Here is a 57,173-nt window from a genome sequence, read left to right as displayed (position 1 = left end):
CGGCGTGCGCGTGATACCCGAGTGCATCACGCTGAACACGTTGAAGCACAATTCCTTGGTCTGCGATGCCAGCTTGGGATTCTGGATCTGCGGTGCGCGGCCGTCGAGGTAATGGTCGGCGCACGACGCCGGCCCTCGCTGCGCTCCGGATTGGGAAGCGACGGGCGTGCCGGCGCGGTGGGTGTCCGCGGCGTGTCGGTCGCAGCCTCCGAGGATCAGGAGGGTGGACGATAAAACTAGCGGAGCGAACAGCTTCTGAAACATGGCGATGTACAAATATCAAACGTGCCGTCATTGTAGCCGAGTAGCTCTTGCGGGGCCTCAGAAGACCCGTGCAGCGCCGCGCACGATAGAAAACGCCTTTCCGATTGGAATGTTATAGAATGCCCGCTTTCCAAAAGCTAAAGTGCATTTGAGCAAATATATTGGTAATGGATAAATACTCCATTCCCGAGGATCTCCGGCGCTTCGTGCTGACCAGCATTCCTTCGGTACCCTTCCTGGAAGCCCTGCTGCTGATGCGGGCGGATCCGGAACAGGCATGGACCCGGGATACCCTGGCGCGCCGCCTCTACGTGCGCGACAAGGTGGCGGACGGCCTGCTCGACGAGCTGTGCCGTTCGGGCATGGCCGCGCCATGGCCGGATGCCAGCGCCAGTGCCTATTGCTACCGGCCGCGCGAAGACGCGCTGCGCGAACGCATCGATCGCCTGGCGGACGTCTACGCGAGCCACCTGGTCGAAGTTACCCACCTCATCCATTCTTCCCTCGACCGCAAGGCGCAGCAGTTCGCCGACGCCTTCAAATGGCGAAAGGATTCCTAAGTGGCGTTTACCATCTACACTCTCTGCGCCCTGACCTCGCTGGCCTGTGCCGTGCTGCTGCTGGCCAGTTATCGGCGTACCCGGCACCGCCTGCTGTTCTGGAGCGGCTGGTCCTTCGTGGCGATGACGGTGAATAATCTGTTCCTGGTGCTCGACAAGATCGTGTTCCCCGATCCCGACGTCAACCTGCTGCCGGTGCGTCTGATTTCGGCGCTCGTCTCGATGCTTCTCCTGCTGTATGGCCTGATCTACGAAAAGGAGTGACCGTGACCGACATGCTCACCGGCGCCATCGCCATGGCTTCGACCGTGATCGCGCTGTTCTTCCTGCGGTTCTGGCGCAACACCCGCGACCGCTTCTTCATGTATTTCGCCCTCTCTTTCGGCATCGAAGGCGCCCACCGCGTGTACTCGGCCCTGACTTACCAGGATGCCGAGGATTCGCCGCTGCATTACCTGGTCCGCCTGCTGGCCTATGGCCTGATCATCTGGGCGATCCTCGAAAAGAACCTGCCGCAGCGGGACAAGGACGGCGGCCGCTAGCGTGCGCCCGCACCCTCCCCCCTGCGCCATAATCGCCCGACAGTGATCGACGCGCATACAGGAGGAAGCGATGGCAGACCAGCAGAACCAGGATCAGGACCAGACGCAGAAACAGCAGGGCCGGCAGAACCAGCAGCGCGCCACGCCGGACCACAACGGCGAAGCCAGCCGCTCGGAAGACCTGCTCCCGGCCGGCGCCGCCGACAATACGGCCGACGGCCGTTTCGAGGTGGCCGAGGAAGTGAATATGGACCAGCAGTCGGACGCCACCCGCCGGGTCGGCAAGGCGCCCGAGGGCGCCGCCTCGGATGCCCTGGCCGACTCGCTGAAAAAACAAGGCTAGACCGTCAGGCCCATCTTCAGGCCTTCGATCGTATGGGCCTGGTAAATATCCTCGAGCGAGCTCACCACCCGGCACGTCAGGTGGGCGCGCACCTCTTCCGGCAAGCGGTCCCAGTAGGCCTGGGTGACTTGCAGGTCGTGCTTCTCGGCGTTGCGGGCATCCGGCGCATCCACGCCCAGCACGAACACGGGCCGCGACTGCTGCGAGCGGTTGGCGGTGCCGCGGTGGATGGTGAGCGCCGAGCGCGCCGAAATATCGCCCACCTTCGGCAGCTTGCGCTGGGCCCGGGCCTCGTAGCGCGGGTACAGTGCTTTGTCGGGGAACATCGGATCGCTGCCGGCCAGGTCGTCCCACTGGGTGCCCGGTGCGATCTCGAAGGGGCCGATCTCCTCGGTCACGTCGACGGTCGTGATGTTGAAGGCCAGCGAATTCAGGCGCCGGCCCACCAGCGTCGCTTCGGGCGCCGGGAAATCGCGGTGCCAGGGCTGGTGCATGGCGCCCGGGAAGGGAATGTCGAAGCCGGTCTCCACCACCTTGTAGTCCGGACCGAGCACGGCGCGGCACACGGCAACGACCCAGGGATGCGTGACCAGCTCGACGAAGCCGCGCACGCGCTCCGGATGCACTTCGACGTAATAGCGCTGCGGGCCGCGTTCCAGGGCGCCGCCGGGGCGCGCCTTCGCTTCCGCGAACAGCTTCTCGATGTCTTCCTTCAGCTGCGCCACCCACTCCTGGGTGAACGCGCCCTTGCAGGCGATGATGCCGTCGCCGTACAGGCCGCCCATGATGGTGCCCATATCGTATCGTTCGTCGATTCCATTGCTCATGATTCTTCCTCCTGGGTCGCCATCCTAACGCCAAGCCGGCAAGCGGCGCGCACGGCCGATGGTTGACGATGGTTGACTTTAGGTGGGACTGATCCTACATTGGCGAGACAATCGACTAAACGGACACCGCATGAATCCTGCGTCTCCCGCCGGCCGCGGCCGCATCCTGTTCGTCTGCGACGGCCCGGCGGCCGATCCGGTCGTGGCCGGCGTCGCCGCCGAACTCGGCTACGAAGTACTGCGCGTGCGCAGCGCGGATGAGGCCCTGGAATACGTCGCACCGCCCGGCTTCGCCCTGATCCTGGCCGGCTACACGGGCAGCGTGGAAGACTTCGCCGCCACCCTGAAACGTCTGCGTTCGGCCTTTCCGCCGGCGCCGCTGGTCGCCGTCGGGCTGCCGCGGCAACGCGACTTCGCGATCGAACCCCTGTACGAAGCCGGCGCCCTGTCCGTGCTGGAAGCACCGATTTCGACGCCGATCCTGCAAGCCAAGGCGCGCTTCTACCTGGACGCCTATGCCATCGCCGCCGAGCGCACCCGCACCGAACTCGAACTGCGCCGCCTGGCCGACGACCTGGCCGAACAGGACCGCCGCAAGACCGTGTTCCTGGCGACCCTGGCCCACGAGCTGCGCAACCCGCTGGCGCCGATCCGCAGCGGCCTGCAGCTGATGCGCCGCGCCAAGGGCGATCCAGGCGCGCTGGCGCGGGTGCAGGACATCATGGACCGCCAGCTCGACCACCTGGTGCACCTGGTCGACGACCTGCTCGACGTCGCCCGCATCACGCGCGGCCAGATCGAGCTGAAACCGGAATGGCTCGACCTCGACGAGGTGGTGCGCGCGGCGGTCGATACCAGCATGCCGCTGATCGACTCCTCGCGCCACAGCCTGGACCTGCGTCTGCCGGCCGAACCGCTGCAGCTGTACGCCGATCCGACCCGCCTGACCCAGGTGATCAGCAACCTGCTCAACAACGCCGCCAAGTACACGCCGCGCGGCGGCGCCATCCTGATCGCCGCCGAGCGCGACGGCGACCAGGCCGTGATCGTCGTGTCCGACAACGGCATCGGCATTCCGGCCGAGTCGCTCGAATCGGTATTCGGGATGTTCACCCAGGTGCCGCATCCGACCCAGCGCGGCCAGGGTGGCCTCGGCATCGGCCTGTCGCTGGTGCGCAGCCTGGTCGACCTGCACGGCGGGACCATCACCGCGGCCAGTCCCGGCATCGACGCCGGCAGCGTGTTCACGGTGCGTCTGCCGCTGGCGGGCATGGACCGGCCGGCGCCGCCGGAAGCCCGGGCGGCGGCGGCGGCGGAGCCGACCGGCTTGCGCCTGCTGGTGGTGGACGACAACCGCGACGCCGCCGAAACCCTCTCCGCCCTGCTCGGGATCATGGGCCACACGGCGCCGACGGCGGCCGACGGCCACCAGGCCCTGCGCATGATCGCCAGCCTGCGCCCGCAAGTCGTATTCCTCGACATCGGCATGCCCGGCATGTCGGGCTATGAGGTAGCGGAGGCGGTGCGCGCCGACCCGGCGCTGGACGGTGTGCGGCTGGTGGCCCTGACCGGCTGGGGCGGCGAAGCCGACCGCCTCCGTTCCAGCACGGCGGGCTTCGATGCCCACCTCACCAAGCCGGCGACGGTGCCCGCGATCGAGAGCGTGCTGGCGCGCCTGGCCTCACCAGTCCATGCCTAGAAGCCGCTGCGCCATGCGCGGCCAGCACAGCTTCCCGACCTGCCCGCGCGTGGCCCAGCGGAAGCCATCGGTTTCCGGGGTCGGCTTGCCCGTCACGTGATGCGGGAAAAAGCTGCGGCACACCAGGTGGCCGAGGTCCGCCAGCTCGTCGCCCACCTCCACCTTGTACAGGTGCAGGCATTTGTCGCGCCGGTAGTCGAAGCGCCCCAGGTCGATGAAACGCTCGGGATCGAAGGCCAGCCCGGCCTCTTCCCACAGCTCGCGCATCGCCGCCGCCAGAGTCCCTTCGCCCGGATCCTGCAAGCCTTTGGGGATATCCCATTTCGGCGTGCCCGTCACGTGGCAGATCAGCAGGCGGCCGGCGCCGTCGACCACCAGGGTGCCGCAGGAGACCGCGAGTTCGCTCATGGCAGGCCCCGCGCGGCGGCGGCCAGCGCCTGCTCCAGCGCTTCCAGGCTGACCGGCTTGGTCAGGTGCTGGTCGAAGCCGGCTTCCTGCGACTGCCGCTGGTCGCTCTCGGAACCCCAGCCGGTGAGTGCGATCAGCACCACCTTGCGCAGCTCGGCGCTGCGGCGGATCTCGCGCGCGACGTCGTAGCCGCTCATGCCGGGCAGTCCGATGTCGAGGATGACCAGGTCGGGTACGAAGCCGCGCGCCACCTGCAGGGCCTGCACGCCGTCGTGCGCCGCCGTGGTGGTATGGCCCAGCACCTCCAGCAGCGCCACCAGGCTGTCGGCTGCATCCAGGTTGTCGTCCACCACCAGCACCCGCAGCGGGCTGTCGACCGGGCCGACGGCCGGCATGCCGTCGGCGGCCGGCAGCGCTTGCGCATGCGGGGTGCCGGGCCGCAGCGGCAGGCGCACCGTGAAGGTGCTGCCCTGGCCGCGGCCGCCGCTGAAGGCGCTCACCCGGCCGCCGTGCAGTTCGACCAGGCGCCGCACCAGCGACAATCCGATCCCGAGGCCGCCCTGGGCGCGGTCGAGGCTCCCGCGCACCTGGGTGAACATCTCGAATACCGAACCGATGCTCTCCGGCGGAATGCCGATGCCGCTGTCCGCCACCGCAATCACCGCGTGGCCGTCCTCGCGCCAGGCCGACAGCGCAATGCGCCCGCCCGCCGGCGTGTACTTGGCCGCATTGTTCAGCAGGTTGGACAGTACCTGCACCATGCGCGTGACGTCCGCCTCCAGCTCCAGCGGTTCCAGCGGCAATTCGACGCTCAGGCTGTGGCCGTGGGCCTCGATCAGCGCGGTGCTGGTCTCGACGGCGGTGGCGACGATGGTGCGCAGCAGCACCGGCTCCTTCTTCAGCTCGATCTTGCCGCGCGTGATGCGGGCGATGTCGAGCAGGTCGTCGACCAGGTGGATCAGGTGCCCCAGCTGGCGGTCCATCATGCCGTGCACGCGCTCGGCGGCTTTCGGATCGCCGGGCGTCATGCGCAGCAGGTCGAGGCCGGTGCGGATCGGCGCCAGCGGGTTGCGCAGTTCGTGCGCCAGGGTCGCCAGGAACTCGCTCTTGCGGTGGTCGGCTTCCGAGAGGTCGGCTGCGACCCGGCGCAGCTCGTCCTCGGAACGCTTCTGCGCCGTGATGTCGCGCGTGATGGTGGCCAGGCCGATGTTCTGGCCATTCGCGTCGCGCACCGCGAAGCCCTTGAAATAGACGGGGATCGGCTCGCGCCCCTCGGGCTGGGCCAGGCGCAGCTCGCCCTCCCATTCCGCCTGCTCGCCGGTCAGGGCGGCCATCATCTGGTCGCGCACGAAGGCGCGGTCTTCGCGCGGGAAGAAGTCCTGCATGCGCCAGGCCGCGATATTCGTGTCCGCCGCCAGGCCCGCCATGCGGCGCCCGGCCGGGTTCAGGTAGATGCCGCCGGCATCCGGCGTGAAGATGCCGATGAAGTCGGAAGACTGCTCGGCCACCGCGGCCAGGCGCCGGATGCCCTCTTCGGCACGGCGGCGGTCGGTCTCGTCGCGGAAGTACAGCGCCATGCCGTCCTTGGTGCCCAAGGACTCGTCGCCGCTGCCGGGCGACTCCATCGGGAAGGAGTTGATCTCGAACCAGCGCGCCTCTTCTTCGTCGTAGACTTCCATGCGGCTGCGCGTGCGCTCGAGGGCACTGCGCCGCAAGGCCTGTTCCTTCGGGCCGCCGCGCAGCTCCGGGAACAATTCCCAGAACTGGCCGCCCACCAGGTCTTCGCGGCGGCGCCGCGTCTGCGCCTCGAAGGCGCCGTTGGCATAGGTGATGCGCCACTCGCGGTCGAGGGCGACGAAGCCCTCGCTCATGCTCTCCAGGATCGCGCGCGAACGGTGTTCGGCGGCCTGGCGCTCGGCCGCCTCGTGGCGCTGGCCGATCACCAGCGAGGCGGTGTTCGCCAGCAGGGCCAGCGCCGATTCTTCCTGTGGCGCCAGGTGGCCGGCATCGCGGTAATACAGCGTGAAGGCGCCCAGCACCGCTCCGGAAGGCGCCAGGATCGGCAGCGCGCGGCTGCCGCGCAGGCCGTGTTCGAGGGCCAGCTCGTGGCGCCCGGCCCATAGCGGATCGCTGGCGATGTCGTCGGTGGCCACCGCGTCGGCGCGCCAGGCCGCGCTGCCGGCGGCGGCGGCGACAGGGCCGACGCGCACGGCGTCGATCTCGCGCTGGAATTCGAGCGGCAGCGAGGGCGCCGCGGCGTGGCGCAGGAATTCGCCGTCGCCCGCCATCAGCTGCACCGAGGCCAGCGCGGCGCCGCCGCTGTAATCCTCGGCGGTGCGGGCCAGCACATCGAGCACGTCGCCCAGCGGGGCGTCGGTGACGGCCAGCTCGAGGGCGCCGCGCTGGCCCACCGCCAGCGCATTCGCGCGGGTGCGTTCGGTGACGTCGATCCCGTGCAGCAGTACCCCGGACACCGCGCCGTCCGGATCGCGCAGCGCCATGCAGACGAAGTCCAGGAAGTGTTCGTCCAGCCCGGCGCGCGGCGCCGATGCGCGCAGCAGCAGGCGCGCATTGCTGGCATCGACCGCTTCGCCGCTGCGGTAGACCCTGTCGATCAGCTCGACGAAGTCCTGGCCTTCCAGCTCCGGCATCGCGGCTTGCAGCCGCTGCCCGGCCAGGGAACGGCCGCCGGCCAGTTCGACGAAGCGCTGGTTGGCCATGTCGACCACGTGGTCCGGACCGCTCATCACGCACATCAGGGCCGGGGCGCGCTGGAAGATGTCGCGCATGCGCTCGCTGGCCGCCTCCACCTCGCGGTACAGGCGCTCGCGGTCGGCCTGGGCCCGGCGTTCGGTACGCGCCAGTTGCTCGTCGCGGTGCCGGATGGCGGCCTGGTGGCGTTCTTCCTCGATGCGGGCAAGTTCCGCGCGCTTGCGGTGCAGCTCGATGAAGACGCCGGTCTTGGCCCGCAGCACCGTGGTGTTGAAGGGCTTGGTCATGTAGTCGACCGCACCCAGCGCATAGGCGCGCTCGATCGGGAACTCCTCGGCGTCGCCGGCGGTCAGGAAGATGATCGGCAGCGCCTGGGTGCGCGGATGCTGGCGGATCAGCTCCGCCAGCTCGAAGCCGTTCATGGTCGGCATGCGCACGTCCAGCAGCACCACGGCGAAGTCGCGCGCCAGCACTTCGCGCAGCGCCGCCTCGCCCGAGGTCACGGAAACCAGTTCCTCGGCCAGCCCGGCAAGCGTCGCTTCCAGCACCGCGAGGTTGGCGGGCTGATCGTCGACGAGGAGGATGCTGGTATGGTCGTTCGCCATGCGGAAATGACTGTTGCGGGTAGGATGATGCAAATAAGACAATGTATGCTTGACGCTTCCGAAAGTCAATTGTGCGCACCTCAGCGCCGGGCACCCCCACACTAGGACGGTATCTCGAATGTTCCCGGAGTGTATCGATGCGTTTTCCCGACCTGGCCCACCTGCGCCAGCTTGATTTCCTTGGCAATTCCCTCGAAGACTGGGCGCTGGCCCTGCTGGTCACGGTGCTGGCGACGGCCGCCATGGCCACCGTGCGCGCCCTGGTGCTGCGCCGCATGGCCGCGCGTTCGGCTGCGACCGAGACCAGGATCGACGACCTGGTCGTCAAGATGCTGTCGCGGACCTATCTGCTGTTCATCGTCGCCTTCGGCGTCTATTTCGGCAGTACCTTCCTGGAGCTGAGCCGGCCGCGCGCACTGTTCGTCTCGCGCATTGCGGTCGCCGCCCTGCTGATGCAGGTGGCGGTCTGGGGCGACGTCGGCCTGCGCGCCTGGCGCAACCAGCTCTACCAGGCCCAGGACAGCACGCGCCGCAATTCCAGCGCCATCCTCGGCTTCAGCCTGCGCCTGACCCTGTGGGTGATCGTGTTCCTGATGGTGCTCGACAACTTCGGCGTCAACATCACGGCCCTGGTGGCCAGCCTGGGCGTGGGCGGCATCGCGGTGGCGCTGGCGGTGCAGAACATCCTCGGCGACCTGTTCGCCTCGCTCTCGATCACCCTCGACAAACCCTTCGAGATCGGCGACTTCATCATCGTCGGCGAGGTGCTGGGCTCGGTCGAGCACATCGGCCTGAAGACGACCCGGGTGCGCGGCCTGGGCGGCGAGCAGGTCGTGTTCTCGAACGGCGACCTGCTGAAAAGCCGTATCCACAATCACAAGCGGATGGAGACGCGGCGGGTCGCCTTCGTGCTGCGCATCGCCTACGGCACCAGCGAGGAGCTGCTGTGCCGGGTGCCGCGCATCATCCGCGAGATCATCACGGCCAGGCAGAACGTCGACTTCGAGCGGGCCCACTTGTTCCAGTGGGGAGAATGGTCGCTGAACTTCGAAGTCGTCTACCACTTCCGCAGCCCGGACTACATCCTGCACATGGACGCCCAGCAGGACATTTTCCTGGAGATCTATCGCCGTTTCCAGGAGGAAGGCATCCGCTTCGCCCATCCACTGTCGATCGTGCGCCTGGCCGATCCGCCGGGCGTGCTGCAGCAGGCGGCGGGCGTGGCCCCCGACCAGTCGTGGCGCCACTGATGCTGCAGAGGCCGCCGGACTCATCCTACAGCGCTGCCATAAGGAGTCCTATAGCCGGGCTTATGCATGTCGCATAAGATGAACCCAACTCCTCGCTTTGAGGAACGCATGGCAACCATTCATTAAAGGAGAATGATCATGGCACAAAACAACCAACAGAACGGCAATAACGGCAACCGCGGTTTTGCAGGTATGGACCCGCAGAAGCAACGTGAAATCGCCTCGGAAGGCGGCCGCGCCGCCCACGCTTCGGGCAACGCCCACGAGTTCACCTCGGAAGAAGCACGCCGCGCCGGCTCGCAAAGCCACAAGAACGACGGCAACCAGCAATCGGGCGGCAACAACGCCGGCAACGGCGGCACCCGCGGCGGTTCTTCGGAACAGCACGCCCGTGCGGGCTCGCAGAGCCACAAGAACGACAAGCGCTGATCGCATCCCGCGATCGCGTTGGAAGGAACTGYCGGCCCAGCCGGCAGTTTTCGTTTACGCCCCTCGACATCCCCCTGTCAGTACCCGTTCTAACGCATCCAATTGTGCGATGCCGAATGGGTGATCGATGATATATTTTTGGCACGATATTGAACGCCGCGCCCCATGCAGGGCCGGCCGCGCATGCTGTCTGTGCCTGTTTCCTGTGCACTCTGCTCCGCCCCATGTTCACATCCTGCACCCAAGCATCGGGTCTTGCGGCCGCCGCAAGCCTGCGGATTCAACTCAACAGTTAGGATAAAACAGATGAAAAAAAATATCGCCATCGTCGGCGCGGGATTCTCGGGAGCCGTGATCGCCAACCAGCTCGCCCAGGCGGGCTATAACGTCGAAGTCTTCGAGTCCCGTCCCCATGTGGCGGGCAATTGTCATTCAGAACGTGACCCGGAAACCGGCGTCATGGTCCACGTCTATGGTCCGCACATCTTCCACACGGATATCGAGCGCTCCTGGGAATTCGTGACGCGTCACATGGAGTTCATGCCCTACGTGAACCGCGTGAAGGCGATCACCAACAACGCCGTCTACACCCTGCCGATCAACCTGCTGACCATCAACCAGTTCTTCGGCAAGACCATGCGTCCGGCCGAAGCCCAGGAATTCCTGGCCAAGCTGGGCGACAAGTCGATCGAGAACCCGACCACCTTCGAGGAACAGGCGCTGCGCTTCGTCGGCCGCGAGCTGTACGAAGCCTTCTTCAAGACCTACACCATGAAGCAGTGGGGCCTGCACCCCAGCGAACTGCCGGCCAGCATCCTGAAACGCCTGCCGGTGCGCTTCAACTACGACGACAACTACTTCAACCACAAGTACCAGGGCATGCCGAAGGACGGCTACACGGTGCTGGTGGAGCGCATCCTCGACGTCCCGGGCATCACGGTGCACCTGAACACCAGGTTCGACCCGGACTCGAAGGTCGACTACGACCACGTGTTCTACAGCGGCCCGATCGACTCCTGGTTCAAGCATGCCGAAGGCCGCCTGCCCTACCGCACCCTGGACTTCGAAGTCTTCCGCGCCCAGGGCGATTACCAGGGCAACGCCGTGATCAACTACTGCGACGACGCCCAGCCCTATACCCGCATCACCGAGCACAAGCACTTCTCGCCGTGGGAGCAGCACGAAGGCTCGATCATGTACAAGGAGTACAGCCGCCAGTGCGAAGAGAAGGACGTGCCCTACTACCCGATCCGCCAGGCGCGCGAGAAAGCCCAGCTGGAGCGCTACGTCAACCTGGCCAAGCAGGAAGAGAACGTGACCTTCGTCGGCCGCCTCGGCACCTACCGCTACCTCGACATGGACGTCACCATCAACGAGGCGCTGACGACCGCCGATACCTTCCTCGACGCCGCGCAGAAGAACACGCGCATGCCGGCGTTCGCGATCGACCCGCTGGCCTGACCGGCGCGACGCCCGGTGCGCCGCCTGGCTCCCTGCCGGCGCACCGGCGCCGGGTAACGGCTATACTGGTCCGATCATGCGAATTCAGCTTTTTTCGGACCTGCACCTCGAGCGCGATCCCGGCTTCGAACCCCTCATCCACCCCGGCACCGACCTGATCGTACTGGCCGGCGACATCGGCTCCTACCAGGCCAGGTCGCGCCTGCCGGACGAGGATTTCGGCCTGGCGCGCTTTTCCCCGCAACGCAATGATTTCGGCGCCGCCAGGGTAGTCTACGTCCCCGGCAACCACGAATTCGACGGCCTCGAACACGACGAGGCCTACGATCGCCTGCAACGCGTCTGCAATGTCCTCGGCATCGAATGGCTGGACCGCGAGACCATCGTCATCGACGGCGTGCGCTTCATCGGCAGCACGCTGTGGAGCGACTTCGACGCCCTCGCCGGCCAGGAACGGGAATTGGCCAAGCAGTTGCAGGCGCGCGGCAAGGCCTTCCGAGCCGCCAACTACTACCTGAGCAAGAACACCACCTTCCGCAAGGGCGAACCGGTGCTGGCCGAAGAGCAGCGCGAGATGTCGCTGGCCTGCCAGGAATGGCTGCGCGCCGCCCTGGCCGCGCCCTTCGACGGCCCGACGGTGGCAGTCACCCACTACGCGCCCAGCCTGCGCAGCGCCGATCCGCGCTATGGCCTCACGCCGGGCACGGCCGGCTTCTGCAACAGCATGGATGACGTGATCCCCTGGGCCGACATCTGGATGCACGGCCACCTGCACTGCGCCAACGACTACGTGGTCGAAGGCGCAGCAGACGGCCGGCCGCGTGCCTGCCGCGTGGTCGCCAACCCGCTCGGCTATGCGAACAAGGGCGAGCAGGCGGCGTTCCGGCCGGAGCTGGTCATCGAGGTGTGAGCGCGCCGGCGACGGCCGGTTTGTCAGCCGCAGGCGGCTCCGGATTCAACACCACCTGCACGTAGTTCCCGGTATCGAAGTAGCGCTGCGCCGCCCGTTTCACCTCGTCCGGCGTGAGCTTTGCCACCCTTTGCAGGTGGTCGAGGACGCGGTGCGGATCGCTGCCGTAGAGCTCCGCACCGGCAAGCTGCGCCGCCCAGAAAGCATTGCTGCGCAGGCTGCGCGGCCAGGATTGGCCCCAGTTCTGCTTGACCTTGTCGAGGTCGGCCGGGTCCGGCCCCGCCGTCTTGATGCGGTCGATCTCAGCAAACAGGGCCGAGGTCAGGCGTTCCACCTGGTCGGGACCGGTCGGCAGCGAGGTGCTGATCCGGTACTGCCCGGCGGGCGAGCGCCTGATGCCGCCGCTCATGCGGCCGCTGTAGATGACGCCCATCTTCTCGCGCAGGACCTCGACGATGCGCAGGTTCATGACCTCGACCAGCGCGTCCAGGCGCAGCTGCTCGTCCGGCGACCAACTGGCCGGGCCGGTGAAGTTCAGGGACACCGTGCTCTTCGGCTCTGAACCGGCCTTCACTTCACGCTTGATCACGCCGCTCGCGTAGCGCAGGCCGACGTCGCGGTAGGCCAGCGGCAGGTCCGGCGTCGGCAGGCTGCCCAGGTAGGCGGCCAGCAGCGGCCTGAGCGTCGACAGGTCGACATTCCCGACCACCACGAAGGTGAAGCCCTTGGCGCTGGAGAAGCGCTGGCGGTAGAGCGCCAGGCTGCGGTCGAGGTCGACCTTGGGCAGGTCGGCCAGTACGGTGGCGCGCGGCTCGTACGGGTGCCTGGCGTACAGGGTGTCGACCAGTGCGTCGGCAAAGCGCGTCTGTGGCAAGGCGTCGCGCTGGCGCAGGACTTCCTCCTCCTTGGCGAGGTAGGACTTGTACAGGCCTTCATCGCGGCGCACGCCGTCGAAGCGCAGCCACAGCATCTGCAGCATGGCCTCGATGTCGTCGGGTCTGGCCCCGGCGACGCCGGTCGCAACTTCGACGTCCGGAGCCAGCTGCAAGCCGGCGTGGGCGTGGCGCCCCGCCATCATTTTGCCCAGTTCGAGCGGCGTGAAGTCCTTCAGGCCCATGGCGGCCGCCAGGGCGCTGGCGTGGCGGGCGTTGACCAGGTCCTTTTCGTCGAACAGGTTCTGGCCGCCGTGACGCCAGGCCATCAACATGACTTCGTCCTGCTGGAAGTCGGTCGGCTTGACGATGGCCTTGACCCCGTTCGAAAAGGTCAGCCGGGTCACGCCCAGCGATTTGTCCTCGCTCTCGGCGACGATGGCGCCGGGCTTCGGCGGCGCTTCCATCAGGCGGCCGGCCACCGCCTTTTCCTCGCGTGCCGCTACCGGCGCCTGCTCGCCGGCCGCGGCTTCCGCCAGCAGCTGGCTTGCAGCCGGCGCGGGCACCGTTTCGCCGCCGGTGTAGACCACCAGCTTGGCGGAGTCGCCGGGAATGGTCTTGCGGGCGAAGGCATTCGCTTCGTCCAGCGTGATGGCCGGCAGCATCTCCTGCACGATGCGGTGCTCGGCCTCGCTGCCCGGCAGCGCTTCGCCGGTCAGGAAGTTGCGCAGGTACTCGGCCACATGGCTGCCGGACGAGATGTGGTTACGTTCGTCGTAGCTGCGCTCGTGGCTGCGTTGCAGGCTCTTGCGCGCGCGATCCAGCTCGGCCTCGCTGAAGCCGAAGCGGCGCGCCCGCTGCTGTTCCTGCAGCAGCGCCGCCAGCGCAGGTGCGCTGCCGCCCGCGCCCAGCACCGCGCGCGCAGTGTAGGCGCGGTAGCGCGCCGTCATCTGCCCCAGCCCGCTGCTGGCGCCGACGAAGGGCGGATTCGGCTGCTGCGACAGCCCGGCCAGCCGCTGGGCCAGCATGGTGCCGGTCAGGCGTTCGAGCAGGCGCTCGCGGTAGCCGCCGTAGGTGTTGCGCTCAGGTGCCGGAGACACCGGATAATGGACCGATACGGAATTGATCGGCAGCTCGCGGTCGGTCAGAGACAGGGCTTCGGTGACCGCCAGCGGCGCGATTTCGGCATAGGCGCGCGGGCGCGGCGCCGCCGGATTGCGCAGCGCGCCGAAGTGCGCCTTGATTTGCCTTTCGAGTTCCTCGGGTTCGACGTCGCCGACCGCCACCACGGCCATCAGCTCGGGCCGGTACCAGTCGCGGTAGAAGCGGCGCAGCGCGTCCGGCTTGAAGCCGCGGATCGAGTCGTCGCTGCCGCCGATGCTGCGGTCGGCATAGCGCGAACCGTTGAACAGCTTCGGCTGTACCAGCTTGGTGACGCGCTCGCCGACGCCCTTGCGGGTGCGCAGCTCCTCGAGGACGATGCTGCGCTCCTTGTCGATGTCGGCATCGGCGAAGGCGATGCCGTGGGCCCAGTCTTCGAGGATGGTGAAGCCCTTGTCGATGTGCTCCTGGCTGTCGCTCGGCACCGGCAGGATGTAGACCGTTTCGTCGTAGGAGGTATAGGCGTTCAGGTCGGCGCCGAACTTCACGCCGATCGACTGCAGCCAGGACACCAGTTCGTGCCGCTTGAAATGGGTCGAGCCGTTGAAGGCCATGTGTTCCGTGAAGTGGGCCAGGCCGCGCTGGTCCTCGTCTTCGAGGATGGAGCCGGCCTTGACCACCAGGCGCAGTTCGAGGCGGCGCGCCGGGTGCTTGTTCTGGCGGATGTAATAGGTCAGGCCGTTGGAGAGCTTGCCGATCCTGACCTCGGGGCCGGTCGGGACGACCGCGTTCGGGTCGAAGGCGGCGGCGGAAAGGCCGGGGGCCAGCAGCGCGGAAAGCGCAGCGGCGAGGACGGTACGGGAGAGTATGCGGCGCATCCGGTGGTTCCTTGCAGGTTTGAAAACAACCCGCAGAGCTTATCAGCCGCAAACCGCCGAATGCGCGCGGAATCTCACCTCATTCGTAGCGCAGCGCCGCCGCCGGCTGCAGGCGCGCCGCCGACCAGCTGGGATACAGGGTCGCCACGAAGGCCAGCAGTACCGCGACCCCGCCGATGCGGCCGACGTCGGTCCACTGCAGGTCGCTCGGCACCTCGCTGATGAAGTAGATGTCCTTGGCCAGGAACTGCACGCCGAACAGGTGCTCGATGGCGGGCACGATGACGTCCACGTTCAGCGCGACCAGCACGCCGAACAAGACGCCCAGCAAGGTCCCGATGATGCCGACCAGGGTGCCCTGGATCACGAAGATGCGCATGACGGAGCGCGGCGAGGCGCCCAGGGTGCGCAGGATGGCGATGTCGGCCTGCTTGTCGCGCACCGTCATCACCAGGGTCGAGACCAGGTTGAAGGCGGCCACCGCGATGATCATGGTCAGGATCACGAACATCATGCGCTTCTGCGACTGCACGGCGGCGAACCAGGTGGCGTTCACGCGAGTCCAGTCGCGCACCATGAAGCGCTCGTCGAGGCTGCGTGCCAGTTCCACCGCCACGCGCGGCGCCGCATACATGTCGGCCAGGCGCATGCGCAGGCCGGTCGGCGCGCTCAAGCCCTGCAGGCTCTCGGCATCCTCGATGTGGACGAAGGCCAGGGCCGAATCGAACTGGTAGTTACCGGAATCGAAGACGTCGGACACCGTGAACACACGCTGACGGGTGGCGATCTGCCCCGGCTGGCCGGACGCTCCGGGCGCTGCCACCAGCAGGCGCACCTTGTCGCCGGGCTTGACCTCGAGCGAACGCGCCAGTTCGCTGCCCAGCACCACGTTGTTGGAGCCGGCCGCCAGCGACGACAGGCTGTGCGACTTGGTCTGCTGCGCGATCTCGGACACCGCCGCCTCGGCCTCCGGCAGCACGCCGCGGATCACCACCGGTTTCATGCTGTCTTCGCGCAGCAGCATGCCCTGCAGTTCCGCGTAGGGCGCGGCGGCCTTGATCTCGGGATTGCGCAGCGCCTGCTGTTCGAGCGAACGCCACTCCGGCATGGCGCCGTCGGCGGCGATCACCTCGACATGGGCGAGCACCGACAGCATGCGCGCGGTGACCTCCTTTTCGAAGCCGTTCATCACGGACAGCACGACGATCAGGGCGGCCACGCCGAGGGCGATCCCGGCCACGGAGATCAGGGAAATGAAGGAGAGGAAGCGGTTGCGGCTGGCGCGCTTGCCGGCGCGGGTGTAGCGCAGGCCGATCAGCCACTCGTAAGGCAGACGGTGCAGGATACTCATCCAGCGATTTTGCCACAAAAGCAAAAATCCGCCCACGCGCATCGCTGCGCCGGGGCGGATTTATTTGAGGTCCTGCAGTTTATTCGGCTGCCTGGGCCTTGATCGGCTGCTGGTCGACGTCGACCGCCGGTGCCGCCTGCTTGACGGGCAGCGGGCTGACGTTGCCGGCGCCGGCCGCGGCGACGTCGGCCAGGTGCGCAGTCAGACGCTGTGCCTTGTTGGCCGGCTCGGTCGTCTGGATCAGCTGCTGCATCGCATTCGCGGTCTTGTCCCACGAGGTGTTGGCCACGATGGCGCGCATGCGCTCGGCCAGCGAGGCCTTCTGCTCCGGGGTCATGTTCAGCATCCGCTCGCAGGCGGCGATGAACTCGTCCGGGGTCTCGGCGATGGCGACCACGTCACCGTAAGGCACCTTGACGTCGGTGATCGGGGTGCTGACCGACGGCAGTTCGGCGGCCATGTACTCCAATACCTTGGTCGGGCTGATGAACTTGGTCGATTCGTTCATCGCGAACGGCAGCAGGCAGACGTCCCAGCCGGCCAGGAACTTCGGCAGCTCCTCGTAGGTGCGCTGGCCCATGTAGTGGATGTTGGCGGCCTGCGGCAGGTGGGCCGGATCGATCTTCACGACCGGGCCGACCAGCACGATCTGCCAGTCCGGACGGGCGGCGGCCATTTCGCGGATCAGTTCGGTGTCGAAGCGCTCGTCGATCACGCCGTAGAAGCCGAGGCGCGGATGCGGGATGTTCGCCTGGTCCGGGTGGCTGTACGAACGGTCCAGCGCTTTCTGGAAGTGCTTGGCGTCGACGCTGCTCGAGAAGCAGTGGGCGTTGTTGTGGCGTTCCTTCTTCGAGTTGTACAGGCTCGGACCGCCGGTGAAGCACAGGTCGGCGATGTTCAGCAGTGCGCTCTCGCGCTGGACCAACTGCTTCGGCGGATTCTTGAAGGCGGCCAGTTCGTCCATGCAGTCGTACACGACCAGCGAGGGCTCGAAGCTTTGCAGCAGCGGCAGGGCCATCGGGGTGTAGAACCAGACCACCGGCTTCTCGCCTTCCGGCACGAGGTCGGCCAGCAGGGTCTGCAGGGTCGGGATCTGGTCGTCATGGAAACCGGGTGCATGGATCGCGGTATGCGGCTGGCACACCGTGATGTTCGGCGCGACGGCCGTCTTCTTCAGGTGCGCCTGACCTTCGTGATACACCGGTTCCTCCACGATGAGGATTCGGTAGTGTTCCGCCAGGCGCGTCATCAGGTGCTGGGGACGCTGAAAGACAAAGTCCCAACGCAGGTGGCAAAACACGATCAGGGTTGGCATTTTTTAAGTTCCTTTCGCCTCAGGGCGTTCTAGTTGAGCTGGAATGCAACCGGCGGAACCCTTCGCATGTCGCTTGGGCGCGGCAGGATTCCGGGTGCCGGACCCGAGAATCGTAACATGCAAAATTCTTAAGATTTTCAGTTACCAATTGCAATATTAACAACGGGTAACAGAAATGGGGATCGCGCTCCCGGCCTTCCTAGGGAGGCTTGTGACTGTTAGTCAAAAATGTAGGATCACTCCTACGATTAATCAGGAAAAAACACTACGAAAATCGCCCGTGCACTCAAGCGTGCGCAGGGTTAAATAGAGAACGGAAGTGTGAAAAAAACGTCTTTACGGGGAAGGAATTGCTGGAAACGGTGGGATTGCGAGACCAATCCCGTCGTTCCCGCGAAGGCGGGAACCCAAGTTGGACGCGTTTCGGTAACGCCAGCAAACCTGGATCCCGCCTGCGCGGGGACGACGCTGCGGTGGCGGGAACGAGGTCTGACACCTTAATCGCTCAGATAAGCCTCCGCCCCCTCCGGCTGTCCACCCTCGTCGAAGCCGCGCGCCACCAGCACCCCATCCAGCCCGACCGTACTCAAGCCGTCGCACAGGTCTTCCATCTCGGTTTCCAGGTCGGCCGCCAGGTCCAGCGGCTTGTCGACGGTCGCCAACGGGGCGCCGCCGTCCAGTGGATACAGGTTGATGCGCAACGCGGCGTGGTCGCCCAGATCCACCGGCGCGACCACGGCCTTGATGCGCTCCGGCTCCACGTCCAGGTCGTCCAGGCGGCCGTTGACGTCGGCCAGGGTGGCCAGCATCGCCAGCTCGGCCACCCCCTGCTCCTTGGCGCCGTAGAACAGGTCCTGGTAGAGGAAATTCAGTTCGATCTCCGCCGGCCGCGGCGACAGGCAGCGCGACAGCAGCGGTGCGATGCTGCCGGCCCACATGCGGTAGCGCGCCATGCGGCCCTCGAAATACGCGTCCGCCGCCGCTTCGTCCTTCGGCACTTTATAGAAGGGATCGTCGGCGTTCTTGAGCGAGAAGCCGAGCAGGAAGCGCAGTTCCATCGCCTCGTCGTCCGGGCCGTAGCCGCTGGCATGCCAGCCACGCATGCTGGCCTCGATGGTGGGCGCCGCCACCAGCTTCTTGCTGCGCATGGTGGCCGCGGCTTCCTTCAGCATCTGCTGCAGCACGCTGTAGCCGATGTGATCGACCTCGTCGAGATCGTAGAGGTAGCGCACCAGGACCACGCGGCTGTCGGCGCTGGCCAGGCCGGTATGGCGGAAGCTGTCGCTCAGTTCCTCGAAGGCGGCGTCGTCCTGGAAGACCTCGGCGGCCTTCAGCCCGCCCGTGCTGCTGACGAACAGCGGGATCATGAAGGCGTCGATCTCGAGCTCGGCGCCGGCGTCGTCGCGCAAGTGGAGGGTCGCCGCCTCCTCCTCGATGTGCTCCTGCAGGTAGCGGCAGCACTCGGGATCGGTGTAGCGGGCGGCTTCGATGGCGCCGTACAGGATCTCGTCGTGCTGGCGGCGCAGCGAGCGGCGGATCAGGGTCAGCAGGTCCTGATCGTACTGCGGCCTGCGCGCGGCGGCCTGCAGGTCCTCGGGGTCGGCCTCGGTGATCTCGAGTGCGAGATCGACCAGGTTCTGGGCCAGCGCCTCGTGGTCGGGCTCCGCCGCCTGTTTCACGGTTTTGCGGGGAGCTGGGCGCTTGTTTTTCGGCATGACGGCATTCGTAAAGAGTGAACAAGGCACCATGTTATCAAATCGCCCGCCTGCGCGGCCTGCCCGCCGTCCCAGCTATCCGGCTTGCGCCACCGAGGCCCCGCTCAGGCTGACCTACGGCAATTCTAGCGCAGGGGTCGCTTGTTGAGGTGGCTCGTGAAGAACTCGGGCCGCAATTTTCGCGTAATTTCCAGCACCGGCATCACGTGGTCCAGATGCTCGCGCATCGCGGCCACGGCGGCGCCCGGATCGCGCGCCTCGATGGCCGCGACCACGGCGCGGTGCTCTTCCAGCACGCCGGCCATGCGGCCTTCGAGCGGCAGGGTCAGCTGGCGGTAGCGGTCCATCTGGGTCTTGGCCTGGAGGATGATGGGCCACACGCCGGGATAGCCGGACAGCTCCGTCAGCGTGGCATGGAACATCTCGTCGGCGCGGTGAAAGGCGCGGAAGTCATTTGCCGACGTGGCCGCCTCCTGCTCGGCGAGAATGGCGCGCAGCCTGTCGACACCCTCCGGACCGGCGCGCTCGGCGGCCTTCTCGATGACGGCCGTCTCCAGCGCATGCCGCACCAGGTTGGCTTCTTCCAGCTGGTCGAGCGGGATGCGCGAGACGAAGGTGCCGGAACGCGGGATCACCTCGATCAGGCCTTCGTCCGCGAGGCGCTGGACGGCTTCATGCACCGGCGTGCGGCTGGTGCCGAATTCCTCGGCAATATCGCGCTCGACGACACGCTCGCCGGGCAGCATGCTCATCTCGACGATGCGCTGGCGCAGGCAGAGATAGACGCGGCGCGAAGCGCTCAGGCCGGATTCGGCCAGGGTGGTTGGGGGTGTCGGAGTGTTCATGGACGAAAGTTTAACGAAACTTGCCGTAGCGTGCGGAAATCACGGTGTCCTTACGCCGGCATCGCCTCGCGCGGAATGATCGCCCCGCGATGCGTGATGACGGCCCCCGCCAGCCTGTGCCCTGCCCTTGCCGCTGCCGCCGGATCCTGCCCCGACAGCCGCGCCGCCATATAGGCCGCGCCGAAGGAATCGCCGGCCGCGGTGGTGTCGATCACGTCTTTCACAGGCACCGGTGCGACTTCATGCAGCTGGCCCTCGGCCCACACCAGGCAGGGCGCGGCGCCGCATTTCACCACCACCTCGCGGACGCCGTAGCCGCGCGTGCGTTCGACCACGTCGCGGGCGGTCTCTGCGCCGTAAATGGCATGTTCGTCGTCCAGGGTCAGCAGCGCGATGTCGGTGTGCGCCAGTACGCGGCGGTAGACGCCGGCCGCCGCCTGGGCGTTTTCCCACAGGCGCGGACGGTAGTTGTTGTCGAAGACGACGCTGCCGCCCCGCGCGCGGCACTGGGCCAGCGCGGCGATCAAGAGTTCGCGGTCGGCGTCCGACAGGATCGCCAGGCTGATGCCCGACAGGTAGACCATGCGCGCGGCCGCCAGCTGCACCAGCACCTTGCCGGCCTGCGGGGCCTCGAGCCAGTGGCGGGCCGCCGAATCCTTGCGCCAGTAATGGAAGCGGCGTTCGCCGCCGGGGTCGGTCTCGATCATGTAGATGCCCGGCAGGCGGTCCGGCAGGCGCTGCACGCAGGCGGTGTCGATGCCTTCGTGCTCCCAGCCGGCCAGCATCTCGTCCGACATGCCGTCGACGCCGAGCCCGGTCACATAGGCCACGCGCACCCTGGCCGGATCCAGCAGGCGCGCCATGTAGACCGCCGCATTGAGGGTGTCGCCGCCGAAGCGGTAATCCATGCCGGCGCTGCCCGCGCTGCGCTGCAGCTCGATCATGCATTCGCCGATCGCGTAGACGGTTTGTGCTTCCATGAGTTGTCCTTGAAATCATTCAGCTGGCCCCCGCCTGCGCGGGGGCCAGGCATCAACGGCGAGTAGCCCAGCTCGAACCAAAGTAGTTCGAGGCGCCGATCGCCGGGAAGTCGACATAGGCCTTCGAGCAGTCCACCACCTTGGCCGGATCGACGGCCTTGGTCGGCACGCCGTTCAGGACGTTGCGGTTGTCGGCGGTGGCGATCAGCGGCAGGTTCACGCCCTTGATCGTCAGCTTCGCGTCCGAGGTCGTCAGGGCGATGTCGTCCGGGCTGTCGGCGACCACGTTGTTCATGTTCATCACCAGCGGGTACTGCGGGTTGCCGAAGCCGCCGGTATTCGCCTGGAAGCCCTGCAGCTTGACCGCGGTCTTGCCCTGGATGCGGATGTTGTCCATGGTGATGTCATGGAAGTTCGGGAACAGCGGGCCGGCGCTCGGGAGCGCCTTGGTCGAGTAGTACGGCGTGAACAGCAGCGCATTGGTCGCGTCCTTGATGCAGGCGTAGCGGTAATGCACGTTGCTCACTTCGCCGCCGCGCGCATAGTCGGACTTGATGCGCAGGCCTTCTTCCGAATCCCAGAACGAGTTGTCGTACACCTCGATATTGGTCACGCCGGCGTTGGTCTCGGAACCGACCGAGATGCCGTGGCCGTAGTAGATATGGTTGTGAGCCACGACCATGCCGTACTTGCGGTCCGAACGAACGTCGCGCTTGCCGTCGATGCCGGGCAGGCCCGAGCCGGCGGGCGACGGATTCTGGCTGCCCTTGAAGGCCATGTCGTCGTCGCCGGTCGACACGTAGTTATAGGCGAACACGAAGTTCTTCAGGTAGCCGTCGAAGGACATCCTGGCGGCCGACCTGGTCGAGGAACCGGTGGCCAGGTAGTCGGAGATGGCTTTCGAGGACGAACCCGGATCGAAGGCGTCGGTGTTCTTGACGTTGTCTTCGTTGAAGACTTCGCCGGTGTACAGCGGATTGCCGTTGCCCGCCGGGTTGGCGAAGGCGGCCAGCGACGGCGTCTGCACCTTCACGCCCCACACGGTCAGGCCATCGACGCCGCTCGGCACGACGTGGAAGTTGGCGCTGTTGTTCAGGGTGATGCGGTACAGGGTCAGGTTCTTCGCGTAGTTGAACACCATCATGCGGAAGTTCGACTGCGAGCCGTAGCCGGTGGTGCCGTTCTGGACCATGTTGCCCAGGTAGGCCAGGTCCCACCAGGTCATGTTGCGCGAGGAGGACTTCGAGTTGACCACGGTGCCGCCGTCGTCGCAGGCGGTGCCGTCGGCCGCCTGCTGGCCCTTGGCGTAGGCCGCGTAGGTGTTCGAGCAGGTCATGTCGACCTTCATCAGCGGGTACAGCTTGTCCGTGGTGACGATCTCGGCGTAGCCGCGGCTGTCGATCGAGCCGTCGCCGACGACGGCCGAGTTGACCAGGTTGCTGCCGCCGATCAGCGGCAGGCAGTTCGAGGACGAACCGGCCTTGCTCGACGAGACCGCGGTGTTGGCGCAGTAGGGACCGGCCACGTTCGGCGAATAGGCCTTGGCGTCGCGGGTCGCGTACAGGGTCACGCCCTTGTCGATCCACAGGGTCACGCCCGACGGCAGAGTGAGCGGGCCGGAGATGAAACCGTCGCCGCCCTTCGGGTTGACGACCAGGCGCACGGCGAACTTCGATGCCTTGTACTGCGGCTTGGCCAGTTCTTCGCCGGACACGCCGGCGATGTTGACGTTCGGTTTGGCGGCGGCCTGCTGGGCGGCCGTCGCGGCGGCGTCGGCGGCGGCGATCTTCGCGCCCACTTCGGCGTCGACCGCGGCGCCGCAGGCGTCCAGCGCGGCCTGGATGCGGGCCTGGTCGGGATTGATCACGGCCGGGTCCTGCGCCACGCCCACGCCGGCCTTGTTCGGATCGGCTTCCGGCGGCAGCGAGCCGTCCGGACGGCGCACCAGCTTGGGATTCGCTTCCAGTACCGCGCACACCTGGGTGTCGGCAGGCAGGGTCGGTTCCGGTGGCAGGTCCGCATCGTAGGATGTGGTGCCGACCTGGTACACGCTGCCCGCGGTATAGGTGACGGCCGATTCGGTCGAACCGCCGCCGCCACCGCCGCCGCAGGCGGCCAGCGATGCGGCGATCGCCAGCATCGGTACTACCAGGCGGGCGTCCTTGGCGACGCGCGCGGCTTTCTTGTCTTGCTTGGTCATTACCTTGCTTCTCCGTGTCTCTTGTTTCTTGTCGCTGCAGCGCTCAGAAGCGTGCGATCAGGCCGATACCGAAGGCACGCGGGCTGTCGCCCGGGGCCAGGAAGGCGTCTTCCTTGCCGGCGTTGTTGCTGTACACAGGCGCCTGGCCCAGGTTCACGCTCTGCTGGGCGTGGTTGCGGATCTTGGTGTAGTAGATGTAGGGGCTCAGGTAGCGGTTCAGGTTGTAGATCGCGCCGATCGAGTACTGGTTGGCGGCGTAGTCGCTCTCCTTGCCGAAGGTCGCGCCCTTCAGGTCGAACAGCTTGCCGGCCGATGCCATGATGCTGGCCTTGCCGATGTCCTGGGCCACCGACAGCATCACCGCGTTCTGCTTCATGCTGCCGTAGGTGGTGGAGGTGTAGAAGCTGCCGGCGGTCGGCACCGAGACCTGCTCGTAGCCGTACTTGCCCTGCTCGAAGCCGAGGCCGATGGTGGTGTGGGTCGGCAGCTTGTAGCGGCCGATGACCTTGGTGAAGCTGGTGTTCACGCCCGAGGAATCGGTGGTGCGGAAGCCGTAGCCCTGGACCACGGCATCGAGATCGACCCCGGTGTTGTTCTGGCGGTCGTAGCCGACGCCCAGGGTCAGCGGACCCCGGTTGTACTTGGCGGCCACCGACCAGCGGCCGCGGTTGGTGTTGCTCTCCTGGTTCTCGTCGAAGCCGTAGGAGGCGCCGACCTGGAAACCGAAGTATTCCGGCGAGATGTAGTGGGCCGAGTTCTTGTAGCGCGCTTCGCCGCGGCCGAACACGCTGTCCGCATTGCCCGACATCTGGGCCGAGGTGTTGTTCCACACGTCCAGGCCGTGCACGGTCAGGCCGACGTTGCCGCCGAACTCGCCGCCCGAGCCGATCAGGCTGCGGTAGACGGAGTCGTTGTTACCGACCACGAAGCTGCCGAACCTGGCGCTCTCGATGCCGACATAGGAGTTGCGCGAGCTGAGTGTCGTCGATTCGCCGCGGGTGTTCACGCCGCCCTGGTCGAAGTTGTTCAGCGCGGCTTCGAGCTGCCAGATACCCTTCAGGTCGTCGGTCACGCCGATATTGCCGCGGAAGCCGAGGCGCGAGTTACCGTCCGAAACGCGGCCGCGGGTGCCGTACGGGGTTGCGCCGCCCTGGGCCTGGACCGATTCCAGTTGGCCGTTCAGGAAGCCGTAGATGGTCGTGTCGACCTTCAGCTTGGCCAGCTCGCCAAGGGTGGTTTCGGCCATCGAGACATTCGACAGGCAAGCCAGGGCGGCAGCCGCCAGGAGGGTTTTCCTGGAGATGAATTGCGTCATTTTCTTACTCTCTTGCTTGGTTGCTCAGGTTTGCGCCGTCTCGATGGACGACACGACTTTCATGGGCGGACGCGGGCCGCTTTCGCGGACCAGCATCCAGACGACGATGGCGGCGAGCACATCGAAAACGGCCAGCACGACGAACATCGGGCTGTAGCCGACATGGGTGACCAGCACGCCGAACAGCAGCGTGAACAGGGTCGCGCCCAGGTAGCCGGACATGCCGGCAAGACCGGTGGCGGTGGCCACTTCGTTCTTGCCGAAGACGTCCGAGGTGATCGAATACAGCGCGCCCGACAGGGTCTGGTGGGCGAAGCCGCCGATGCACAACAGGAGGATCGCGGTATAGGGGCTCTCGACCAGGCCCACGCAGCCCGGTGCGATCATCGACAGCGAACCGATCACCACCACCCACTTTCGGGATTGGAACAGCGAGACATTGAAACGCTTGTGGATGATCGGCGACAGGTAGCCGCCCAGCACGCAGCCGATGTCGGCGGCCAGGAAAGGCAGCCAGGCGAAGGCGGCGATCTCCTTCAGGTTCATGTGACGCTCGGTGGCCATGTACAGCGGGATCCAGGCATTGAAGGTCTGCCAGGCCGGCTCGGACAGGAAGCGCGGGATCGCGATCGACCAGAAGTTCCGGCTCTTCACGATCTGGCGCCAGCCGGCTTTTTTCGCATCGTCGGCGTGCTTCGCTTCCTGGCCCGACAGGATGTAATCGCGTTCGGAATCGAGCAGCATCTTCTGGTCGCGCGGGTGCTTGTAGAAGAAGGTCCAAAGCAGGGTCCAGACGATGCCGATCGCGCCCACCACGACGAAGGCCCATTTCCAGCCGGCGTGCAGGATGCACCACACCACCAGCGGCGGTGCGCACAGGGCGCCGATCGAGGAACCGATATTGAACCAGCCGATCGCCACCGAGCGCTCGCGCGCCGGGAACCATTCGGTGGTGGCCTTCACGCCTGCCGGAATGCCGGCCGCTTCCGTCAGGCCCAGCAGGCCGCGGAAGAAGGCCATGCTCTGCCAGCCGCTGGCCAGCGCCGCACTGGCGCAGGCCAGCGACCAGGCCAGGGCGAACACCGCGAAGCCGATCTTGGTGCCGATCGCATCCAGCACATAGCCGGCCACCGGCTGCATCACGGCGTAGCAGACCTGCCACGCGACCACGATATACGAGTACTCCGCGGTCGTGATGTGGAGATCCGCCATCATGGTCGGTGCCGCCACCGACAGGGTGTTGCGTGCCAGGTAGTTGACGATCAGGCCGAGCGTCACCAGCCCCACCATCCACCAGCGCATACCTTTGAATTTCATGTCTCCTCCTGGGTGTTCTGTTTATGCGGGCAACTAAAGGGCAACTAAGCGAGCAGCTCGCGTACGCCCCGGCGCCCGATCTGTTCGAGGGCGACGGTCAGCGCATAGGCCAGGCCCGGCACTTCGTTCAGGTCCCTGCCCCACAGCGCGCGGTTGGCCAGCCATCCGGACGCCAGCTGGGCCAGCGACCACTCGCCGCCATCGACCCTGGCCCAGCCGGCGGCGAACCACTCCAGATTGGCCTTGTCGTCCGACAGCTCGATGACGCCGCCGCGGTACAGCACCATCGTCGCGGCCAGGGCCAGCACCAGCCGGCGCGGCATGCGTCCCAGGTTGATCTCGATGTAGCGCAGCAGCTGCGGCATCACGCGCGCGGCGAACTTGCTCCAGCTGTTCAGGGCAATCGAGGCCAGGCGATGGTGGATGGCCGGATTACGGAAGCGCAGCAGCACGTCCTGGGCGTAGGCTTCGAGCCCGGCGCGGTCCATGCCGAGAGCCGGGATGATCTCGTCGGAGATGGCGGCGCGCAGGAAAGCGCCGGTGCCCTGGTCCTCGACCGCCGGGCCCACCGCTTCCAGTCCGGCCAGCAGGGCCACCGGCACCAGCGTGGTATGGCCGCCGTTGAGGATGCCGACCTTGCGCTTCTTGTAGGGCGTGATGTCGTCGACCAGCTTCACGTTCAGGCCGCTGCCTTCCAGCTTCAGCGCTTCGCCGACCCATGCCGGGCCCTGGATCACGAACAGGTAGTAGTACTCGACCGCCACCAGGAACTGGTCCTGGTAGCCGAGGTCCCGCTGGATTTCCTCGGAATCGGCGGCCGGGAAGCCGGTGACGATGCGGTCGACCAGGGTCGAACAGAAGGTGCAGGCGGTATCGAGCCAGGTGTCGAAGGCCGGCGGCAGCTTCCACAGGCGGGCGAAGTGCTTCACCGCGCGCTGGAGGGCCGGGCCGTTGTGGTCGATCAGCTCGCAGGGCAGCAGGACCACGCCGCGATCGGCGGCGCCGTCGAAGGCTTCGAAGCGCCGGTACAGGAACTGGGCCAGCTTGGCCGGGAAGGCACTGGGGGGCGCGTCGTCGAAACGGTCGGTCGCGTTGACGGCGATGCCGGCTTCGGTCGTGTTCGACACCACGAAGCGCAGGTCCGGGTTCGCGGCCAGTGCCAGGTAGTCGGCATGGCCCGCGTTCGGGTCGATCTCGCGCTGCACGCATTCGACCTTGCGGTATTCCTTGACGGCTGCGCCCTGCTCATTCAGGCCGCGCACCAGCACGGTGAACAGGCCGTCCTGCACGTCGAGCAAGGGCGCCGCGCTGCCGCCGCGCGGCCGCACGATCACCACGCCGGCGTCGAGACCGGTCCGCTCGTTGAGCAGGTCGATTTGCCAGTCGAAGAAGCCGCGCATGAAGTTGCCCTGGCCGAACTGGAGAACCTTGATGGGCAGCGCGAACGGCGCGCTGCGTTTGAGGACAGGTATCGGACTCACAGCGAAATATCCCGTTTCCAGAAGATGAAGTCGTACTGCTGCAGGCGGTCGGCCTTGCAGGTGTACTTGCCGCCGGCGGTGTCGACGACCATGTCGAACAGGCCCTGCGCCACTTCCGGCAGCGGCTTGCCCTCGATGATCGGACCGCAGTCGTAGTCGATCAGGTCGTTCAACCTGGCGGCGACGCGGCTGTTGGACGAGATCTTCAGCACCGGGACGATCGGGTTGCCGGTCGGCGTGCCGAGGCCGGTCGAGAACAGGACCACGTTCGCGCCCGAGGCCACGATGCCGGTGACGGATTCGACGTCGCCGCCCGGGGTGCACAGCAGGGCCAGGCCGGCCTTGTCGGTCTGCTCGCCGTAGTCCAGCACCGAGACGATCGGCGAGGTGCCGCCCTTCTTGGCGGCGCCGGCCGACTTCATCGCGTCGGTAATCAAGCCGTCGCGGATATTCCCCGGGCTCGGGTTGTCGGCGAAATGGGTGCCGACCGCCAGCGCCCGCTGCTCGAAGTCGCGCATCATGCCGAGGAAGCGGCGCTTGTCGTCGTCTTCCACGCAGCGTTCGATCAGGTTGGCTTCGACGCCGCAGAGTTCCGGGAATTCGGCCAGGATCGAGGAGCCGCCCACGGCCACCACCATGTCGGACACATAGCCCATGGTCGGATTCGCGGAAATGCCCGAAAAGCCGTCGGAGCCGCCGCACTTGACGCCGATCTTCAGGTGCGACAGCGGCACCGGCTGACGGCGCACCTTGTTGGCTTCCTTCAGGTGGCTCAGCGTGTCCTGCAGCACCGCCTTCATCATCTTTTCTTCGCTGTCCCACTGCTGCTGTTCATAGATCAGCACCGGCTTGTCGAAGTTCGGGTTTTGCCTGGCCAGCGCCTCCTTGAACATGGCGATCTGGGCGTTCTGGCAGCCCAGCGAGAACACCGTGATGCCGGCCACGTTGGGGTGGTCGGCATAGGCCGACAGGATCTTGCACAGCGAGCGCGCATCGGCGCGGGTGCCGCCGCAGCCGCCGTTGTGGGTGATGACGCGCACGCCGTCCAGGTTGGGGAAGGGACGCACCACCGGCTTGGGCGCTTCCATGTCTTCCCCGAGCAGCTGGAAGGTCAGCGCGGCCAGGTCGTCGGTGGCGTAGCCGAGCGGACGCTCGAGTGCGTTGCGCAGGTGCTCGACGTTGCGGTTCTCGCAGAAGACCAGCGGGAAGATCAGCCAGTAGTTGGCGGTACCCACGCGGCCGTCGGCGCGGACCACGCCGTCGAAGGTGCGGCCCTGCTGGCGGCTGACGTCCGGCGGGGTCCAGGTATACGGCTCGCTTGTTTCGCTACCGTCGCCGATCTCGACCTCGGCAGCGTAGTGCGCCAGGTTGTCGGTGGTGACGGCTTCGCCCTTGCGGATCGCCTGGGTCGCCTTGCCGACCGGGACGCCGTACATATTCAGGATCTCGCCCTCGGCGAAAGCGCGGCGGGCCAGCTTGTGCTTGGTCTTGACCGGGGTCGAGACCAGGATGTTCTCGTCATTCCAGGTGACGACATCGCCCGGCGCCAGGTCGGTCAGGGCGACCAGCATGCTGTCGTCCGGGTGGATGCAGATTACTCGTTGCATGAACGTGCGGCCTTTGATCAGAGCTTGAAGTAGTTCTTGGCGTTTTCGTAGCAGATCCCGCGCACGATGGTGGCGAGTGCTTCGAAGTCGTTCGGGTATTCGCCGCCGGCGACCCATTCGCCGAGCTGGCGGCAAACCAGGCGGCGGAAGTAGTCGTGGCGCGGATACGAAGCGAAGCTGCGCGAATCGGTCACCATGCCGACGAAGATGCCGAGCACCGAATGGTTACCGAAGGCCAGGATCTGGTTCAGGTTGCCGAGCTTGTGGTCGTTGAACCACCAGGCCGGGCCGAACTGCACCTTGCCGGCCACGCTGCCGTCCTGGAAGTTGCCGATCATGGTCGACAGCACTTCGTTCATGGCCGGGTTCAGGTTGAACAGCATGGTCTTCGGCAGCTGCTTGTTCGCGTCCAGGTTCGAGAGCAGCGCCACCAGGCCGTTCGAGGTGGTCATGTCGCCGATCGAGTCGAAGCCGGTGTCCGGGCCGAGGGTCTCGAGCATGCGCTGGTTATTGTTGCGCATGGCGCCGATGTGGAAGCACATGGTCCAGTCGTATCTGGCGTAGACGGCGCCGATGTGCTCCAGCAGGCCGCGCAGGTACTGGGCCTGTTCCAGGTCGCCCAGCAGCGCGCCGCCAAGGCGCTTGGCGAACATCGCCTCCAGCTGTTCGGCGCTTGCCGCGACGGTCGGGATCGGCATGTCGATCGCGTGGTCGGAGATGCGGCCGCCGCGCTCGTGGAAGTAGCCGACGCGCCTGGCCAGCGCTTCGATCATGGTCGCGAAGGACGTGATCTTCAGGTCCGCCACGTCCGACAGGCGCGCCACGTAATCGATGAAACCCGGGTTATTGATGCGCATCGCCTTGTCCGGACGGTAGGCCGGCAGCACGCGGGTCGAAAGTTGCGAGTTGGCGATCTCGGCGTGCTGCAGCAGGTCGTCGGCCGGGTCGTCGGTGGTGCAGGCGATTTCGACCTTGGCCTGCTCCAGGAAGGTCCAGGTGTCCATGGTCGCCAGCTTGGCGTTGGCCTGTTCCCAGATCGCTTCGGCGTTCTTTTCGTTGATGACCAGGTCGATGCCGAAGATGCGGCGCAGCTCCAGGTGGCTCCAGTGGTAGATCGGATTGCCGATCGCCAGCGGCAGCACCTTGCAGAAGGCCAGGAATTTCTCTTTGTCCGAGCGCTCGCCGGTGCAGTATTCCTCCGGCACGCCGGCGGTACGCATCAGGCGCCATTTGTAGTGATCGCCGCCCAGCCACAGTTCGGCGATGTTGCGGAAGGTCTTGCGTTCCGCGATTTCGCCCTGCTGCAGGTGCGAATGGTAGTCGATCACCGGCAGGTCGGCTGCTACCTCGTGGTACAGCTTCTTGGCGACGTCGGTGGTGAGGAGGAAATCCTTGTCCATGAATGCGGTCATGCTTTGTTGCTCCTTGCGTGGCGAGGCACCGGAATGGGCGCCTCTGATATATCAGAATGGTATGCCTAATATATTACTCACGCAAGATCTTTTGCTGCTTTTGGTCCGACCAATTTGTTTCGCTGATGTTTCCGGACCAACCAACTGGTGTCGGGAGGTCCAGCCATAAGTGCGGCGATTGTGGCGTATCGCGCCCGTGAATAGTGCCACTCAGCAATGAAAATTCGCGCGGCATGGCAAATGCCCAATAAAACACTTATCAGGCAAGCCAGGATATGGCTGATCTGCCGTCTGGTGTTATGCTTCGGTCATCGATAAGCTGACGTTTGTATGCAACACCACCATGGAGCCCACCACCACCATGCTTGAACGCTTCTTCAACCTGCGCCAAAGCGGCACCGACGTCCGCACCGAGATGCTGGCCGGTCTGACCACTTTCCTGACGATGGCCTACATCATCTTCGTCAACCCCTCGATCCTCGGCGACGCCGGGATGCCGAAGGAAGCCGTGTTCGTCGCCACCTGCCTGGTGGCGGCGCTCGGCAGTGCGGTGATGGGCCTGTACGCCAACTACCCGATCGCGATGGCGCCGGGCATGGGCCTGAACGCCTACTTCGCCTACGCGGTGGTGCTGGGCATGAAGGTGTCGTGGCAGGCGGCGCTGGGCGCGGTGTTCGTGTCCGGTTGCCTGTTCATCCTGGTCTCGGTGTTTGGCCTGCGCGCCATGATCGTGAACGGGATTCCGCGCTCGCTGCGGGTGGCGATCACGGTCGGCCTCGGCATGTTCCTGGCCCTGATCGCGCTGAAGAACGCCGGCATCGTGGTGGCCAGCGAGCCGACCCTGGTCAAGGTCGGCGACCTGCACCAGGCCGGCGCCATCATGGCCATGGTCGGCTTCCTGCTGATCGTGACCCTCGACCGCCTGAGGGTGCGCGGGGCGATCCTGATCGGCATCATCGCGGTGACGATCCTGAGCTTCTTCTTCGGCGGGAACCAGTTCCACCAGGTGGTCTCCGCCCCGCCCTCGCTGGCCCCGACCTTCCTGCAGCTGGACGTGAAAGGCGCGCTGAGCGTCGGCATCCTGAACGTGATCCTGGTGTTCTTCCTGGTCGAACTGTTCGACGCCACCGGCACCCTGATGGGCGTGGCGAGCCGCGCCGGCCTGCTGGTCGAAGGGAAGATGGAGCGCCTGAACAAGGCCCTGCTGGCCGACAGCGCCGCCATCGTCGCCGGCAGCGTCCTCGGCACCTCGAGCACCACGGCCTATATCGAATCGGCCTCCGGGGTCCAGGCGGGCGGCCGCACCGGCCTCACCGCGCTGACGGTCGCCGTGCTGTTCCTGGCCTGCCTGTTCATCGCGCCGCTGGCCGGCGTGGTGCCGCCCTACGCCACCGCCCCGGCCCTGCTGTTCGTCGCCTGCCTGATGCTGCGCGACCTCGGCGACATCGAATGGGGCGATACCACCGAAGCCATCCCGGCGGCCATCACGGCGCTGACCATCCCCTTCACCTATTCGATCGCCGAGGGCATCGCCTTCGGTTTCATCACCTATGCGGTGCTGAAGCTCACCACCGGCCGCGCCCGCGAAGTCAAGGCCATCGTGTGGGTGATCGCGGCGCTGTTCGCCTTCAAGATCGTCTACATCGGGACGTGATGCCCGGCACCTGATGGCTCCTCGGCCGGCTGCCGCCCCAGCGGCGCCAGGTCGAGCGTCTTGCCGTCGCGCAGCAGCTGCGCGAATTGCGCGGCCGGCACCGGCTTGCTGAAGTAATAGCCCTGCATGAGATCGCAGCCATGCTCGGCCAGCAGGGCCAGCTGGCCGGCATTCTCGACCCCTTCCGCCACCACCTTCAATCCCAGCCCGTGCGCCATCGCGATCACCGCCTGCGAGATCGCCAGGTCGTCGCCCGCCTTGTCGAGGATATCGGCGACGAAGGACTGGTCGAGCTTGAGCGTGTCGACCGGGAAGCGCTTCAGGTAGTTCAGGTTCGAGAAGCCGGTGCCGAAATCGTCGATCGCCAGCCGGATCCCCATGCTCTTCAGCTGGGCCAGCAGCGCGCAGCTCTTGTCGGCGTCCGCCATCGAGGCCGATTCGGTCAACTCCAGCTCCAGCAGCTCCGGCTCGATGCCGCACTCCTCGAGCACCCGGCCGACCGTCTCGACGATACGGTCGTCGAACTGGTTGGCCGACAGGTTCACCGCCACCGGCACCAGCGGCAGGCCGGCCTCGCGCCATGCGCGCTGCTGGCGGCAGGCGGCGTTCAGTACCCAGTCGCCCATCGGCAGGATCAGGCCGGTCTCCTCGGCCAGCGGGATGAACAGGCCAGGCGGCACCAGGCCGCGCTCCGGATGCTGCCAGCGCACCAGCGCCTCGGCGCCGACGATGCGGCCGCTGCCCAGATCGACCTGGGGCTGGTAATGCAGCACCAGTTCCTCGCGCTCGATGGCGCGGCGCAGCGCACTCTCCAGCTTGAAGCGGTCGTTGGCGCCCTGGTTCAGTTCGGGGCGGTAGAAGGCATAGCGCTGGCCGACGCCCTCGGCCGCCTGGCGCAGCGCGGCGACCGCACCCTGTACCAGCAGCTCGTACTTCAGGCCGTCGTTCGGGAATACCGCGATGCCGATCGCCGGGTCCAGGTGCAGCTCCTGGTGTTCCCAGGAATACGGCTTGGCGACCGCGGCCAGCAGGCGGCGCGCCGCCACCGCCAGGTCCTCGCCCACCGCGCGCAGCGCCAGCACGGCGAAGCTGCCGTCGGAGAAGCGGCCGACGGCGTCGGCGCCGGCGGTCTCGCGCAGGCGCGCCGCCACTTCCTGCAGCAGCCCCTGTTCGGCCGCCGGGCCCAGCGCCTCGCGGATCAGCGGCATGCGGCCCAGGCTCAGCAGCATGAAGCCGAGCACCTGCCCCGCGCCCTGGGCCTGGCCCTTCATCTGGCGCAGGCGGTCGCGCAGCAGCAGGCGGTTCGGCAGGCCCGTCACGGCGTCGAAGTTGCTGACGTAGCGCAGGCGTTCCTGGGCGCCGCGCAACTCGGTGGCGTCGATACCGGTGCCGAGCAGGTACTCGATGCTGCCGTCTTCGCGCCGCAGCAGGGTCGAGGTCCAGAGGATGGAACGGCGCTTGCCGTCCTGGGTATGCCATTCGCCCTGGATGCGCGCCGTTTCCGGCAGGCTGTCCAGGTGCTGGAACACGCGCCGCACCGCCAGTTCGTCGTCGACCCGCCGCACGACCTCCCAGGCCGGACGTCCGATCGCTTCGCTAGCCTTCCAGCCCAGCGCGTCCTCGCAGGCGCGGTTGAACATCACGATGTGGCCGCTGGGCGCCGCCAGCAGCACCAGCGCGCCGGCGGTATCGACCACCGCCGACAGGCGGTTGCGCTCCGAGCGCAAGGCCTCCGTGCGCTCGACCACCAGCGCTTCCATGCAGGCGTACAGGCGGGCGCGTTCCAGCGCCGAGCCGAGCTGGGTCGCGGCGCTGTCGAGCAGCGAGCGCTCGGCCTCGCCCAGCTCGGGACTGTTGGGCAGCAGCTCGAGCACGCCAACCTCGCGATGCTCGGCATACAGCGGCAGGCGCAGCACATGCATGCCGGGCGCTTCGCCGGCCGGCATGCCGCGCGCCGCCAGCATCCTGAGCGCACCGTTCTGCCGCAGCGCGCCGACCGCGGCGCCGGCCAGGCCCGGCATCGCCAGCAGATGGGCCAGCGCCGCTTCGGCGACGGCCTGTTCGCCGACCGCCTCGTTCAGCGCGGCCGCCATGCCGTGCAGGGTCGCCAGCGAGCGGACGGAGCGTTCCAGCGAGGTCCGCTGCTCGGCCAGTTCGGCATTCATGCGCAGGGCCTGGGCGTGGGTGGCGACCAGCAGTTCGTAGATCTGGCGCCGCTCGGCCGCCATGAATTCCAGCGGACGGTCGGGCGAACCGAGAGCGCAATCCTGGAGGATGCGGCGCAGGCGCTCGCGCAGCTGCATGCCGTCGTAGGGTTTGCGGACGAAGCTGTCGGCGCCGGATTCCAGGGCCTGGACGATGTCGTTCAGGCTGGACAGCCGGGTCAGCAGCACCACCGGCAGGTTGGCGTAGACCGGGTCTTCCTTCAGGATGCGGCACAGCGTGAATCCGTCCATGCCGGGCATGGCGATATCGCTGATGACCAGCTGGGGGCGGCGGCGCGCCACTTCGGCCAGCGCGGCCGAGCCGTCGCCGGCGATCCGGACCTTCCAGCCGGGTTCGCTCGCCAGCAGGCGCGCCAGATGCTGCGCCTGGGTGGGACTGTCTTCCACGACCAGGATCTCCACCGTGTCCCCGGGCATGGCTCTCTCTCGCTTCGTCATCATCGTTTGTATGCGCTGTCGGTGGAAACCTTGCAATATCGATAGGCAAGATGGAGAAGTTATAACATTGTGTCGGCGGTCGGCAGCAGAGGCTCCCAGTGCACGATCGTATTTACAGTCGCGCACGATCCAGCCGCCAGGTGATCGACCGCCCCCGGCTGCCAGAGTGAATCAGAGAGTGAAGAAACCGCGGACAGGTCGCGCATTGCATGTTGCCTGTCGCATATTTAACGACAACGCGAGTTTCACATTGTTACCTTGCGGCAACGTGAAAATCAGCCGGAGAGGCCGTGGCGTAAAGCGTAGCGGATCAGCGCCGCATTCGAGGACAGGCCCATCTTGCGGAAGATGCGGTTACGGTAGGTATTGACGGAACTGATGCTGATGCCGAGTTCTGCGGCGACCTGCTTGACCTGCAGGCCGGCGCCGATCAGCGCCACGATTTCCCCTTCGCGCGGGGTCAGCAGGTGATGCGGCGGCGTCGGCGGCGGGCAGCTCGCCTCCTGTATCAGGAGGGCGGCGACGCGCGAGCCGAGCCAGCGCAGACCCTGGGCGGCCTTGCGCACCGCCTCGACCAGGTCGGTCGACACGCTGGCCTTGGACACATAGCCGAGCGCACCCGCGCGCAGGGCCGCGAGGGCATGGCCGTCCTCCGGGTGCATGCTCAGCATGACTACCCGTAAGCCCGGAAAACAGCGGAGCAACTCCGCCAGCCCGTCCAGCCCGTTGGCGTCGGGAAGACTGATGTCCAGCACGACGACGTCGGGTCGGACCTGGGCGACCAGCGCCAGGGCCTGCTTCAGGTCCCCCGCCTCCCCGGCAACCTTGAGGTCGGCGCAGGCGCGCACGATCTTCTTGATGCCCTCGCGGATCAATTCGTGGTCGTCGACGATGACTAGCCTGCTCAATGTGGCTCCCATACATACACGCCGGTATGTCCGGCAAAACCCAACATTCTAGACATGTCGCGGCTTGAATTGCAAACACAATGAAAGTGGACTTAACAATTGCATCATCTCATCGCATAATTCTGTAGGGAAATGTTGCGACGGATGGGTTTGAAGCCCGGCTTTGGTTTACAATGTCGGGCCATCCAATGAACGACGGGATGCTCATGAGATCTCAGCTACTTTGGGCGCTGGCTGTGGCCGGCGCAACCGGCACGGCAGCCGCCGCGCCGGACGACATCGGCAATGCCGCCCCGTCGTCCACCTATTTTACGCAAGCACCGACCATCGCTGTGCCGGAAGGCAGCAGCTGGTACACCTCCGCCGAACTGGGCGCGATCAGCACCTCCGGCAACACCACCGGCACCTCGGTCACGGGCAAGATCGACGCCCGCCACGAGATGAGCAACTGGAGCAACGAGTACATCTTCAGCGGCTTCTTCAAGGAAGACGAAGTGGTCCACGACGACGGCAGCCGTACCAAGAACCGCTCGGCGGAACGCTGGCAGCTGTCGGCCAAGGCGGCCTTCAAGCTGCTCCAGGACGGCAACCGCGCCTTCGTGCTCGGTTCCCACGTGAACGACAAGTTCGGCGCCTACACCCGCTATTCGACCCTGGCGGTCGGTTACGGCACCCAGCTGCTCAAGCGCGAGGACAAGACGGTCGACGTCGAGATCGGTCCGGGCTACTTCCACGGCGAGAGCGCGACCGGCGAGCAGGATTCGGGCATGACCGTGCACGGCGCCGCCCAGCTGCGCTGGCGGGTCAGCCCGTCGGCCAACTTCAGCCAGACGGTCAGCGTCGAGCGCGGCACCTCGAACACGCATACGGTGGCGGAGACGGCCCTGAGCACCAAGATCAACGGCACCATGCAGATGAAGGCGGCGTTCAGCGCCCGCAGCGACAGCAAGGTGCCGGAAGACAAGAAGAACACCGATACCCAGACCTCGCTGACCCTGGTCTACTCCTTCTGATCCCCCGGCAGTCCTTCCCCGCGGCTGCGTGGATACACGGGCATGCCGTCGTCGACCCGCATCCAGCCCAGCCGCTGAGAAGCGAAGGTATGGTCCCGAGGCGAGGCCGCCTCGGGATCGTCCAGGGTGCAGGCCAGCACGTCGATCTCGTGCGCGTAACCGTCGTTGCGGTAGCTGAGCGGCGTCCCGCAGGCGTCGCAGAAGCCGCGCTCGACCCTCGGACTGGAGCGGTGCACGGCCGGACTGCCCCGCACCCAGCGTAGTTCGGCCGCCGGCACCGTGAACCAGGCGACGGCCGGCGCTCCCGCCGCGCGCCGGCAATCGACGCAATGGCAGAGGGTGCGGTGGAAAGGCAGCGCCGCCGTTTCATAGCGCACCGCGCCACAGGAACAGCCTCCCTTCAACAGCATTGCCTCCTCCTTCGCCGAACCGGGTTCAGCGCGCTTCCGCCGGCTTCACCGGCAGCAGCGCCGCCAGGCTGATCAGGGCTGCCCCGCTCAGGTACCAGCCCACGGTGGACAGGCCGTGGTTGGTTGCCAGCCAGGTGGCCACGTAGGGCGCCAGCGAGGCGCCCAGGATGCCGGCCAGGTTGAAGGTCAGCGAGGCGCCGGTGTAGCGCACCTCGGGCGGGAACATCTCGGACAGCAGGGTCCCGAGCGGACCGTAGGTCATGCCGATCAGGCACTGGCCGAGCACCATGAACAGCGTCACCATCGCCAGCGAGCCGGAGCCGAACATCGGCCCGAACAGCAGGCCGAAGACCGCGATCGCGGCCGATACGCCGATCATCACGCGGCGCCGGTCCAGGCGGTCGGCCAGCATTGCTGCCACCGGGATCGTGAGGCCGAAGAACAGGATCGCGAACAACTGCAGCAGCAGGAATTGCTGGCGCGAATAATGCAGGGCCGTGGTGCCCCAGCTGAGGGCGAACACCGTCATCAGGTAGAAGATCACGAAGGTCGACAGCGCGGCCAGGGTGCCCAGCACCAGCGCGCCGGGATGCGACTTGAATACGGCGGCCACCGGCAGGCGCACCCGCTCGTTGCGCTCCAGGACCTTCTGGAAGTCGGGGGTCTCGGTGATCTTCAGGCGCACGTACAGGCCGATCAGCACCAGCAGCGCGCTGGCCAGGAAAGGCACCCGCCAGCCCCAGGCAAAGAAATCGGCATCCGACAGGGTCTGCGACAGCACCAGGAAGGTCGAACCGGACAGGAAGAAGCCGAGCGGCGCGCCCAGCTGAGGGAACATGCCGTACCAGGCGCGCTTGCCCGGCGGCGCATTCTCGGTGGCGAGCAGCACCGCCCCGCCCCACTCGCCGCCCAGGCCCAGGCCCTGGCCGAAGCGGCACAGCGCCAGCAGCAGCGGCGCCAGGGTGCCGATCGAGGCGTAGGTCGGCAGCAGGCCGATCACGACGGTCGACAGGCCCATGGTAAGCAGCGCCGCCACGAGGGTAGCCTTGCGGCCGATGCGGTCGCCGAAGTGCCCGAACACGGCCGAGCCCACGGGACGCGCGAAAAAGGCGATCGCGAAGGTCGCCAGCGACTGCAGGGTTGCGGCGGCCGGGCTGGCCGCCGGGAAGAACAGCTTCGGGAACACCAGCACCGCGGCGGTGGCGTAGATGTAGAAGTCGAAGAACTCGATGGTAGTGCCGATCAGGCTGGCGAACAGCACGGTCGACGGACGGTTGGCGGCGGCGCGCACCGCTTGCGGTTCGGCTGCGATCATGCGGCGCCTGCCTTGCCGGCCGCCTCCAGGGCATCCTTCACTTCCTGCGCACCGGCCGGGCGCACCACGCGCGCCACTTCCTGGCCATCCTTCATCACGACCACCGTCGGCCACAGCTTGACGCGGAAGGAGCGGCCCAGCGGACGGCCCGGACCGTCCTCGGCCTTGACGTGCTTAACGTCCGGATAGGCTTTCAGCGCCTCGTCGATATCGTGTTCGGCCGCCTTGCAGTAGCCGCACCAGTTGGTGCCGAAATCGACGGCCACCACGCCGGGCATCGCATCGACCGCGGCGCGGTCGGGCTGGGCGGTTTCATAGGGCTTGGGCATGCTTTCTCCTGATTGTGCAATTGACAGTAGCGTACCTCAAATGCATGCCGGCGGCGAGTGTGGCGGCCGCCCTCTTTCCTGGTGGCGGGTTTATGTTTGTGTGGCGTGATATGTGGGTTAGTTGCATCTTGATTTTTCGTTCGCGTAACGTGAATTAGCGAACGGAATACGGCAGCGGCCGATGGCATCCTGACAAGGTACTCGTCGACGATGAAAAGGAGGCCACCATGTCCGACAATCTGCAGAACCGCGGCCAGCAGGACCGCGCCCGCATCAACCTGCACGAGAAGCACGAGGTCCAGTACTGGACCAAGGCCCTCGGCGTGACCCAGGAAGAACTGGAGCAGGCCGTGAAGCAGGCAGGCAACAGCGCCGAAGCCGTACGCGAGCACCTGCGTACCAGGCACTGAGCAGGCACTGAGCAGGCACTGAGCAGGCACTGAGCAGGTACTGAGCAGGCACTGAGCAGGTACTGAGCAGGCACTGAACCCGCAGCATCCCCGGGCGCCGGCGGCCGGCGCCCGCCTGCCCCGGCAGGCCGCCTTTCCCGCGCCCCCTCGGCGCGCATTCCCCGCCCCACCTTGAAAGGAGCCCAATGGACATCCGCGGCTATTTCACATCCCTCGACATCAGCTGGACCAACGCCGCCTTCGCCATCGCCGCGGCGGTCGTCAGTTTCATCCTCATCCACGCCGCGGTGGTGCTGTTCCGGCGCCGCCTCGACCAGCTCTCCGGCGAAGCCGCCCAGCGGCCCATCGTCGACGTCCTCCAGCACACGCTGGCGCGCACCAGCAATGTGGCGATCCTGGCGACCTCGATCCTGATCGGCGCCTCGGTACTCGACCTGCCGCCGCCCTGGGACCAGCGCATCGGCCACCTGTGGTTCATCACCCTCGGCGCCCAGCTCGCCGTATGGCTGCACCGCGCGATCGGCGTGACGGCGCGGCGCTACTTCCGCATCCACGGCAAGAACAAGGAAAACGAGCAGGTCACGGTGGCGCACACCCTGATGATCTGGGCGCTGCAGTGGAGCGTCTGGACCGTGTTCCTGCTGGCCATGCTGTCCAACCTCGGCATCAACGTCACCACCTTCGTGGCCAGCCTCGGCATCGGCGGCGTGGCGGTGGCGCTGGCGGTGCAGAACATCCTCGGCGACCTGTTCGCCTCGCTGTCGATCGCGGTCGACAAGCCCTTCGAGGTCGGCGACTTCGTCTCGGTGCCGGAATTCTCGGGCACGGTCGAACACGTCGGCCTGAAGACCACCCGCATCCGCGCGCTGTCCGGCGAACAGATCGTGATCGCCAACGCCGAGCTGCTGCGCAAGGTGGTCCACAACTTCAAGCGCATGAACACGCGGCGCGTGCAGTTCACGCTGCGCATCAACCCGTCCACCCCGCCCGAGCTGGCGGCCAAGGTCCCGCCGAAGCTGTCGTCCATCATCGAAGGCAAGGACAAGGTAAAGCTCGACCACGTCAGCCTGACGGTGCTGGACCAGAATTTCATCGAGTACGACATCGTCTACAACCTGTCGGACGCCGATTTCAGCCTCTTCCTCAAGACCCAGCAGCAGGTGTTGCTGGAAGCGATGCAGATGTGCCGCGAGCTCGGCATCTCGACCGCGCCGCGCGCCCGCGAGCTGCTGGTGAACGACGCCACGGGCCCGAAACCGGCGACGCCGCGTTTCGGAACGGCGTAGCATCGCAGGCCACGATTCCGATGGAGGCCGAGATGTCGCAAAACCAGCAAGAGCGCCGGCAGGAGGCGCAGAAGCACACACCGATGCAGCAGCCGCCCGGCAGCGAGGCCCTGCTCACGCCCAAGGCCGACCACGGCGAGTCCAGCTACGTCGGCCACGGCCGCCTGGCCGACAAGAAAGCCCTGATCACCGGCGCCGACAGCGGCATCGGCCGCGCCGTCGCCCTGGCCTTCGCGCGCGAGGGCGCCGACGTGCTGATTTCCTACCTGGACGAGCACGAGGATGCGAAGGAGACCGGGCGCCTGGTGCAGGAAGCCGGGCGCAAGGCGGTGCTGGTGCCGGGCGACATCGCCGATCCCGCGCATTGCCGCGCCCTCGTCGACCGCGCCGTCCAGGAATTCGGCCGCATCGACGTGCTGGTGAATAACGCCGCCTTCCAGATGACCCACGAAGACATCGAGGACATCCCCGACGAGGAATGGCGCCACACCTTCGCCGTCAACATCGACGCGATGTTCTACATCTGCAAGGCGGCGGTGAAACACATGCAGCCCGGCGCCTCGATCATCAACACCACCTCGATCAACTCGGACAAGCCGAAACCGACCCTGCTGGCCTACGCGACCACCAAGGGCGCGATCGCGAACTTCACGGCCGGCCTGGCCCAGCTGCTGGCGGACAAGGGCATCCGCGTGAATTCGGTGGCACCGGGACCGATCTGGACGCCGCTGATCCCGTCGACCATGCCGCCGGAGGAAGTGGCCAGCTTCGGCCAGCAGACGCCGATGAAGCGGGCCGGCCAGCCGGCCGAGCTGGCGCCGGTGTATGTGATGCTGGCGTCGAACGAGGCCAGTTATGTGTCGGGGGCGAGGATTGCGGTGACGGGCGGGACCCCGATCCTGTAGGGTGGGCGGTCCTCCGCCCACGCGGAGGTTCGCGTGACGCCGGCAATATCAGGCGTCGTTCGGGAACCGGTTCCCCACATCCTGCCGCGGTTCCGCCGGCGGCTCCGGCGATTCCGGCGGCTTCGGCAGGTCGGCCGGCGGGCCGTCTTCCTGCATGTCGCCGCCCTCTTCCATGTCTTCCTCCGGCTCGGCGTGGCGCACCACCGGCTCCGGCTTGCGGTAGCCCGGGAACTGGGCGTCGGCCGCCAGCTTGCCGCTGTCGAGGGCGGACTTGAAGAAGTCGCCCACCAGCAGGATCGCGCTGTGGCCGCCCTGGCCCCAGTAGTTCGAGCGCATCGTCACGCGGTTGTCGTTGAATCCCACCCAGGCGCCGGCCACCAGGTTCGGGTGCATCATGATGAACCAGCCGTCGGCATTGTTCTGGGTGGTACCGGTCTTGCCGGCGACGTCCCCCAGGATGCCGAAGCGGTTGCGCACCGCGGTGCCGGTACCGCGGTTGATCACACCGCGCATCATGTCGATCAGGGTTTCGCTCGAGGCCTGGGACAGCACCCGCTGCGGGGTCTGGGTGGCGAAGTCGGCGATCAGCTTGCCGTCGCGGTCGGTGATCCGCCGCACGAACACCGGACGCCGGTATTCGCCCTGGGCGGCAATGGTGGAATAGGCGCTGACCATTTCCAGCAGGGTCACCGGGCTGGTGCCGAGGGCGATCGAAGGCACCGCCTGCAGCTTGCTGCCGCGCACGCCCATGTCCTGGGCCAGCTTGACGATCGGCGCCACGCCGACATCCTGCATCACCTGGGCCGTGATGGTGTTTTTCGAGAACACCAGGCCGTCGCGCATGGTCAGGCGGCGGCCGGTGGTGCCGCTGTTGTCGGTCGGGCGCCAGGTGAAGCCGTTGGGGCCGCGGATCGTGGTCACCGCGTCCAGGTAGGGATGGTCGGGCGTGATGCCGCGTTCCAGCGCGGCCGCGTAGACGATGGGCTTGAAGGTGGAACCCGGCTGGCGGGTCGCCTGGTTGACGTGGTCGAACTGCTCGCGCTGGAAGTTGCGGCTGCCGACCCAGGCCTTGACCTCGCCGGTGGTCGGGTCCATGGCGACGAAGCCGGCTTCGAGGCGCGACTTGGCGTTCTTCAGCTGGCGCATGAAGTCGCGGTCACCCTTCAGGCGCTTGAGGGCCGCGGCCGGCGCTTCGCCGCCGTCCACCGCATGCTTGTACTCGCCGGTCTCGCGCACGAAGGCGTCCAGCAGCTCGCCGTGCGACTGCCAGAAATAGTCGAAGGGCGTGACGTTTCCGCGCATCTCGGCATAGGTCTGGGTCGAGGTCGAGTTGATCGGCCAGGCATGCGCCCAGTCGACGTCGGCGATCGCCTGCAGGGCATCGGCCTGGCGCTCGACCGCGCGCTGGGCTGCCTGCTGCAGGTCGTAGTCGAGGGTGGTCTGCACCACCAGGCCGTCCTGCTGCAGGTTGACGTCGTTCTTGTCGGCCCACTCGACCAGCCAGCGGCGCACGTAGGCGGTAAAGTGGTCGTCCTTGCCGCTGCGCTCCTGCTGACGGGTGAAGCGCACCTTCAGCGGGCGTTTCGCCAGCTGCTCGTAGCGCTTCTCGTCGAAGGCGCCGGCCTTCATCATCTGCGCCAGCACCACGTTGCGGCGCGCCTTCGAGCGTTCCGGATTGGTCACCGGATTGTAGTAGGCGGTCCCCTTCAGCATGCCGACCAGGGTCGCGGCCTCGGTTTCGCTCAGTTGCGCGGCCGGCTTGTCGAAATAGGTACGGGACGCCATCTCGATGCCGTAGGTGTTGTACAGGAAGGGCACCGTGTTCAGATAGGCTTCCAGGATCTCGGTCTTGCTGTAGGTGTTCTCGATCTTGAAGGCGGTGATCAGTTCCTTCAGCTTGCGGTTCAGGTTGCGCTTGCTGCCGATCTCGTCGGGGAACATATTGCGCGCCAGCTGCTGGGTGATGGTGGAGCCGCCCTGTGCGTCGCCCTTCAGGTTGGCCAGCACGGCGCCGCCGATGCGGGTGAAGTCGACGCCGTGGTGTTCGTAGAAGCGGTGGTCTTCGGTGGCGATCAGGGCGGTGATGACGTTCGGCGAGATCTGCGACAGCTTCACCTTTTCCTGCAGGCCCTGCTCGAAGCTGGCCAGTTCGCGGCCGTCGCTCGACAGCACCACGGTGGGCTGGGCCACGCGCGCCTGCCTGACGTCCTCGATGCCGGGCGTCAGCGGAAACAGCAGCGCCACATAGATGGCGAACACCACGGTCATGGCCAATCCCGACCACAGCCCGATCAGCAGCCAGCGCTGCAGCGGCGGGCGCGCCATCAGGCCGGCCTTCACCTGCGCGTAACGGGCGCGAGCGCGCGCCGCGGCGGCCCCTGCCCGGCGCCGCTCCGGGCCCGGGTAGCCCATCGGTTCCTGCTTCTGCTGCTCTTCGTTATTGTTATGATCGTCCACGTGGTGTTCCTGAAACTTCTCTGATGACCGCCGCAAGTATACCCGAGGGCGGCCTCGACGACGGTGCGGCACGCCGCATAGCGCACACCTTAGACCGTCGCGTCGTGCGGCTCGACCCGCCGTCCCGCCTTCAACATGGCCTCGACGGTTTCACCCGACACGGCGCGGGCATACACATGGCCCTGCACTTCGTCGCAGCCGCGCCGCTTCAGGTAGTCGAGCTGGGCCTCGGTCTCGACGCCTTCGGCGATCACCCGCATGCGCAGGCCGCGCGCCAGCTCGATAATGGCCGCCACCATGGCGGCGTCGTCCTCGCTGCTGGTGATGTCGCGCACGAAGGAGCGGTCGATCTTCAGCACGTCCACCGGAAAGCGGCGCAGGTAGGACAGGCTCGAGTAGCCGGTGCCGAAGTCGTCGATGGAGAGCTTGACGCCCATCGACTTGATCTCGCCCATGGTCCGGATCGCGCCTTCGACGTCTTCCATCACCAGGCTCTCGGTGAGTTCGATCTCCAGGCAGTGCGGCGACAGGCCGGTCTCCTCCAGCACCCGGGCGATGTCGCGCACCAGGCTGGGCTGGGCGAACTGGCGCGCCGACAGGTTGACGGCGATGCGCAGCGGGCCGTAGCCGGCATGCTGCCAGGCGCGGCTCTGGCGGCAGGCGGTGCGCAGCACCCAGGCGCCGATCGGCACGATCAGGCCGGTCTCCTCGGCCAGGTGGATGAAACGGTCCGGCCGCACCATGCCCAGGCTCGGGTGGCGCCAGCGGATCAGGGCCTCGAGCCCGACCACCCAGCCGGTCTCGAGGTCGACCTGGGGCTGGTAGTAGAGCTCGAATTCTCCCTGGTGCAGGGCGCTGCGCAGGGCGCCCTCGAGGGCCATCCGTTCGCGGGCCCGCGCATTCATGGCCGGGGTGTAGAACTGCACCGCGTTGCGGCCGAGGTCCTTGGCGCGGTACATCGCCACCTCGGCATGCTGGACCAGGGAGGCGGCGTCGTGGCCGTCGGCCGGCCAGGCCGCCAGCCCGGCACTGCCGGTCATCACCAGCTCCTGGCCGTGCAGGCGCAGCGGTTCGGCCAAGGCCTGCAGCACGGCGTGCATGGTGGCCGCGGCCTCGCTCTCGTCGGCGCGGCCGGGCAGCACCAGCACGAACTCGTCGCCGCCGGTGCGCGCCACGGTGTCGGCGCGCCCGACCGCCTTCTGCAGGCGCGCCGCCGCCACCTTCAGCATCTCGTCGCCGGCGCCGTGGCCGAGGGTGTCGTTGACGTACTTGAAGTGATCGAGGTCGAGCGCCGCCACCCACACGGCGGCGTCGCGCCCGGCCAGCGCGATCGCCGCCTCGATGCGGTCCTGCAGCAGCACCCGGTTGGCCAGGCCGGTCAGGGTGTCGTAGCGCGCCCTCACCTCCAGCTCGGCCTCGTAGCGCTTGGCGGTGCTGACGTCGTACTGGGTGATGACGAAGTGGCCAGGCTCGGCGCCGCCCTCCCAAACCGGCGCGATATACACGTCGGCGTACAGTTCGCGCCCGTCCTTGCAGCGCAGGCGCATGGTGGCGTGGGCTTCGCGGCGCTCGCGCATCGCGTTCAGCAGCTCGGCCACGGCGCTCTGGTCCGGCTCGGCCTCGGCGGCATCGAACAGGCGCTGCCCGACCGCCTCGGCGGCGCTGTAGCCGCGCATGCGGGTAAACGCCGGGTTCACGTACTCGACCCGGTAATCCGGCGGCGTCGCATTCACCAGGATGATGGCATTCGCGCTGGCCTCGATCGCCCGCAGGTAGAGGTGCATCTGGCCGAGTGCGTTTTCGAGGTCGGCGGTGCGGCTCACCACCAGGGCCTCGATCCGCCCGGCGCGGCGGAAGCGGCCGCGCACCCAGGCCGCCAGCACGGCGCTCAGCAGGCAGCCCAGCACCAGCACCGTCACCGGGGCGGCGCCGCCGAGCATGTCGGTCGAGCGCCCGGACAGGCGCAGCTCCCAGCGCTGGCCGGCGAGCTCGAAGGGGTGGCGCACCGTAAAGATCTCTTCGCCCAGCCAGCCGTGCCAGGCCGGCACGGCGCGCCGTCCCAGCCGGTCCCAGCGGAAGGCGGTGCGCATGCCGCGCATGCCCATTCCGTCCAGCTCGACCGCCATGCCGGCGCGCCCCAGCAGGTTGGCCTCGCGCAGTGCGCCGCCGACCAGGGCGGCGACGTCGACGATCACCGCGGTGTCGCCGATGACGCTGGCGCGCCGCCCGCCGATGCTGGGAGGCATTGCGCCGCCGCGGTACACCGGCATCACCAGGGCCACGCCCAGGCGGCCGCGGTCGCGCAGCAGCGGCACCAGGGCGCTGGCGGTCGGCTGGCCGCTGTCCACGGCGTCGTCGAAGGCGCGGGCGCGCGGCGCGGTCGACAGGCTGTCGTAGCCGAGCGCATCCTCGTAGCGGTTCAGCGGTTCGACGTACTCGGCCACCAGGTAGCGCGAACGCACCCCGGCCGTGGTGAGCCCGGCCGGACCGCGCTCGAGGATGCGGAAGCCGGGCTGGCGCCGGGCCTGCTCGGCTTCGTACTGCGCCCGCTGGCCATCGCCGACCACGCGGTGGAAGGCCACCGCGTCCAGGTAGGTATGGCTGCGCAGTAGCGGACGGATGAAGGCGCCGAACTGGTCGCGGCCGACCTCGCCCACCGATTCGAACAAGGCATTGGTGGCCTGCAGCACGACCAGCACGTCGCCGAAACTGTTGGCGACGGCGGCGTAATGGGTTTCGGCGCGCTGCAGGAACTCGGCATGGGCACGCTCGCGTTCGGCCTCATGCAGTCCGCCGGCGAGGGCGATAGCGATCGCCACGCCGCCCAGCAGAGTCAGGACGGCGGCGATGTCGGGTGGCCGCGGGCGGACGCGGCCGATGCGTGCGATCCATGACGACATGGTTCATGGTAGCAGGGATGCGGGCGCGCACACGCCGGATTCGGCCGGCGAATGCGCTCAGTGGTGTTCCAGGCTGCGCGGCTGTTCGCCCGGCGCCAGCGGGATCCGCGCCAGCTGGAAACCGGCCAGGGTCGCGTACAGCGGCGGGCTGATCGCGCGCGCCACCACGAAGGACACCAGGGCGCAGGCCATCAGGCTGAGCACCATCGCGTGGCCGTCGACCATCTCCATCACGATGATGAAGGCGGTCAGCGGGGCCTGGGTGGCGGCGGACAGGAAGCCGACCATGCCGAGCGCGATCAGGGCCGGGGCCTGGGTGCCGTACAGCAGCAGGGCGACGTCGTTGCCAAGGGCGGCGCCGATCGCCAGCGAAGGCGCAAAGATGCCCGCCGGCACGCCCGACCAGCTCGTGATCCAGGTCGCCAGGAACTTGAACAGGGCGTAGGCTTGCGGCATCGCCGCCGTTCCCTCGACCATGGTGCGGGTCGAACCGTAGCCGGAACCGAAGGCGGCGCCGGCGGTGACGACGCCGATCACGGCCACCGCCAGCCCGCAGCCGGCGGCGAACAGCACCGGACGGCGCGCCCGCTGGCGGCTGAACCAGTCCGTCGACTGTCCCGACAGCGAAGCGATCATCAGGCGCGAGAACAGGCCGCCGGCAATCCCGGCCAGCACCGCCAGCAGCAGGCCGGGCAGGAGCAGCCCGAGGCCGGGCGCGGCCGCGTGGATCACGCCGAAATAGGTGCCGTTGCCGTGGGCCGACACCGCCACCAGGCCGGCCAGCACGATGGCGGCGATGATCAAGCCGCTGCTGCGGCGTTCCGGCGCCCGCGCCAGCTCCTCGATCGCGAACATCACCCCGCCCAGCGGCGTWTTGAAGGCGGCCGCGATGCCGGCCGCGCCGCCGGCCACCAGCAGGCCATGGATGCCGATCGGGGCGGCCGAGCCCATCAGGCGCCGCGCCTGCAGCATGATGCCGGCGGCGATCTGCACCGACGGCCCTTCGCGGCCCAGCGACAGCCCGCCCAGCAGGCCGGCGGAAGTCAGCAGGATCTTCGCCACGCTCAGTCGCAGCGACACGAAAAGACCGCGCTCGCCCTCGCCGACTTCCTTTTCGAGGGTTACCATGACTTGCGGGATCCCGGAACCGGCCGCACCCGGCGCGAAGCGGCGCGTGAGCCACACCACGGCGGCCGCGCAGGCCGGCGCGGCCAGCAGCGGCGACCACCAGGCCAGCGCCCGCATGGCGCCGAAATAATGGCTGGCGGTTTCGGCCAGCCAGGTGAAGCCGACCACGGTCAGGCCGGCGGCCACGGCGGCCCCCACCACCACGGTGCGCGCCCACCACAGGCGCCAGTCGGCCAGCTCCTGGCGCAGCGCCTCGCGCATGCTGCGTGGCGGCCTCATCGGGTTGTAGCGCCGCGATAAGGCGCTGGCTCTGTTCGTGAATTTTCCGTTATCATTCGCCCATGTCCTCTTCTTCAACTACGGCCGAAGCGGCCGGCCCCAGCGATCCCGCACCCGCGACCCGCGTGCTGCGGCAGTTCCGTGTCGTCTTCAACTCGGTCAAAACCCACTTCCGGCAGGTGGAGCGCGAAGCCGGCGTCGGCGGCGCCCAGCTGTGGGCGCTGTCCGTCATCCAGCGCCGCCCCGGCATCGGCGTCACCGAGCTGTCGCGCGAGCTCGACATCCACCAGTCGACCGCCAGCAACCTGATCAAGAGCCTGACCGAGCGCGGCCTGGTCACGGCGGCGCGCGAAGGCATGGACCGCCGCAGCGTCGCCCTGCGCATCGCACAGGACGGCGAGGCGGTGCTGAACAGCGCTCCCCTGCCCTTTGCCGGCGTGCTGCCCGACGCCCTGTCCAGCCTGGACCCGGCCACCCTCGGCCGGCTCGAAGCCGACCTCGGCAAGCTGATCGCCATGCTCGAGGCCGACGAAGCCAGCGCCAAAGTCCCGCTGTCCCAGCAGCTTTAACGCCGCATCAGACCAGCGCCGGCTGCGGCCGGCGGAAGCGCTCCAGCGCGGCGTCGACCACGGCTTCGCGGCTGCCGCCTTCGCGCCAGGCCCGGCGCAGGTAGTCGGCATCGCTGCCCATCTCGATGTCGCGGCGCAGCTGGGCCAGCGCGGCGGTCGAGCCCAGGGCCTCGAAATCCGGCTCCAGCCGCTTCAGGGTCGCCAGGATGTCGTCGCGCAGCACCATCTGTTCATGCCGCTGCGGATGCACCAGGGTGCCGTCGAGGCCGAACCGGCAGGCCTGGAAGCGGTTGTAGTTGTAGACCAGGTAGTCGTCTTCGCGCGGCGCCGGCTCGTTGCCGGCCAGCAGGTAGCGGCACAGCGCCTGCAGGTAGCAGGCCAGCGCGGCGGCGCGCTCGACCGACAGCGGCGTATCGCAGACGCGCAGCTCGATGGTGCCGTACTCGGGCTTGGGCCGCAGGTCCCAGTAGAAATCCTTCATGCTCTTCACGATGCCGGTGCCGGCCATGCGCTCGAAATAGTCCTCGGCGAAGGCGTTCCAGCTCAGCAGGAACGGCGCCCTGCCCGACAGCGGGAAGGCGAACACCGAGTTCAGGCGCGCGGACTGGAAGCTGGTGTCGGCGCCCTGCAGGAAGGGCGAGGAGCCGGACAGCGCAATGAAGTGCGGCACGTAGCGGTTCAGCGCGTGCAGCAGGTACATGGCTTCGTCGCCGGAGCGGCAGCCGATGTGCACGTGCTGGCCGAACACCGTGAACTGCTTGGCCAGGTAGCCGTACAGTTGCGACACTTCCTGGAAACGCGGCTTCGAGAAGATGCGCCGGTCCGACCACTGCTGGAAGGCATGGGTGCCGCCGCCGCAGACGCCGACGTTGAGGCGGTCGCCGGCCGCCAGCAGGGTGTCGCGGATCTCGCGCAGCTGGGCCACCAGGCCGGCGTGGCCGCTGTGGACGCTGCTGTTAATCTCGATCATGCTCTGCGTGATCTCGGGCGTGACGTTGCCCGGGAAAGGCGCGCGCGCCAGCAGGTCCAGCATGTCCGGCGAGGCCGGCACCAGGTCGAAGTCGGACAGGCTGACCAGCTGGAGCTCGAGCTCCACCCCCATGGTCAGGGATTCCGAGGTAGCGAAGGGTCCCAAGGTCATTCAAACCTCCTTGTGTTGATGGGCTTCGTCGGCCCAGACCAGCGCGCGCTGGGTGATGATGGGACCGAACACCTGCAGCACCAGGGCCATCGCCGTCAGCGGCGCCAGGCTGTAGTTGAACTCGACGCCCAGGCGCCGGGTCTGCTCGATCATCAGCACGGTGAACACCGCCACCGGCGCCAGCGCCAGGCCGGACAGCGCGCCCTTGCGCACCGAAATCCCGGACGGACGGGCCAGCGCGGCGCAGACGCCCACCTTGACCACCATCCTCACCAGCACCACCAGCAGGCCGAGCACCATGCCCTCCCTGGCATTCTCCCAGGTCAGGGTCGACGCCGCGAACACGAACAGCAGCACGGACAGGATGTCGCCGAGGGCGCCGAAATTGCGCTGGGTGACGCCGAGGGCGCTGCGGCGGTGGCGGGCGGCGAGGCCGAAGCACAGCGCGGCCAGCACCGGCGACAGTTTCAGCACGTGGGTGGCGGCCACCACCAGCAGCACCGCCAGCGCGAACGTGAGCGTGGCATCCTTGCCGCCGACGCTGCGCAGCCACAGCGGCACCAGGGTACCGGCGATCGCGCCCAGCAGGCCGGATACCGCCAGCACCAGCAGGCTGGAGCCGGCCGCGTGCAGCAGGTCGCCCGAGGTCTGGAACACCTTGACGCCGACGATGAGGTTGAACACGAACACGGCGGCCACGCAGTTCAGGGCCGCCAGGTGCATGGCGCGCTCGCTGACCTGGCCGCCGGCGCCCTGCTCGTTCAGCACCCGCACCAGGCCGGCCGGCGAGGTCGCCATCGCCAGCGCGCCCAGCAGGCCGCAGCTGATCGGCGGCGCGCCGAACCAGGTCGAGGCCAGGTAGACGGCAATGAAGGTCAGGCCGGATTCGAGCAACGAAGTCGCCAGGATCCAGGGGTTGGCGCGCAGCCAGCGCAGGTTGATGCGGTAGCCGAGTTCGAACAGCACCAGGCCGAACGCCAGGCTGGCGAACAGCAGATAGGGGGAATGGTCGATCGGACCTTGTACCTGGTGTGCCAGGTTACCGGCAAGGAAACCGGCCAGGCCGTAGATGCTGATGCGGGGGATGCCGGTCCAGCGGTGAGCCAGTTCGCCCGCCATCCAGGACACCACCAGGGCCAGGGGCCAGGCCAATTGGGCGGCGGCGGAAATCAACTCGTTCATATACCCTCCTCCATCGGTACGGGTGGAGCGGGGTAACCAGGGAAAAAAGGCTCCCGGGCCGGCCGGGAGCTGAACAGATACAAAGTATCCTCATCGCTGATCACGAAGACAGGCCGACAGTGTCGACCGCCCCGCTCACACTCCAATTGTGACATAAATTATGTATTGCAGGCAATCACATTTGAGCAAATATATCTTGCCTTCCGGCAACTGATCAGTGTTGCCCCATGCGCGGCACCTGCGGCAGCGCACAGTGCGAACGGCGCCCTTCGACGGTGCAGGTATTGCGTTCCTTGCCGTCGCGGTCGTGGACCACCACCGCCCAACGGTCAGGGCCGGTCCTTTCCATGGTCATGAAGCCGAAGCCGTCGATCCAGGAGCTCATGGAGTCGACGATCGCACCCGGGGCCGGCGTGGTGCCCGGCGCAACCCTGGCCGGCAGCGGCACGATGTCCTCGGCGGTGCCGGCGAAGCCGCTGACGAACTGGGTCGGATGGTCGGAGGAGAAGCTGACCTGCTCCCACAGGTGGACGTGGCCCGACAACAGGACGTCGACATTCGCCGGCAGCAGGCGCGGCTGGATGGCGCCGAAGGCCTGGATCAGGCCGGCGTCGCCGCCGAACAGGCTGATCGCGCCGGTCTTCTTGTCCTCGATGGCGCCGAATCCGTACAGCGGGTGGTGGTCGACCGCGATGGTGTGGCGGGCTTTCGACGACAGCGCCTCCAGCTTGCGGTAGGTGTCGGCGTAGCGTTCGCGGCGGGGATCCCCCGCCGCGAACCCTTTATAACTCGTATTCGCGCTGTCGAACACCAGCAGCTGGGCGTCGCCGCCGAGCGGCACCGTGTAGGGATCGGAGTAGTCGCCGTTCGCGTCCATGGCCGGGTCGTCGCAGCTGGATTCCGGGCGCAGCGGACGCGGATCGAGGAAGCGCCACCAGCCCTGGCCGCCGCGCACGCAGTTCTCGTGGTTGCCGCGCGCGACCACCCATGGCGCCGCGTTCAGCAGCGTCTTCGCGGGGGCGAAGAAGTCGGCATTCCAGGCATCCCAGCCGTAGCCGAAGGGACTGCCGGCGCAGCCCGGACGGTCGGCGGGGCACGGGTCTTCGCGGTAATGGAAATCGCCGACGTGGATCACCAGGTCCGGCTTCCAGGCGGCCGCGCTGGCCGCGACACGCGCGAAGGGAAAGGCCTCGGGATCGTTACAGTCCTGGAATTCCCTGCCCTTCAGGCGGCAGCCGGTGTCGCCGATCACCACGATGCGCTTCGGCTCCGGCACCGGCAGCGGCAGCGCGCGGCCGGCCACCAGCACGCTGCGCGCACCCGCCGGCAGCGGTGCCTCGCAGCTCTGCACCGGCGACGATACGGCCAGCGGGCGGTCCTTCGCCTCGCCGGCCTGTGGCCGCAGCGGGATCGGCGACAGCGGCGAGCGCACCGCCATCAGCGCCGACTTGCCATCGATGTCGATGAACGGACAGCTGGCCGCCGTGGTGATGGCACGCGCGCTCGCGGCGCCGTCAACGCCGACGATCACGTAGGCGGACTCCAGGCGGTCGCCGGCCGGCTGCATGCCGGCGCAGCCGGCCAGGATGGCCGCGCTGAGGACAGCCAGGGAAAAGCGTTGATAGGACATGGGCGATTCGTAAACGAAAAATTGACAATTTACCATACCCGCCATGCATAAGTTTTCTTAATGCAATCTGGCGCTTATCCATTCCGGGTATAAGCATAATCCGAATCATTATTGGTCAGCCAATTTCCAGCCTGTTAAGCTCCCCACCCTCTCAGCCTTTGTGCTGTGCAACATTAATGAGAAGAACATGAGCGTCAAATATTCCCGTTCGAATCCCGCGCGCGCCCTGCTCGCCCTGAGCCTGGTCGCCTCCGCCATCCCCGCCGCCCGCGCCCAGAGCGGCGCCGCCGCGAACAACACTGCCGCCGCCGATGCCGGCGGCCAGATGCAAGCCGTGGTCGTCACCGGCACCCGCTCGCTGAACCGCCGCACCCTCGAGACCGAATCGCCGGTCGACGTCATCGGCAGCAAGGAATTGCTGAGCACCGGTTCGAGCGAACTCGCCACCGTGCTGTCGCGCCTGCTGCCATCGATGAACTTCCCCCACCCGACCGGCGCCGACGCCAGCGACGCCGTGCGTCCGGCCCAGCTGCGCGGCTTGTCGCCGGACCAGACCCTCGTGCTGGTGAACGGCAAGCGCCGCCATACCTCGGCCGTAGTCAACGTCAACGGCACCCTGGGCCGCGGCTCGGCCCCGGTCGACCTGAACGCGATCCCGCTGGCCGCGATCGACCACATCGAAGTGCTGCGCGACGGCGCCGCCGCGCAATACGGTTCGGACGCCATCGCCGGCGTGGTCAACATCATCCTCAAGAAGGGTGCCGACGGCGGCGACGCCGAGATTCAGTACGGCGAATACGACAAGGGCGACGGCGAACAGACCACCGTGCGCGGCTCGACCGGCTTCAAGCTGGGGGACAAGGGCTGGGTGCGCGTGGCGCTGGAAGCCGCCAACCGCAACCCGACCAACCGCGCCTCCGCCGATCCGCGCCCCGAGGCCGGCCCGCGCCAGGGCACCATCACCCAGCGCTACGGCGACCCGGACAGCCGTCCGCGCACCCTGTTCGTCAACAGCCAGTACGCCATCAGCGACGACATCGACTGGTATGCCTTCGCCAACTACGGCGAGCGCAAGACCTCGTCGGCCGCCACCTGGCGCACCGCCTATACCACGCCATTCGACCCGGCCAATCCGCATCTCCGCTCGGCCCTCTACCCGCAAGGCTTCCTGCCGCTGGAAGACAGCAAGTCGACCGATTCCTCGGTGGTGACCGGCCTGCGCGGCGAACTGGCCGGCTGGCGCTGGGATGCGAGCCTGAACTATGGCCGCAACCGCTTCAGCCTGGACGTCGACAACACCACCAACCTGAGCGCCGGCTTCCCGAACCCTTCGCAGACCAGCTTCTACGCCGGCAAGCTGACCTCGACCCAGGAACTGTTCAACCTGGACGTGGCGCGCGACATTCCGGCGTCCTGGATGGCCGGTCCGCTGACCGTGGCGCTGGGCGCGGAGGCCCGCTACGAATCGTATGAGATCGGCGCCGGCGAGCCGAATTCCTACTTCGGCGGCGGCGCCCAGGGCTTCTCGGGCTTCCGTCCCGAAAACGCCGGCAAGAACAGCCGCAACAACCAGTCGCTCTACCTGAACCTGGAAGGCGACATCACCAAGAAACTGTCCGGCTCCCTGGCCGTGCGCCACGAGCGCTACAGCGACTTCGGCAACACGACCTCGGGCAAGGCCTCGGCGCGCTATGCCTTCACGCCGCAGTTCGCGCTGCGCGGCACGGTCTCGAACGGCTTCCGCGCACCTTCGCTGGCCCAGGAGTACTACACGATCACCACCACCAACTTCCTGGTGATCAACGGCCAGAACACGCCGATCGAAACCGGCACCTTCCCGGTCAACAGCGCCGCCGCCCAGGCCCTCGGCGCCCAGCCCCTGAAGCCCGAGCGCGCCCGCAACCTGAGCTTCGGCGCCCAGTGGCAGCCGATCCGCAACTGGACCACCACCGTCGACCTCTACCGCATCGACATCGACGACCGCATCATCTTCTCGTCGAACCTGCAGCTCTCGAGCGCCGCGGCCGCCGGCCTCAACACGGCGCTGCAGAACCGCGGCATCTTCGTCGGCGCGGCGCGCTACTTCACCAACGCCGTCGACACCCGCACCAAGGGCGTGGACCTGGTCAGCACCTACCGCATGAACCTGGCCCAGGGTGCGCGCGCCGACTTCACCCTGGCCTACAACCACAACGACAACGAAGTCCGTCACGTGGCCGCCACCCCGGCCGTGCTGGCCAACGCCAACCTGGTGCTGGCCGACCGCCAAACCGTGAATCGCCTGACCGTCGGTTCGCCGAAGGACAAGCTGACCCTGGCCGGCGACTACACCCGCGGCCAATGGAGCGGCCACGCCAACGTGACGCGTTACGGAAAATTCACCGTCCCGCAAAACAATGTGGCGCTGGACCAGACCTACGATCCGCAATGGGTGCTGGACGTCTCGGCTTCGGTGCGCGTGGCCAGCAACTGGCGCGTCACCCTGGGTATCGACAACCTGACCAACCGCTACCCGGCGCAAGTCACCTCGGCGGGCAACCTGAACGTGAACGGCACCCAGCCCTACAGCGTGTGGGCGCCGAACGGCTTCAATGGCCGCTTCTTCTACGGCAAGGTGGCTTATACCTGGTAAGGCTTGCTGGAAGCAGCTGGCGAGACGGCGGACTTCGGTCCGCCGTTTTTCGTTTTGGCTTGCGGTATCAGTCCGAAATTGGCAAAATGTCTGGACTTAGACATTCATTCCAAAGAGCGCGGACATGCCACTTTCGAACTACCTCGACGCCGCCCCCACCCTCGACGAGCGCGTCTACGTGCACCCATCCGCCCAGGTGATCGGCCATGTCCGCCTCGGCGCGGATTCCTCGGTGTGGTGCAACACGGTGCTGCGCGGCGACGTCAACGACATCGTGATCGGCCGCTGCAGCAATATCCAGGACTTCGCGATGGGCCATGTGTCGCACCGGTCGACCATGAAGCCGGTGGGCTCGCCCCTCGTCATCGGCGACTACGTTACCGTGGGCCACTCGGTGATCCTGCACGGCTGCCGGATCGGCAACGAATGCCTGGTCGGCATGGGCAGCATCGTGATGGACGACGTCGTGGTGCAGGACCGCGTGATGATCGGCGCCGGCAGCCTGGTGTCGCCGAACAAAATACTGGAAAGTGGATTCCTGTATATAGGACGACCGGCCGTCAAGGTCCGCGCCCTGACCGAGGCCGAGATCGCCTACCTGCGCTATTCGGCCGAGCACTACGTGCGTGTCAAGGACAACTATCTGAACGGCCCGGACCGTGCCTGAGATGTCCACCCCATCCGCGGCCCAGGCCTCGCTGATCGAGCAGGTCGAGCAGATCGCCGCCGGCCTCGCCCAGACCTTCGCGCCCTTCTGCGAAGTGGTCGTGCACGACCTGCGCGCCCCCCGGCACGCCGTGCTCGCGATCCACAACAACCTGTCCGGCCGCGCCACCAGCGATCCCGCCACGGAGCTGGGCCTGGCGCGCATCGCCGACCCGGACTATCCGCAGATCGTGGCGAACTACGCCAACCAGTTCGCCGACGGCCGTCCGGCCAAGAGCACCTCGATCGGCATCCGGGACGCCGATGGCCGCTACGTGGCCGCCCTCTGCCTGAACGTCGACCTGACCTTGTTCCGCTCGATGCGCAGCGCGCTCGAGCAGTTCACCGCCACCGATGCCTCGCCGCTGCAGGAATCGCTCGATCCGGCCAACGCCGAGGCGATCCGCCGCCGCATCGACCAGTACGCGGCCGGCCTGGCTTCGTCGCCGCAACTGCTCAAGGCCGGCGAGCGCCGCGCGCTGATGCGCGAGCTGAAGGCCGGCGGCTTCCTCGAGGTCCGGCGCGCGATGGAGATCGCCGCCGCCCACCTGGGCATCTCGCGCGCCACCGCCTACAACGACATCAACAAGCAATGATCAAGGCTATCCTGTGGGACAACGACGGCGTCCTGTGCGACACCGAGCGCCTGTTCTTCGAAGCGAACCGCCGCGTCCTCGAGAGCCACGGCCTGGCCCTCACGCATGCGCAATACGTGGCCTGGTACCTCGAACAGAACCACGGCGCCTGGCACGTGCTGCGCGCACGCGGCTACGACGACGCACGGATCGCGGAAGTCCGCACGGCGCGCGACGACTGCTATGCGCAGCTGCTGTCGGACGCGCCGGGCCTGTGCTTCGACGGCGTCGACACGATGCTGGCGCGCCTGGCGCCGCGCGTGTCGATGTGCATCGTGACCGCCTCGTTCGCCGAGCATGTCGAGCTGGCCCACCGCGCCGGCAAGGCCCTCGAGCACATCGACCACATCGTCGCGCGCACGGACGGCCAGCGGCCCAAGCCGCATCCGGACGCCTACCTGCATGCGCTGGACAAGCTGGGGCTGCGCGCCGGGGACTGCATCGCGGTCGAGGATTCGCCGCGTGGCCTCGCCGCCGCCCGTGCCGCCGGCCTGCGCTGCATCGTCCTGCGCAGCGCGCTGCTGGCCGGCTATCCCTTCGATGGCGCCTGGCGCGTGGTCGACTCCCATCGCGAACTCGCGCTCGCACTCGAACTTGAACTCGATCCGCTCATCCCCTCCGAA

Annotated in this window: 46 protein-coding genes (2 of these 46 only partly in view); 19 read left to right on the top strand and 27 right to left on the bottom strand. The window is 67.2% G+C overall.

What is annotated here, in order from left to right; genetic code table 11:
• Positions 1 to 264 carry the 5' end (the start) of a DNA/RNA non-specific endonuclease gene (locus tag AC1DOQ_RS11320; protein WP_477363445.1) on the bottom strand. 588 nt of this gene lie to the left of the window's left edge, so 264 of the gene's 852 nt are visible here — the first part of the coding sequence; the start codon lies at positions 262 to 264; the stop codon falls past the left edge of the window.
• Between the two features lie 167 nt (positions 265 to 431).
• On the opposite strand from AC1DOQ_RS11320, the gene AC1DOQ_RS11315 reads away from it, so the two are divergent.
• The 4 genes from AC1DOQ_RS11315 (at position 432) to AC1DOQ_RS11300 (ending at position 1,709) form a co-directional block, all read left to right on the top strand.
• Entirely contained in the window at positions 432 to 824 is a 393-nt protein-coding gene (locus AC1DOQ_RS11315; RefSeq protein ID WP_477363442.1) for a hypothetical protein, read from the top strand.
• Positions 825 to 1,088: a DUF5985 family protein gene (locus AC1DOQ_RS11310; RefSeq protein WP_477363439.1), complete on the top strand. Its 264-nt coding sequence runs from the start codon at positions 825 to 827 to the stop codon at positions 1,086 to 1,088.
• Positions 1,089 to 1,099: 11 nt separating this feature from the next.
• The gene (locus AC1DOQ_RS11305) at positions 1,100 to 1,366 is read left to right on the top strand and encodes a DUF5985 family protein (protein ID WP_477363599.1); all 267 of its coding nucleotides are present in this window, start codon (positions 1,100 to 1,102) and stop codon (positions 1,364 to 1,366) included.
• A gap of 70 nt (positions 1,367 to 1,436) precedes the next feature.
• On the top strand, positions 1,437 to 1,709 hold the full coding sequence (locus tag AC1DOQ_RS11300; RefSeq protein WP_477363436.1) for a hypothetical protein: 273 nt from the start codon (positions 1,437 to 1,439) through the stop codon (positions 1,707 to 1,709).
• On the opposite strand, the gene AC1DOQ_RS11295 is transcribed toward AC1DOQ_RS11300, so the two are convergent.
• Positions 1,706 to 2,536: a phytanoyl-CoA dioxygenase family protein gene (locus AC1DOQ_RS11295; RefSeq protein ID WP_477363434.1), complete on the bottom strand. Its 831-nt coding sequence runs from the start codon at positions 2,534 to 2,536 to the stop codon at positions 1,706 to 1,708. The genes AC1DOQ_RS11300 and AC1DOQ_RS11295 overlap by 4 nt on opposite strands.
• 130 nt (positions 2,537 to 2,666) lie before the next feature.
• On the opposite strand from AC1DOQ_RS11295, the gene AC1DOQ_RS11290 reads away from it, so the two are divergent.
• On the top strand, positions 2,667 to 4,235 hold the full coding sequence (locus AC1DOQ_RS11290; protein ID WP_477363431.1) for an ATP-binding response regulator: 1,569 nt from the start codon (positions 2,667 to 2,669) through the stop codon (positions 4,233 to 4,235).
• Here AC1DOQ_RS11290 and AC1DOQ_RS11285 read toward each other — a convergent pair.
• Together AC1DOQ_RS11285 and AC1DOQ_RS11280 are read right to left on the bottom strand one after the other, a co-directional pair.
• Positions 4,218 to 4,643, bottom strand: a complete 426-nt coding sequence (locus tag AC1DOQ_RS11285; protein ID WP_477363428.1) for an NUDIX hydrolase — start codon at positions 4,641 to 4,643, stop codon at positions 4,218 to 4,220. The genes AC1DOQ_RS11290 and AC1DOQ_RS11285 overlap by 18 nt on opposite strands.
• Positions 4,640 to 7,960, bottom strand: coding sequence for a response regulator (locus tag AC1DOQ_RS11280; protein ID WP_477363425.1), 3,321 nt, complete (start codon positions 7,958 to 7,960; stop codon positions 4,640 to 4,642). The genes AC1DOQ_RS11285 and AC1DOQ_RS11280 overlap by 4 nt, the downstream gene beginning before the upstream one ends.
• Positions 7,961 to 8,097: 137 nt before the next feature.
• Between AC1DOQ_RS11280 and AC1DOQ_RS11275 the strand changes: the two genes are divergently transcribed.
• The 4 genes from AC1DOQ_RS11275 (at position 8,098) to AC1DOQ_RS11260 (ending at position 12,010) form a co-directional block, all read left to right on the top strand.
• Positions 8,098 to 9,210 (top strand): mechanosensitive ion channel family protein, encoded by a 1,113-nt coding sequence (locus tag AC1DOQ_RS11275; protein WP_477363422.1) that lies wholly within the window; start codon positions 8,098 to 8,100, stop codon positions 9,208 to 9,210.
• Positions 9,211 to 9,348: 138 nt separating this feature from the next.
• On the top strand, positions 9,349 to 9,639 hold the full coding sequence (locus tag AC1DOQ_RS11270; protein WP_477363419.1) for a KGG domain-containing protein: 291 nt from the start codon (positions 9,349 to 9,351) through the stop codon (positions 9,637 to 9,639).
• A gap of 306 nt (positions 9,640 to 9,945) precedes the next feature.
• Positions 9,946 to 11,100 carry a UDP-galactopyranose mutase gene (gene glf / locus AC1DOQ_RS11265; RefSeq protein ID WP_477363416.1) on the top strand — a complete coding sequence of 385 codons (1,155 nt, stop codon included), beginning with the start codon at positions 9,946 to 9,948 and terminating at the stop codon, positions 11,098 to 11,100.
• Between the two features lie 76 nt (positions 11,101 to 11,176).
• Complete coding sequence (locus AC1DOQ_RS11260) at positions 11,177 to 12,010, top strand: metallophosphoesterase (RefSeq protein ID WP_477363413.1); 834 nt, start codon at positions 11,177 to 11,179, stop codon at positions 12,008 to 12,010.
• Here the strand turns inward: AC1DOQ_RS11260 and AC1DOQ_RS11255 are convergent.
• The 12 genes from AC1DOQ_RS11255 to uxaC form a co-directional block, all read right to left on the bottom strand.
• On the bottom strand, positions 11,997 to 14,861 hold the full coding sequence (locus tag AC1DOQ_RS11255; protein WP_477363410.1) for a M16 family metallopeptidase: 2,865 nt from the start codon (positions 14,859 to 14,861) through the stop codon (positions 11,997 to 11,999). The genes AC1DOQ_RS11260 and AC1DOQ_RS11255 overlap by 14 nt on opposite strands.
• 79 nt (positions 14,862 to 14,940) lie before the next feature.
• A complete protein-coding gene (locus AC1DOQ_RS11250; RefSeq protein ID WP_477363407.1) occupies positions 14,941 to 16,212 on the bottom strand; it encodes a lipoprotein-releasing ABC transporter permease subunit in 1,272 nt (423 codons plus the stop codon).
• Positions 16,213 to 16,291: 79 nt separating this feature from the next.
• A complete protein-coding gene (locus tag AC1DOQ_RS11245) occupies positions 16,292 to 17,527 on the bottom strand; it encodes a glycosyltransferase (RefSeq protein ID WP_477363404.1) in 1,236 nt (411 codons plus the stop codon).
• Positions 17,528 to 18,024: 497 nt separating this feature from the next.
• On the bottom strand, positions 18,025 to 19,206 hold the full coding sequence (locus AC1DOQ_RS11240) for a hypothetical protein (RefSeq protein ID WP_477363401.1): 1,182 nt from the start codon (positions 19,204 to 19,206) through the stop codon (positions 18,025 to 18,027).
• A gap of 161 nt (positions 19,207 to 19,367) precedes the next feature.
• On the bottom strand, positions 19,368 to 20,087 hold the full coding sequence (locus AC1DOQ_RS11235) for a GntR family transcriptional regulator (protein ID WP_477363398.1): 720 nt from the start codon (positions 20,085 to 20,087) through the stop codon (positions 19,368 to 19,370).
• Positions 20,088 to 20,137: 50 nt separating this feature from the next.
• Entirely contained in the window at positions 20,138 to 21,067 is a 930-nt protein-coding gene (gene kdgK / locus AC1DOQ_RS11230) for a 2-dehydro-3-deoxygluconokinase (RefSeq protein WP_477363395.1), read from the bottom strand.
• Positions 21,068 to 21,119: 52 nt separating this feature from the next.
• Positions 21,120 to 23,207 carry a glycoside hydrolase family 28 protein gene (locus AC1DOQ_RS11225; protein WP_477363596.1) on the bottom strand — a complete coding sequence of 696 codons (2,088 nt, stop codon included), beginning with the start codon at positions 23,205 to 23,207 and terminating at the stop codon, positions 21,120 to 21,122.
• A 103-nt stretch (positions 23,208 to 23,310) separates the two neighbouring features.
• Complete coding sequence (locus tag AC1DOQ_RS11220) at positions 23,311 to 24,582, bottom strand: porin (RefSeq protein WP_477363393.1); 1,272 nt, start codon at positions 24,580 to 24,582, stop codon at positions 23,311 to 23,313.
• Positions 24,583 to 24,606: 24 nt separating this feature from the next.
• Positions 24,607 to 25,899: an MFS transporter gene (locus AC1DOQ_RS11215; protein WP_477363390.1), complete on the bottom strand. Its 1,293-nt coding sequence runs from the start codon at positions 25,897 to 25,899 to the stop codon at positions 24,607 to 24,609.
• Positions 25,900 to 25,943: 44 nt separating this feature from the next.
• Positions 25,944 to 27,380 carry a tagaturonate reductase gene (locus AC1DOQ_RS11210; RefSeq protein WP_477363387.1) on the bottom strand — a complete coding sequence of 479 codons (1,437 nt, stop codon included), beginning with the start codon at positions 27,378 to 27,380 and terminating at the stop codon, positions 25,944 to 25,946.
• Entirely contained in the window at positions 27,377 to 28,987 is a 1,611-nt protein-coding gene (locus AC1DOQ_RS11205; protein ID WP_477363384.1) for a UxaA family hydrolase, read from the bottom strand. Before AC1DOQ_RS11205 ends, AC1DOQ_RS11210 begins: the two co-directional genes overlap by 4 nt.
• Before the next feature lie 17 nt (positions 28,988 to 29,004).
• The gene (gene uxaC / locus AC1DOQ_RS11200) at positions 29,005 to 30,399 is read right to left on the bottom strand and encodes a glucuronate isomerase (protein ID WP_477363382.1); all 1,395 of its coding nucleotides are present in this window, start codon (positions 30,397 to 30,399) and stop codon (positions 29,005 to 29,007) included.
• A gap of 361 nt (positions 30,400 to 30,760) precedes the next feature.
• On the opposite strand from uxaC, the gene AC1DOQ_RS11195 reads away from it, so the two are divergent.
• The gene (locus AC1DOQ_RS11195) at positions 30,761 to 32,053 is read left to right on the top strand and encodes an NCS2 family permease (RefSeq protein WP_477363593.1); all 1,293 of its coding nucleotides are present in this window, start codon (positions 30,761 to 30,763) and stop codon (positions 32,051 to 32,053) included.
• Here AC1DOQ_RS11195 and AC1DOQ_RS11190 read toward each other — a convergent pair.
• A complete protein-coding gene (locus AC1DOQ_RS11190) occupies positions 32,038 to 34,695 on the bottom strand; it encodes a GGDEF/EAL domain-containing response regulator (protein WP_477363379.1) in 2,658 nt (885 codons plus the stop codon). The genes AC1DOQ_RS11195 and AC1DOQ_RS11190 overlap by 16 nt on opposite strands.
• Positions 34,696 to 34,991: 296 nt before the next feature.
• Complete coding sequence (locus AC1DOQ_RS11185) at positions 34,992 to 35,624, bottom strand: response regulator (RefSeq protein ID WP_477363376.1); 633 nt, start codon at positions 35,622 to 35,624, stop codon at positions 34,992 to 34,994.
• 206 nt (positions 35,625 to 35,830) lie between these two features.
• Between AC1DOQ_RS11185 and AC1DOQ_RS11180 the strand changes: the two genes are divergently transcribed.
• On the top strand, positions 35,831 to 36,637 hold the full coding sequence (locus tag AC1DOQ_RS11180; RefSeq protein ID WP_477363373.1) for a DUF481 domain-containing protein: 807 nt from the start codon (positions 35,831 to 35,833) through the stop codon (positions 36,635 to 36,637).
• Here the strand turns inward: AC1DOQ_RS11180 and AC1DOQ_RS11175 are convergent.
• Genes AC1DOQ_RS11175 through AC1DOQ_RS11165 form a run of 3 tightly spaced genes read right to left on the bottom strand, consistent with a single transcriptional unit; the run spans position 36,625 to position 38,691 of the window.
• Complete coding sequence (locus AC1DOQ_RS11175; RefSeq protein ID WP_477363370.1) at positions 36,625 to 37,047, bottom strand: GFA family protein; 423 nt, start codon at positions 37,045 to 37,047, stop codon at positions 36,625 to 36,627. The genes AC1DOQ_RS11180 and AC1DOQ_RS11175 overlap by 13 nt on opposite strands.
• A gap of 25 nt (positions 37,048 to 37,072) precedes the next feature.
• Positions 37,073 to 38,362 (bottom strand): MFS transporter, encoded by a 1,290-nt coding sequence (locus AC1DOQ_RS11170; RefSeq protein ID WP_477363367.1) that lies wholly within the window; start codon positions 38,360 to 38,362, stop codon positions 37,073 to 37,075.
• Positions 38,359 to 38,691, bottom strand: coding sequence for a thioredoxin family protein (locus AC1DOQ_RS11165; protein WP_477363364.1), 333 nt, complete (start codon positions 38,689 to 38,691; stop codon positions 38,359 to 38,361). The genes AC1DOQ_RS11170 and AC1DOQ_RS11165 overlap by 4 nt, the downstream gene beginning before the upstream one ends.
• A 227-nt stretch (positions 38,692 to 38,918) precedes the next feature.
• On the opposite strand from AC1DOQ_RS11165, the gene AC1DOQ_RS11160 reads away from it, so the two are divergent.
• The 3 genes from AC1DOQ_RS11160 to AC1DOQ_RS11150 all read left to right on the top strand — a co-directional run bounded on the left by AC1DOQ_RS11160 (position 38,919) and on the right by AC1DOQ_RS11150 (position 41,292).
• Positions 38,919 to 39,101, top strand: a complete 183-nt coding sequence (locus AC1DOQ_RS11160) for a DUF3606 domain-containing protein (RefSeq protein ID WP_477363361.1) — start codon at positions 38,919 to 38,921, stop codon at positions 39,099 to 39,101.
• 185 nt (positions 39,102 to 39,286) lie between these two features.
• Entirely contained in the window at positions 39,287 to 40,387 is a 1,101-nt protein-coding gene (locus AC1DOQ_RS11155; RefSeq protein ID WP_477363359.1) for a mechanosensitive ion channel family protein, read from the top strand.
• Positions 40,388 to 40,419: 32 nt separating this feature from the next.
• On the top strand, positions 40,420 to 41,292 hold the full coding sequence (locus AC1DOQ_RS11150) for an SDR family oxidoreductase (RefSeq protein ID WP_477363356.1): 873 nt from the start codon (positions 40,420 to 40,422) through the stop codon (positions 41,290 to 41,292).
• 48 nt (positions 41,293 to 41,340) lie between these two features.
• Here AC1DOQ_RS11150 and AC1DOQ_RS11145 read toward each other — a convergent pair whose 3' ends face one another.
• The 3 genes from AC1DOQ_RS11145 to AC1DOQ_RS11135 all read right to left on the bottom strand — a co-directional run bounded on the left by AC1DOQ_RS11145 (position 41,341) and on the right by AC1DOQ_RS11135 (position 48,056).
• On the bottom strand, positions 41,341 to 43,749 hold the full coding sequence (locus AC1DOQ_RS11145; RefSeq protein WP_477363353.1) for a penicillin-binding protein 1A: 2,409 nt from the start codon (positions 43,747 to 43,749) through the stop codon (positions 41,341 to 41,343).
• A gap of 89 nt (positions 43,750 to 43,838) precedes the next feature.
• Entirely contained in the window at positions 43,839 to 46,649 is a 2,811-nt protein-coding gene (locus AC1DOQ_RS11140) for a bifunctional diguanylate cyclase/phosphodiesterase (protein WP_477363350.1), read from the bottom strand.
• Positions 46,650 to 46,706: 57 nt separating this feature from the next.
• A complete protein-coding gene (locus tag AC1DOQ_RS11135) occupies positions 46,707 to 48,056 on the bottom strand; it encodes a chloride channel protein (protein ID WP_477363346.1) in 1,350 nt (449 codons plus the stop codon).
• Between the two features lie 62 nt (positions 48,057 to 48,118).
• Between AC1DOQ_RS11135 and AC1DOQ_RS11130 the strand changes: the two genes are divergently transcribed.
• Positions 48,119 to 48,625, top strand: coding sequence for a MarR family winged helix-turn-helix transcriptional regulator (locus tag AC1DOQ_RS11130; protein ID WP_477363343.1), 507 nt, complete (start codon positions 48,119 to 48,121; stop codon positions 48,623 to 48,625).
• 7 nt (positions 48,626 to 48,632) lie between these two features.
• Here the strand turns inward: AC1DOQ_RS11130 and AC1DOQ_RS11125 are convergent, their stop codons facing one another.
• The 3 genes from AC1DOQ_RS11125 to AC1DOQ_RS11115 form a co-directional block, all read right to left on the bottom strand.
• Positions 48,633 to 49,766 carry a YbdK family carboxylate-amine ligase gene (locus tag AC1DOQ_RS11125; protein WP_477363340.1) on the bottom strand — a complete coding sequence of 378 codons (1,134 nt, stop codon included), beginning with the start codon at positions 49,764 to 49,766 and terminating at the stop codon, positions 48,633 to 48,635.
• Positions 49,767 to 50,948 carry a cation:proton antiporter gene (locus AC1DOQ_RS11120; protein ID WP_477363337.1) on the bottom strand — a complete coding sequence of 394 codons (1,182 nt, stop codon included), beginning with the start codon at positions 50,946 to 50,948 and terminating at the stop codon, positions 49,767 to 49,769. It lies immediately after the preceding gene.
• Positions 50,949 to 51,162: 214 nt separating this feature from the next.
• The gene (locus AC1DOQ_RS11115; RefSeq protein WP_477363334.1) at positions 51,163 to 52,578 is read right to left on the bottom strand and encodes a metallophosphoesterase family protein; all 1,416 of its coding nucleotides are present in this window, start codon (positions 52,576 to 52,578) and stop codon (positions 51,163 to 51,165) included.
• Between the two features lie 187 nt (positions 52,579 to 52,765).
• On the opposite strand from AC1DOQ_RS11115, the gene AC1DOQ_RS11110 reads away from it, so the two are divergent.
• The 4 genes from AC1DOQ_RS11110 to AC1DOQ_RS11095 all read left to right on the top strand — a co-directional run.
• Entirely contained in the window at positions 52,766 to 55,210 is a 2,445-nt protein-coding gene (locus AC1DOQ_RS11110; protein WP_477363331.1) for a TonB-dependent receptor plug domain-containing protein, read from the top strand.
• A gap of 124 nt (positions 55,211 to 55,334) precedes the next feature.
• Positions 55,335 to 55,877: a gamma carbonic anhydrase family protein gene (locus tag AC1DOQ_RS11105; protein ID WP_477363328.1), complete on the top strand. Its 543-nt coding sequence runs from the start codon at positions 55,335 to 55,337 to the stop codon at positions 55,875 to 55,877.
• 1 nt (position 55,878) lies between these two features.
• Positions 55,879 to 56,511: a helix-turn-helix transcriptional regulator gene (locus AC1DOQ_RS11100; RefSeq protein ID WP_477363325.1), complete on the top strand. Its 633-nt coding sequence runs from the start codon at positions 55,879 to 55,881 to the stop codon at positions 56,509 to 56,511.
• A protein-coding gene (locus AC1DOQ_RS11095; RefSeq protein WP_477363322.1) for an HAD family hydrolase crosses the window boundary here: on the top strand, positions 56,508 to 57,173 show its 5' portion. The gene runs 27 nt beyond the window's last position; 666 of the gene's 693 nt are visible here — the first part of the coding sequence; it begins with the start codon at positions 56,508 to 56,510; the stop codon falls past the right edge of the window. The genes AC1DOQ_RS11100 and AC1DOQ_RS11095 overlap by 4 nt, the downstream gene beginning before the upstream one ends.

The sequence above is a fragment of the Massilia sp. 01N417 genome, from assembly GCF_056399645.1.
This window is presented reverse-complemented; position numbering and strand designations above follow the sequence as displayed.

What these genes read in the sequence shown, in the direction of transcription:
- AC1DOQ_RS11165 (WP_477363364.1), bottom strand. Translation starts at nt 38,691, where the DNA reads ATGCCCAAGCCCTATGAAACCGCCCAGCCCGACCGCGCCGCGGTCGAT.
- AC1DOQ_RS11140 (WP_477363350.1), bottom strand. Translation starts at nt 46,649, where the DNA reads ATGTCGTCATGGATCGCACGCATCGGCCGCGTCCGCCCGCGGCCACCC.
- AC1DOQ_RS11175 (WP_477363370.1), bottom strand. Translation starts at nt 37,047, where the DNA reads ATGCTGTTGAAGGGAGGCTGTTCCTGTGGCGCGGTGCGCTATGAAACG.
- AC1DOQ_RS11150 (WP_477363356.1), top strand. Translation starts at nt 40,420, where the DNA reads ATGTCGCAAAACCAGCAAGAGCGCCGGCAGGAGGCGCAGAAGCACACA.
- AC1DOQ_RS11155 (WP_477363359.1), top strand. Translation starts at nt 39,287, where the DNA reads ATGGACATCCGCGGCTATTTCACATCCCTCGACATCAGCTGGACCAAC.
- AC1DOQ_RS11260 (WP_477363413.1), top strand. Translation starts at nt 11,177, where the DNA reads ATGCGAATTCAGCTTTTTTCGGACCTGCACCTCGAGCGCGATCCCGGC.
- AC1DOQ_RS11275 (WP_477363422.1), top strand. Translation starts at nt 8,098, where the DNA reads ATGCGTTTTCCCGACCTGGCCCACCTGCGCCAGCTTGATTTCCTTGGC.
- AC1DOQ_RS11285 (WP_477363428.1), bottom strand. Translation starts at nt 4,643, where the DNA reads ATGAGCGAACTCGCGGTCTCCTGCGGCACCCTGGTGGTCGACGGCGCC.
- uxaC (WP_477363382.1), bottom strand. Translation starts at nt 30,399, where the DNA reads ATGACCGCATTCATGGACAAGGATTTCCTCCTCACCACCGACGTCGCC.
- AC1DOQ_RS11270 (WP_477363419.1), top strand. Translation starts at nt 9,349, where the DNA reads ATGGCACAAAACAACCAACAGAACGGCAATAACGGCAACCGCGGTTTT.
- AC1DOQ_RS11115 (WP_477363334.1), bottom strand. Translation starts at nt 52,578, where the DNA reads ATGTCCTATCAACGCTTTTCCCTGGCTGTCCTCAGCGCGGCCATCCTG.
- AC1DOQ_RS11190 (WP_477363379.1), bottom strand. Translation starts at nt 34,695, where the DNA reads ATGCCCGGGGACACGGTGGAGATCCTGGTCGTGGAAGACAGTCCCACC.
- kdgK (WP_477363395.1), bottom strand. Translation starts at nt 21,067, where the DNA reads ATGGAAGCACAAACCGTCTACGCGATCGGCGAATGCATGATCGAGCTG.
- AC1DOQ_RS11125 (WP_477363340.1), bottom strand. Translation starts at nt 49,766, where the DNA reads ATGACCTTGGGACCCTTCGCTACCTCGGAATCCCTGACCATGGGGGTG.
- AC1DOQ_RS11130 (WP_477363343.1), top strand. Translation starts at nt 48,119, where the DNA reads ATGTCCTCTTCTTCAACTACGGCCGAAGCGGCCGGCCCCAGCGATCCC.
- AC1DOQ_RS11280 (WP_477363425.1), bottom strand. Translation starts at nt 7,960, where the DNA reads ATGGCGAACGACCATACCAGCATCCTCCTCGTCGACGATCAGCCCGCC.
- glf (WP_477363416.1), top strand. Translation starts at nt 9,946, where the DNA reads ATGAAAAAAAATATCGCCATCGTCGGCGCGGGATTCTCGGGAGCCGTG.
- AC1DOQ_RS11215 (WP_477363390.1), bottom strand. Translation starts at nt 25,899, where the DNA reads ATGAAATTCAAAGGTATGCGCTGGTGGATGGTGGGGCTGGTGACGCTC.
- AC1DOQ_RS11315 (WP_477363442.1), top strand. Translation starts at nt 432, where the DNA reads ATGGATAAATACTCCATTCCCGAGGATCTCCGGCGCTTCGTGCTGACC.
- AC1DOQ_RS11250 (WP_477363407.1), bottom strand. Translation starts at nt 16,212, where the DNA reads ATGAGTATCCTGCACCGTCTGCCTTACGAGTGGCTGATCGGCCTGCGC.
- AC1DOQ_RS11295 (WP_477363434.1), bottom strand. Translation starts at nt 2,536, where the DNA reads ATGAGCAATGGAATCGACGAACGATACGATATGGGCACCATCATGGGC.
- AC1DOQ_RS11170 (WP_477363367.1), bottom strand. Translation starts at nt 38,362, where the DNA reads ATGATCGCAGCCGAACCGCAAGCGGTGCGCGCCGCCGCCAACCGTCCG.
- AC1DOQ_RS11220 (WP_477363393.1), bottom strand. Translation starts at nt 24,582, where the DNA reads ATGACGCAATTCATCTCCAGGAAAACCCTCCTGGCGGCTGCCGCCCTG.
- AC1DOQ_RS11245 (WP_477363404.1), bottom strand. Translation starts at nt 17,527, where the DNA reads ATGCCAACCCTGATCGTGTTTTGCCACCTGCGTTGGGACTTTGTCTTT.
- AC1DOQ_RS11300 (WP_477363436.1), top strand. Translation starts at nt 1,437, where the DNA reads ATGGCAGACCAGCAGAACCAGGATCAGGACCAGACGCAGAAACAGCAG.
- AC1DOQ_RS11110 (WP_477363331.1), top strand. Translation starts at nt 52,766, where the DNA reads ATGAGCGTCAAATATTCCCGTTCGAATCCCGCGCGCGCCCTGCTCGCC.
- AC1DOQ_RS11180 (WP_477363373.1), top strand. Translation starts at nt 35,831, where the DNA reads ATGAGATCTCAGCTACTTTGGGCGCTGGCTGTGGCCGGCGCAACCGGC.
- AC1DOQ_RS11160 (WP_477363361.1), top strand. Translation starts at nt 38,919, where the DNA reads ATGTCCGACAATCTGCAGAACCGCGGCCAGCAGGACCGCGCCCGCATC.
- AC1DOQ_RS11100 (WP_477363325.1), top strand. Translation starts at nt 55,879, where the DNA reads ATGTCCACCCCATCCGCGGCCCAGGCCTCGCTGATCGAGCAGGTCGAG.
- AC1DOQ_RS11195 (WP_477363593.1), top strand. Translation starts at nt 30,761, where the DNA reads ATGCTTGAACGCTTCTTCAACCTGCGCCAAAGCGGCACCGACGTCCGC.
- AC1DOQ_RS11255 (WP_477363410.1), bottom strand. Translation starts at nt 14,861, where the DNA reads ATGCGCCGCATACTCTCCCGTACCGTCCTCGCCGCTGCGCTTTCCGCG.
- AC1DOQ_RS11290 (WP_477363431.1), top strand. Translation starts at nt 2,667, where the DNA reads ATGAATCCTGCGTCTCCCGCCGGCCGCGGCCGCATCCTGTTCGTCTGC.
- AC1DOQ_RS11305 (WP_477363599.1), top strand. Translation starts at nt 1,100, where the DNA reads ATGCTCACCGGCGCCATCGCCATGGCTTCGACCGTGATCGCGCTGTTC.
- AC1DOQ_RS11235 (WP_477363398.1), bottom strand. Translation starts at nt 20,087, where the DNA reads ATGAACACTCCGACACCCCCAACCACCCTGGCCGAATCCGGCCTGAGC.
- AC1DOQ_RS11205 (WP_477363384.1), bottom strand. Translation starts at nt 28,987, where the DNA reads ATGCAACGAGTAATCTGCATCCACCCGGACGACAGCATGCTGGTCGCC.
- AC1DOQ_RS11120 (WP_477363337.1), bottom strand. Translation starts at nt 50,948, where the DNA reads ATGAACGAGTTGATTTCCGCCGCCGCCCAATTGGCCTGGCCCCTGGCC.
- AC1DOQ_RS11105 (WP_477363328.1), top strand. Translation starts at nt 55,335, where the DNA reads ATGCCACTTTCGAACTACCTCGACGCCGCCCCCACCCTCGACGAGCGC.
- AC1DOQ_RS11225 (WP_477363596.1), bottom strand. Translation starts at nt 23,207, where the DNA reads ATGCTGGCGATCGCCGCATCGCTGGCCGCCTGCGGCGGCGGTGGCGGC.